The sequence below is a fragment of the Cellvibrio zantedeschiae genome (genome assembly GCF_014652535.1).
Lineage (GTDB): Bacteria > Pseudomonadota > Gammaproteobacteria > Pseudomonadales > Cellvibrionaceae > Cellvibrio > Cellvibrio zantedeschiae.
Map to the genome: position 1 here is coordinate 1,670,594 of NZ_BMYZ01000001.1, position 57,671 is coordinate 1,728,264.

Here is a 57,671-nt window from a genome sequence, read left to right on the forward strand (position 1 = left end):
TCACCATTTGCCATTCGCGCACCAAAAACCTTCCCGATTTAATCAAGCAGGCGGACATTATTGTTGGCGCCGTTGGTAAACCAGAATTTATTAAAGCTGAATGGATTAAAGATGGCGCCGTTGTTGTTGATGCCGGTTATCATCCTGGCGGCGTAGGCGATATTGAGTTGGCACCGCTCGTAAATCGAGTTGCGGCTTATACTCCGGTTCCTGGTGGTGTAGGCCCTATGACCATTAACACTTTAATTTATCAAAGTGTTGATTCTGGTGAGAAAAAAATGAAAGCGGCAGCTAGCAAATAATTTTTCACGTAAATTTAAACAGGCGCTTTTATAGCGCCTGTTTTTATTTTAGGCCTACAGCAAATGATGAGTGAACAACTCGATATTATTTATCGCGATGAATATCTGGTGGCGATTAACAAACCCAGTGGTTTGTTGGTGCATCGCAGCATGATTGATCGTCATGAAACTCGTTTCGCTATGCAAATGTTGCGTGACCAAATCGGACAACATGTTTTTCCGGTTCATCGTTTAGATAAACCCACATCCGGTGTTTTAGTGTTTGCATTAAATGCTGAAATGGCCGCATTGATGGGAAATATTTTCTCTGAACATTATTTGCAAAAAACCTATGTTGCTATTGTACGTGGTATAGCACCGGAACATTTGCTACTTGATTACCCTATTATTGAAGAGCTAGATAAATATACTGATCAAAAAGCACGAACACCTGAGCCAAAACCAGCTATTACCGAGTTCTTCCGGCTTGCAGAAGTTAGCTTGCCTTATGCTATAGATAAGTATCCCGAAAGCCGTTACTCCCTGGTTAAATGTTTACCGCGAACTGGTCGAAAGCATCAAATACGCCGTCATTTAAAACACATTAGCCATCCTATTATTGGCGATGCCAAACACGGCAAGGGCAACCACAATCGCTTTTTTCAAAAGACATTTAATGCGAATCGCTTATTGCTAGCGGCTACGGAACTCAGGTTTATTCACCCGATCTATAACACTGACCTTAAACTGGTTGCTCCATTGGATAAAACCATGGCACAACTTATCCAGCGCTTTGCTTGGTATAATGCGTTACCAAGCGAATGGCTTGCCTCGCAAACACAGAGCAATCTTTATGCGCCTTGATAAATTTATTGGCAACAACAGCGAACTCAGCCGCACGCAAATTCATATTGCGATCAAACAAGGCTTGATTACGGTTAACGATCAGCTGATCAACAAAACCAACACGCAGATTAATACCGGCGATAAAGTTATTTGTAATGGCGAAATAATTGAAGAGCGCAAGCTACGTTATTTAATGCTTCATAAACCTGCCGGATATGTTTCTGCCAATTCAGACAGTGAACACCCTACGCTCTTGGACTTAATTGATTTACCTTTTAAGCACGAGTTACAAATTGCGGGCCGCCTTGATTTGGATACTACCGGCCTGGTTTTGTTGACCGATGACGGACAATGGAATCATAAAATTACGTCGCCCAAACACATGCACACCAAAAGCTATTTAGTGACTACTGTAAATGCAATCACCAAAGATCTAATTGTCAGCTTCGCTGAAGGTTTATTGCTTAAAGGCGAGACGAAAAAAACTTTACCCGCAGAACTTAGCATTCTTGATTCCCACCAGGCACGTTTAAGTATTTGTGAAGGGAAATATCATCAAGTAAAACGTATGTTCGCAGCCGTTGGCAACCATGTGATTGCCTTACATCGTGAGCGCATAGGTGCAATTCATTTGGATGATAACCTGCAACCTGGAAAATTTCGTTCGCTGACCAGCGATGAAATTGCGAGCTTTGAGAAATAATCATGACAGACGCGCCTACAACATGGCTTTTGCGCAACATTCATCAGCACTCCACCGAGTGTAGCATTTGGCTTAGTGACGAAAATGTCCTGCGCCAGTTACCAACTGAAAATAGCTGGCCGAATAAACCAGCATTCATTACCAATCGTTGGGATATTGCTGAACACGCCAAAAAGCTGGGCTTCAACACACAATTCAGTGATTTTGATTTAACAACCGTTGCTGACAACAGCATTGATCATATTTTTTATCGTATTTCCAAAGAAAAGGCAGTTACCCATCATTTGATAAACGAGGCGCAACGCATACTCAAACCACAAGGCCAGTTATGGATAAGTGGTCAAAAAAATGAAGGTATAAAAACTTATATTGAAAAGGCTAGCACTTTATTTGGTTGTGAAAAAAATATTCAAAAAGATGGCGTATGTTATTCCAGCAAACTCACCAAGAACACTAATTCGGGTTCGCTGTTGGTTGATGAGGATTATGCTAATTTGCGTGAAACTATCTACCTGGATGGCAAAACCTTATTCAGTAAACCTGGACAGTTCGGTTGGAATAAAATTGATCAAGGCAGCGAGTTTTTAATTACTGAAATCACTCCACTATTATCACCCCAATCTTTTAATCACTGTCTGGACTTAGGTTGCGGATATGGATACCTAAGCATAGCGAGCCTGCATTTACCAATTCTTAAGCGCACATTAACGGATAATAACGCTGCAGCGCTTGCCACAGCAAAAGCGAATTGCCAGCTCTTGAACATCGCAGCTGAAATCATTGCTAGCGATGCAGGTGGAGAATTAAAAAATCAATTTGATTTAATTCTATGCAATCCACCTTTTCATCAAGGTTTTAGTGTTGATGAAGACCTAACCGATAAATTTTTGCGCAATGCCACAAAATTATTAACACCAAATGGCATCGCTTATTTTGTAGTCAATCAATTTATTGCATTGGAAAAAAAGGCACTCCCCTATTTCAAGCAAGTAAATTTAATCGCGCAAAATAAGAGTTTTAAAGTCGTTGAATTGCGCAAAAACTAGGTCAATTTGCCGCATTCTGTACACCGGGTTTACATGCTGTGGAGATATTAACCAAACGCAGCTATATAGATGATTTTTTTAGGAAAAAGGGTTGACCAAGCAAAGTCTCATCTATATTATGCGCACCACTTCCACAGAGGAAGTCACCGATCCGCCTTAGCTCAGTCGGTAGAGCAAATGACTGTTAATCATTGGGTCGCTGGTTCGAGTCCAGCAGGCGGAGCCAAATTTAACGAAGAAGGCTGCATGAAAATGCGGCCTTTTTTGTGTGTGAAAGAAACATACAGATTGGTTAAATAAATCACCCTATCTTTACCTTTAGCGGAGACATTCCATGTTTAAAGTAAACGAATACTTCAACGGCGCGGTTAAGTCTATCGCCTTTCAAACTGAAACCTTACCTGCCACCGTTGGCGTAATGGCTAAGGGTGACTACGAATTCGGCACCAGCCAAAAAGAATACATGACCGTAGTGAGTGGTAGCTTGACCGTGGTATTGCCAGGTAGCGATAAAGCTGAAACTTTTAAAGAAGGCCAAACCTTTATTGTTGAAGCTCACCAAAAATTCAAAGTAACTGCAGATGTAGAAACCTCTTACCTCTGCAAATACGAATAATCGCTTTTCAGCTCCTCAAATGCCCGCATCAGCGGGCATTTTTGTTTAGCTAATCCGCTCTTTTAAATACTTAATTAATGCCGTCATACGATAGGCTTGATATTTACGCTCCTTGTAAAGTAAATATAAGGGTGAAGGTTGGCCAAGAAAGCGGCCCGCGAGCACCTCCACCAAAGTGCCCGAGGCAAGCTCTTCAGCAACATCAAGGGCAGATTTGTACGCAACCCCTTTACCTTCTACTGCCCAACGCTTTACCAGCTCGCCATCGTTAGCAGATCTATCGCCCGTTACGTTGAGCGTGACCAGATCCTTTTCGCATTCAAACTGCCACTTGCTGTATGGCCTTCCGTTGAGATAAAACAATAAGCAGTTGTGCTCAAGCAGGTCTTGCAATTCCTTTATGGGTGTATGCCTTGCGAGGTAATCTGGCGAAGCGACTAATACTCGACGGTTATCACAGAGTTTTGCAGCAATTAAGCTTGAGTCTTTTGGCTGACCGTAGCGGATAACAATGTCTAATTCATCCCTATATAAATCCTGAATTAAATCAGACACATGCAAGATAAACTTAACCTTGGGATTCAACTCCTGAAACTGGTTTAACAAGGCTAACAAATAGTGACGTCCTATATCTGACGGCAAACCAATTCGAATCTCCCCTGCTACCAAGGTTTGCCTGTTACGAAGCTCGTTCTCAGCTATATCCAGCGTACCTAATATTTGCTGCAAATGAGGAATGAAAGCCTCCCCAGCAGCGCTGAGACGCAGGCTCCGGGTTGTTCGTTCAAACAGGCTAACATCTAGCGCGACTTCCAAGCGTTTGATGGCTGCGGAGACTGCAGCGGTGGTCATATTGAGTTGCCGCCCCACCTCACTCATATTGCCACGTTCCGCAACCTGTATAAGAAGCTCCAAATCTTGTAGGGAATATGACCTAGCCATTTCATCCTCTTTATCAAATAGTATTTAATAGTTTTTCAAATGACTGCCACATTATCAAAATTCGCACTTAGGGTTAAGCTAGATCTACATTCTCAGGAGACTTTTATGACTACAGAAAATTTTATGAAAGCCGTTGGCCTCAAAGCCTATCTTCCCATTAGTGATACCAATTCATTAGTTGATGTACAGCTTCCCGTTCCAACGCCCGGTGAGCGCGATCTCTTAATCAAGGTTGAGGCTATTTCGGTCAATCCTGTCGATACCAAGGTGCGCAGCCCCAAAAGCAAAGTTGAAGAAAACTACCGCGTATTGGGATGGGACGCGGTAGGTACAGTCGTTGCGGTGGGCAGCAAGGTTGAGTTGTTTAATGCTGGCGACGAGGTCTTTTACGCTGGCGATATCACTCGTCCGGGCAGCAATAGCGAATTTCAGTTGGTCGATGAGCGCATCGCGGGGCGCAAACCCAAAAGCCTAAGTAATGCAGAGGCAGCTGCCCTGCCTTTAACCGCTATCACCGCGAGCGAGGGTCTGTTTGAACGTTTGGGAATCAGCGAAGGAAAATCTGCAGGGAAAACCTTATTAATTATCGGTGGAGCCGGAGGTGTTGGCTCAATCGCTATTCAACTTGCAAAACAAATTTCCGGTTTAAAAATCATTGCCACCGCATCGCGCCCTGAATCAGCCGACTGGTGCCGCAGCCTCGGTGCAGATGTAGTTATCGATCACCACAAAGATATGGTTCAGGAATTTCGCGCCCAGGGCATTCAATATGCGGATTATATTTTTTGCTTAAACTCCACTGCTAAATATTGGCCAGTCATGAGCGAACTCATCGCGCCTCAAAGTATTATCTGCTCTATTGTTGAACCGGAAGCGCCGCTGGATTTAAATCTTCTCAAATCAAAATCTGCGCATTTTGTATGGGAATTTATGTTTACCCGTTCAATGTATAAAACCGCTGATATGGTGGAACAGCACAATATTCTTAACCGCCTGGCAGATTTAATTGATGCCGGAAAAATTAAAACCAGCCTTAGTAAAACACTCAGTCCTATAAATGCTGAAAATCTAAGGCTTGCACATACGGCGATAGAAACAGGAAAAACGATTGGAAAAATTGCGCTTACCGATTGGTAAGCGCAGTATTTTTAAGCTGAGGTATAAATCATGAGCAATTTGTTTAGCCCACTGGATGTTGGTAGTACTAAAGTTTCTTCACGCATTGTTATGGCGCCTATGACGCGCTGCCGCTCATCGCAACCTGGTGATATCCCCAATGAAATGATGGCTGCCTATTACGCACAGCGTGCGGGCGCAGGATTAATTATTACTGAAGCCACACAAATCTCTCCACAGGGAAAAGGCTATTCATTCACACCTGGAATATATTCCAAGGAACAAATTGCCGGCTGGAAAATAATAACCAATGCAGTACATTCAAAAGGCGGAAAAATTTATAACCAGCTTTGGCATGTCGGGCGCATGTCGCACCCTATATTTCACAATGGCGAATTACCCGTTGCGCCCTCTGCAGTTGCATTTGAAGGACAAGTATGGATTTATGATGAGCAAAAACAAAAAGGCGAAAAAGTCAGTTGCCCTATTCCTCGCGAGTTAACAATAGCTGAAATTAAATCAATTATTAAGGATTATCAAAGGGCTGTTGTAAATGCGATGGAAGCAGGATTTGACGGAGTGGAAATCCATGGTGCTAATGGTTATCTAATTGAACAGTTTTTACGTACTACATCAAACCAACGCACCGACGAATATGGTGGATCCATTGAAAATCGTTTACGATTTTTGAAAGAAGTTGTCACTGTGGTAGTTGACGCGATTGGTGCAGATAAAGTAGGCATTCGTTTAGCTCCCTTCATTACTGCACGTGGAATGAATTGCCCTGAAATTTTGCCATGCATTTTGGAAGCGGCGAATTTTCTCCAGTCTAAAAATGTCAGTTACATACATTTAGCTGAAGCTGATTGGGACGATGCGCCTAAAGTTGATGAAGATTTCCGTCGCGAGTTACGCAAAGGTTTCCATGGAAAAATTATTGTAGCGGGCAAGTTCACTAAAGAGCGAGCAGAACAAATTTTAGCGCAGGGTTATGCTGACTTGGTCGCGTTCGGCAGACCTTTTATTGCGAATCCAGACTTTCCAGCACGTCTAAAAAATAATTTAGCCTTGGCGACCCTTGATCCAAACACATTATTTGGTGGAACTGAACGGGGTTATAGTGACTATCCTGTAGCGATTTAATCAAAGTTAAAAAGCGTGGCGAAGGTATTTTCGCTACGCTTTTTATTGAAATAGATTATTTCGTCAGTACCAGTGAAAAAAATGCTGCAGTATCAGAATTTGTCAGCTTGAATTTAAAGGTATTACGCCCCGCGTTAAAATGAACCTTACGCTTAAATTCAGTTAAATTCCAATTTTCACGCTCCGGGTTATTTTTGTCATAGGCCAAGGCGTTAAACTTTTTATTAAACACCGTACTATCCCAAATCAATTGATTATTCAATTCAAGACTCGCAAAATCATCAGCACCAATCCAAACCCAAAAATCTTGTTCACGCTCAACAATAATTTCGGTGTATCCAAAAAAAACGCCTGCTTTATCAACCTGTGGTGGGATTAGCGGATATTGCGAATTGCTAAGATATTTCCAGCTTACCGGATGATTTTCCTTACCATAATAAACCCCCTCTAAATCCACTGCGTATTCTGGCGGATGCTTGGTTGATGAATCAGCAAAGGGACCTATGATGTACCAGCTGTTGATAAACAATCGATCAGCGGGTCTCCCAGAGCTTTTAATAATTCGCCCAGCGACTTTTTTCGGGTTTTCACGATTAACACGCGGAATATGATCCAACCATAAATCCACAAAATCATTCTTACTGTGCAATCCCTGCTGCGCTGTATTACTTGCAATAGACGAATCCAAACCTTTTATAAGATTAGGATCACCTTCGCTGTAATAAGCTAAAGGTGGAGCCTTGGCCTTTTTAACATCGGTGGTGGAATTTCCATATCCCCTAATTTTTATATCGTTTTTTCTGTGGCTTAAGACATCCTCCGCCTCCTTCTCCATAGCTTCGGCCAACTTCATCATGGTTGAGCCTTTTATCCTGTTACCTCTATATTGAGGAAGATCAATTTCCATATTCATAACCCGCTTCATAACATCGGAGCGCGGCATAGTTACAGCTCTTTGCAAATCCTGAGCCCTAAGTTCACGCTCTATCTTTCGAATATTTTCAGAGATTTTATTTGCCAGCTCCATTAATTTCGATATCGTCACTTTTGGATCATTGATCGCTTGAGCGTCCACAGGTTCCAATTGTAAATTTTTCTTAATGGATTCATCCAAACTATTCACTAATTCATTTTGGGCTTGCGCAATGCTCTTCACGCTTTGGTGCATTTTCATTTTATAGGTATTATTCATGGAAACTTTTACCCGTTGATCAACCAGACTTTTGGCGACGGGAGGTTTTACAGCAAGATGACTTAGGATGTAAAAAAGTACGAGATGAAATACAACCGAAAACAATAAATAACCGTGCTTGTTAAAAAGCCATTTGAGGTTATAAGACGACATGGAAAGATTAACAGCCACGTTATTTATTCCTGGTTTGTAAAGCAATATTGGTTAGTCCTTCAAATTGGCACAAATCAATTACGCCAACGATATACTTGTAGGGAACTGTTTCATCGCCTGCAATTTCAACCAATGTTTGCTTACTCTTAGCTCCCACATCTTTAAGGTGATCTTGCAAGCCTTTTGTCGTTATTGCTTCACCTTGTAAAAACAAATTGCCTTTTTTATCAATGCTGATAGCTACAATTGTTTCTGCAGCCACACCTAAATCAAGATTGGTGCTAGCTTCTGGCAATACCACCGAGAGTTCACGCTGCCCTTGTGTTGCAGTTTGTTGTGAAAAAGATGTAGAGACCATGAAGAACATCAATAGAAAAAAGATGCAATCTATAAGTGCAATCAAACCAATTTCTGGCTGCTCATCATCACCAAGATTAATTCGCATGGGCCACCACTTTTAAATTAGAGGGATTCAAAGTCGCATGTGAAGATGAAAACCATTCGTTAATTATTTGGTTAAGGGCTTGCTCAAGTTGCAAGCTAAAGACCACAGAACGGTGCTTGAAAAAATGATGCATGGCTAAAGCGGGTAAAGCGACGCTCAAGCCTGCTGCAGTGTTAATGAGTGCTTTTGATATACCACCAGCCAATAGCGCGGGATTACCCATTCCTTGCGAATAGGCAATAACGTGAAATGCCTCAATCATACCTATTACGGTTCCCAACAAACCAACAATGGGTGCAACCGTCGCAACGATTGCCAAAGCATATGCTTTTTGCTGATGTTGACGAAGTTCCAGCGAAGCAATTTCACTAGCGCCAGCGGCAAGCGTTCCTGGCTGCTGATGTCGGTGATTGAACAAGTAATAGAGAATTCGGCCCAAGGTATTTTTTTCAGATTCAAGGAGCGCTTGTATTTTTTCACTATCACCTTCTTGCCATAAAGGTTTGACTTTAGCGATAAGCTCGGCAGGAAAAATATATTTAGCACGAAAGTTAAGGAGTCTTTCCATGCTCACTGCAACCAACAAGATAGACATTAAAAGGATTACAACTAAGGCAATTCCGCCTTCCGCAAACTGTTCGGTAATATTAAGTTCGGCAGCCGTAGCAGAAGCTGAAAAAGCCGAAGTAGTAGAAATTAAAAGAAGGGATGCGAGAAATTTCAACATAGTTAACCTGCAGTTATTTGAAGAAAGACAAAATCAGGCGATCTGATTTTCTCGTGTTCAATGCTGAAGGTTATTATTGATAGATTAAAACTGAGGTGGACCTAAAGATGCCGAGTGGCGCTTAAGGAGGATAAGTGGAAATTTTGTCGCGGGTAGAACACTTGACGGCTTAGCCTATCAGAGAAGGACGACAGACCGGCTAAAAGCAGTTAATCGGCAGGTATTTGTTTTCAATATTAGTATTATTCACCCCTACAACAGTCATACCCTCAGGCACAGGCGAGTTTCCACATACCCAGGAAATGGGGCTTTCGGGTGAAGCTGTAACTACCATGGGGCGAATACTAAGGACTTTCTTTTTAAGCACTCCATTTGCTTTGTTGCCAAAGGTGATATTAAAAGCACCCATGACATAGTCTATGCGTTCAACATAATTACCGATTAAAAATTCCGGTTTCGGAATTCCAGCTTCAGCATTATGTCTGGGAAATTTTTTTTCGGTTTGGTAAAACAAGCCCACACTGTCTTTCAAGTTTTTAATCAGATCTACTGATTCTATAACCTGTGCGCGCGTATTTTTTGATTCAAAAGAAGGCATTGCCATAGTTGCGAGAATAGCAATTATAGCCAGCACAACCATGAGCTCGAGCAAAGTAAACCCCATGTTATGTTTTTGCATGATCCCTACCTTCTTATATTTTTGTGACCTTAAAACTTATCGAATAAATTTAGCTGCATACCAACAGCTAGCATGAAGTTCGTAACCTTGTTCCTTCGCCCACTTTATACCGGCGCGAACAAGCTTTTCAGCTAAGCCTTTACCTCTGAAAGCTGGAGGTACAAAAGTACTGTTAAAATCTATTGCTGTTACACCAGAAGCCTGCTTGCTCAAACTGTAATGCAAGACTGCCTGATCGCCTCCAGCTTCAATAACAAACATATTTTGCTCTACAAGGTGACGAAGATTATCCATATAAAACTCCAGAGCAATGCTGATTAACATCAGCCAAGATAAAGATTAAACTTCCAGCGTGAAAATAGCTTCACTGGTAGCGCATTGTTCCGCCTTTTCGCAGCGCGTTTCTGAGTTCAATAAAATTGTTTCGCCGGATACGCCCAATTGCAAAATAAAATATTGCTTCACGGCTTGCGCCCGTTCATGCGCCAAACGCGTAAGACGCTCAGGATTAACGCTTTCTGCAGCAATTAATGCCAGGTATTTTTCCTCTGCTCCCGACACTGAATTTTTGTCAGCAAGACCCAGGCCAGTATATTTTTCACTTACTGCTTTACTCCATGCTTCATCATGCGCTTTTAGGGAATCTAAAGTCACGCCAGATTTTTGCAGTGCGCTTTTTACTTGCTCTTCTTTGAGTGCTACCAAATCGCTTTTTTCATCGTAGGTACCTTGGACACTCAAGCGCATGTTAGGGCGTTTCTTTAAAGCCTCTGTTAATAAATTCAATTTTTCTTTAGCCGTATCTGTAAGCTGCGACTCGCCAGATGTAAACTGAATTTTTCCCAAATCTTCTTTGGTATTTAATAAGTTGCTAATAAATTTAAATGGCGAACTTACAATTTTCTTCAGCGTGTTCCCCAATGCGCGAACAATAATATCCCTAAGTTTGAATTGCGGGTCGCTAGGCGTACCGGAAATTTCAGTATCCAAAATAGCTTTACCATTTTCATCCGTAAGCATCGCCAAACCAAGACGTAAAGGAATATCTACAACATGGGTGCCGCGAACTTTTTCGCCAAATTCTAAATGATCAATCACTACGTGATTTTTCCCCAGAATTTTTCCATCTTCATAATGATAGTTTAAATCAGCACTCAACAGGCCCTTATTAATTTTCCATCCTGCATATTCCGCTGAGTATGGCGACAAAGCTCCCATATCCATTTGTTTAAACGACAAAAGCGCATCCAGCTTTGGAGCGGCTCTAAATATATTTGCCTTTCCTTTAAGAGTAACGGGAGCATAGCCATCGACATTGCCATTTAAATCTATGCTGGCTAAGGTATTTTCGTCTGATGAAATATTGATAATGCTTCCGGTAAAATTCTGAACAATCGCCGTGAAAGACGGCACCAGTGATTGGTCATAAAATCCTATTGCAGCTTTGTTAACTGCCAGGCGATCGACTGCAAATTGCCATGGCTTTTTAGATGGACCAACTGCTGCAATAGTCGTCGTTGAAGCGGGTGCGGGGGTTACAATCATTGCCTGTACATTTGTTTTTCGGTCTTTATCAATTATAAATTGCCCATCCAGTTCATTAAGCGTTACCAAGGGCACATGAATAGATTTTTCAGTGAGCAAAATTTCAGCATCTTCCCACTCAAGGCTTTTCCATTTAACTGCATCTTGTTCCATGCTGGTGGGACGGAGTTTCAAATCACTTAGCCTGCCCTTACCGGTAATTTTTTGTGGCGCACCTGCAATTAAGTCGATACGGTTGTGAAATTCAAAAGCACCATTTAATACTTCAAGCCTGACATAAGGCTCCAATAAACCGTTAAACCAAATAAAAGGGATATTATTTGCGTTTACTTCTACAGTACCGGAAAGCGATGAAATATCAATTTGACCTGTAAGGGAAATTCTTGCTGACTTATTCAAATCAGCCTTTAAGCTAAAGCCCGATGATTTGTGATTTCGCAAATCTATATTTTCAATAGAAAAATTAAGGGGTGCAGCGTCTACTGAAACATTTTTCAACGCCAACATACTTGAATGCACAGCCGAATTAATCACCGTCAATTTTTTTATAATGACAGGAACAGCTGATTTTTCAGATTTTGCAGGCGCTGCTTTTGCAATAGCTTGCTGATGTTTTATAACATCATCAAAATTCCACAAACCACTTTCTTGCTGAACTGCAGTTGCTTTGAGCTGACGAATGGTAATTTCATTTATAACGATGCTGCGCTCACGCAAAGATTGCATACACGCCAAATTAATATTGACATCATCTGCCTGCCATAAATTAGCGGCATCTTTTAAATGGCCAACACTGAAATTGCATTTAAAAAGTTGAAGATTAATTTTGTCATGATGGAGCCCATGACCGGTTTGCTGACGGTATTGCTCTGATACAGAGCGATTAACCCACGGCAGAATCAGAGTGTAATAAGCCACATATAAGAGGACAAAAAGTATAATTAAAACGCGCAGAATGATAGAGCGGTAAAGGCGGGAAATAACGCGGTTAAACAAATGACGACCCAAGTTACATAAACTCCTGTTTAACAATGAGCGCGCTGGATTCCCTAGAATCCAGCGGCTTTTAAAATGAGAAACTAATCGACTTTAGTGCCCCACAAATCATATTCGTCGGAATGTTCGATAAGTACGTTGACCAAATCACCAGGTTTCACGTTTTCTTCGCCGTTCAAATAAACACAACCATCAATTTCCGGTGCATCCGCAAAGCTACGACCAATCGCACCTTCATCGTCAACTTCATCAATTAAAACTTGCAAGGTCTGCCCTACTTTCAGTTTCAAACGCTCAGTTGAAATTTCTTGCTGCAATTGCATGAAACGATCATAACGTTCTTGTTTAACGTCATCTGGAACATGATCTGGCAAATCATTCGCCTTGGCACCTTCAACAGGCGAATATTGGAAGCAACCAACGCGGTCCAATTGTGCCTCTTTTAAGAAATCCAAAAGTTGTTGGAAGTCATCTTCTGTCTCACCGGGGAAACCGACGATAAAGGTTGAGCGAATGGTGAGATTAGGTACTTGCTCTCGCCAGCTCTTGATACGTTCCAACGTACGCTCAACTTGGCCCGGGCGACGCATTTTGCGCAGTAAGGTTGGGCTGGCGTGTTGGAAGGGAATATCCAAATAAGGCAGAACTTTGCCCTGCGCCATCAAGGGGATCACGTTGTCCACATGCAAGTATGGATACACATAATGTAAGCGCACCCACACACCTAACTCGCCCAAAGCCGCAGCCAATTGGTACATATCAGTTTTAAGTGGGCGACCGTCCCAGAAATCAGTGCGGTTTTTGATGTCCACGCCGTAAGCAGATGTATCTTGTGAAATCACCAGCAACTCTTTCACGCCCGCCTTCACCAGGCGCTCCGCTTCGCTCATCACCTGACCTATGGGGCGACTGACAAGCTTGCCGCGCATATCAGGAATAATGCAGAAACTGCAGGAGTGGTTACAGCCTTCGGAAATTTTCAAATACGCGTAATGACGCGGAGTAAGCTTTACACCTTGTGGCGGAACCAAATCCAGGAAAGGATCGTGCTTCGGGTTTGGTGGCAAATGTTCGTGAACCTGGCTTAGAACTTCTTCATAGGCATGAGCGCCAGTGATTCCCAATACATTAGGGTGTATCTGAATAATTTCGTCTTTCTTGGCGCCCAAGCAGCCGGTAACCAACACCTTACCGTTCTCAGCCAATGCTTCACCAATCGCACCTAAAGACTCCTGTACGGCGCTATCAATAAAACCACAGGTATTCACAATCACCATGTCCGCATCGCTATAACTGGGCACAATGTTGTAACCCTCGGTACGCAATTGGGTAAGGATGCGCTCGGAGTCCACCAGGTTTTTGGGGCAGCCAAGTGATACAAACCCAATGGTATTCCCTTTGTTGTTGCCGGTTTGAGCCTGACTTGCCAGGGTTTTGGCGGGAGTATCCAAAGTGGTGGTTTGCGACGGATCGAAAGTATTTACGGTCATAAGTTCTCGTGTGCCGGATAAGGCTTAGGCAGAGCTGAAAAAAGGCCGCTATTGTAGGCGTTTAGGCAGTTTTTTGCATGGAAGTTCGCAGCCTCCAACAAAAAATTCCAGATAATCACTTCTTTAGACCCAGTCACTTTAAGCAATTTTTTCTGGAACACCTGGATTGTCGCAGCCACTTTCGGTCAAGGCGTGAAGTGGGGAGAGTTTAGTGGGCAGAACAACTAGCCTTCGTGCGCGCTTGGATGACACCAAGCCCTCTATAACAACAACGAATGGAGAAATTCCCCATGACCAAACACTTACTTGGATCGAGCCTTATAAGTCTTTTCTTACTGAGCGCCTGCGGCGGAGGCGGCTCGTCGACCAGCAATAACAACCTCCCAAGCTCATCTTCTACGTCCAGTGCAAGCTCTGAGGCAACTTCGAGCAGTTCAAGCTCCAGTAGTTCTAGCAGCGCTCCGGCAGCGGCTACCAGTCTTCGTCTGGAGGCTGAAGATTACATTGATTATTACGACAGCAACGCTGCCAATCAGGCCGGGGCTGATTATCGCAAAGGCGATGGTGTAGATATTGAAGCCTCTACCGATACCGGCGGTGGCTACAATGTGGGTTACATCGATAGCGGCGAATGGCTCGAGTTTGGTATCAAGGTTACTAAATCCGGTAACTTCAGTGCCGATGCTCGAGTCGCCTCAGCCCAAGCCGGTGGCAAATTTCAGTTGGAATTGGATGGCGTAAAAATTGGGGATGAACTCCAAAGCCCTAATACGGGAGGCTGGCAATCGTGGCAAACGGTTAGCGGCACTTTAGGAACTATTGCAGAAGGAGCTCATAGTCTATGTGTACAAATGAAAAGCGGTCCGTTCAACCTTAACTGGATCGAGCTCAAATCCAGCGATGGCGGCGCATTGGAAGTTAATAAGCCGACCAAATCAACCAAGTCAGCATGTGACCATCCAGTCGCTCCACCCACCACAACGGTTCCCACCAAAATTCGTTTAAATCAATTGGGCTTTTTACCTGCTGCACAAAAAATTGCCGTTGTCCCCGGTGTAGCTGCAACCAGTTTTAGCATTGTTGATGCAAGCAACACTGAAGTTTTGTCAGGAAGCTTGAGCGCAGCTGCTACCTGGGAGCCTGCATTGGAATCGGTAAAAATTGCAGATTTTTCTTCACTCACTAAAACAGGAAATTACAAAATTCGCGTAACCGGTGTTGATGACCAGGCAGCCTTTGCAATTTCAGAAACAGCCTACGGGCCAGTGAATGCTGCTGCACTTAAAGCTTTTTATTTTAATCGCGCAAGTCTTGCCTTGGTTGCTGCTAATGCAGGTCAATATGCGCGTGCTGCAGGCCATGCGGACAATATTGTAAAAATCCACGCGTCAGCCGCAAGCACTGCACGCCCGGAAGGAACCATTATTTCAGCACCTAAAGGTTGGTATGACGCGGGCGATTACAATAAATATATCGTTAACTCAGGCATTACAACTTACACACTCCTCGCTGCGTTTGAAAACTTTCCGGATTATTTTAAAACACAAAACCTAAACATTCCTGAAAGTGGAAATTCAGTGCCGGATATTTTAAATGAGACTTTGTGGAATATTGAATGGATGCTCGCCATGCAAGATCCAAACGATGGTGGCGTCTATCATAAGTTAACCAGTAAAGGATTCTCTGGTTTTGTTATGCCGGATCAAGATACCTCTGAGCGTTTTGTTGTACAAAAAACAACGGCAGCCACTTTGGATTTTGCTGCAACTATGGCAGCAGCGAGCCGGGTTTATGCAAATTATGAAAGCCAACATCCAGGTCTCTCTGCAAAAATGCTTACCGCTGCGAAAAATGCCTATGCATGGGCTAAAGCAAATCCCGCAATTTACTATTCACAGCCAAGCGATATACAAACAGGTGGCTATGGTGATGAAAATGTTAAAGATGAATTTGCGTGGGGAGCAGCAGAACTTTATATCGCCACCAAAGATGACAGCTATTACACCGCATTAAATCCGGCAAGTTTGGATGCAAATATTCCCAGCTGGGGCAGCGTACAAAGTCTTGGGTGGATTTCTCTTGCGCACAATCTGGATAAGCTTACTGCCGCAGCTGACAAAACACTTATAAAAAGTAAATTGGACGCTTTGGCTGCAACGCTTGTCAGTAAAAAACAAAATTCTGCATTTTCAGTTTCTTTAGAGAAAGGTGATTTCTTTTGGGGAAGTAATTCCGGCGCAATGAATCAGGCAATGATTTTATTGGAGGCCTATCAACTGGATAAAACCAAACATCAGTATCTTGAGGCTGCACAATCTTTGTTTGATTACGTATTGGGCAGAAACCCAACAGACTATTCGTTTGTAACAGGCTATGGAAATAAATCGCCAATGCATATTCATCACCGCCCTTCTGCGGCGGACGGAATTGAAGCCCCTGTTCCTGGATTTTTAGCAGGCGGTGCAACCTTGGATGGGACTTACGATTGTGGTGCGAGCACCTATCCTTCACCTTTAATTGCAAAATCTTATGTGGATAATGAATGTAGCTATTCAAGCAATGAAATTGCCATTAACTGGAACGCGCCTTTGGTTTATGTTTCAGCTGGCTTGCAAGTTCTTACTGCAAAATAGAAGAAGTCGGCAAGGATGCCGACTTTAAACAAAATAGCTGTGCACACATTTTTTCTAAGAGGGATTTATACTTACAAAATTGCTGTACAGACCTTCAGTATCATAGGTAGCAATTTGAAACTCGTAATCACCCTTTAAATAATTAAAATAATAAGCATCTGTAAAACCATCGGCAATGCGGATAGTTTTGAATTCACTTTCGCTTTTTAATTTGTATCTCAATTCATACCCACCTATTTCAGTTATATCCAAATAGTCACCATTCTCTCGCTGGGTGGGAACATTCCAATATAATTGTACTGAGCCATCGATAGTCTGACTTGATGTCGAGGATGAAGTGGCTGATGATGAAACACCTTTTGACGAAGATGCGCTGCTTTTGGACGAAGACGAAACCGATTTTGGTGATGACACTGAGCTAGATACAATTGGAGTAGTAGTTGAGCTTGAGGGAGCGCTTGAACCCGGCGTTGTTATTGGAGGAGTAGAAATCGTTGATGTAGCTGATGATTTGGGTGTTGTAGTTGTCGTCGACGTGCTTACAGATGAAGAAGAATTTGAAGCTGGATCAGGTTTTGGCGATGCATCTGAAGGTGCTATAGAACTCGAAAAATCACTTTTCACATTCCCTGCATTAGTGGAACCACTGGCACTTGCTCCCCCGCCGCAAGCCGCTGTAAGCAACGGTGCAATAAAAACCATTACCGCCGTTGTTGCTTTTAAGCGACGCTGCCAATTTAAATTAGTTTTCAATTGGTGGCGGCTAATAAAACCCAACTCAATTAAAATTTCGCCGAGTTCGGTTTTAGCATTAATATTTTTGGTGCCAAATCTCTGCGACTGTAAAGCTTGCTGAATTTCAATTGCTTGTCGCAATTGCGGGCGCGTAATTAATCCTTTTTCAACTAATAAGTCACCTAAACGTAAAGACTTGTGGAAATCCGCCATAACAACTTCACCTATGGTTCAATTTGTTCGGAATAAAATTACCATTCAGACCTTAGTGTAGGACAGCAAAAAAAACAATTAATTTTCTATTTAAAGTTATTGTGATTAATATTTTCACAGATACGTTCTAGAGATTCGACAATTGCAGCTCTGGCAGTCCCTATATTCATTCGCATAAATCCACTTCCTCCTTCGCCAAATACGGTTCCTGGATTCATTCCAACCTTGCACTTTCGAATAAAAAAATCGCGGAGCTGCGGGTCTGTCATGCCTAACTCGCGACAATCCAGCCATAGCAAATAGGTCGCTTCCGGTTTAATCATTTTTATTTGTGGGATATTTTTTTGGAGGAAATCGGCGACTAGATCGCGAGTGGATTCCAAATATTTCATTAACGCATCTAACCAGACATCGCCATCACGGTAAGCAGCTTCAAATGCCACAATACTTAGGGGATTAGTATTGCCGACGTGCAAAGTTTCAAACGCGGCTTTCATCGCTTTGCGCTGCTCCACATTAGGAATTACTAATGCTGATAGCCCCAGGCCTGGAATGTTAAAAGTTTTGTTGGGTGCAATGGTGGTAACAATTTTGTCGCCAGGCTGCGCTAATCGCCCAAGCATAATGTGCGTGGCTTCAGAATAAATTAAATCCGCATGAATATCGTCAGATAAAATTGTGAGGTCGTATTGTCTTGCGATACGCAAAACTTCCTGCAACTCTTTTTCATTCCATACACGGCCAACAGGATTGTGCGGTGTACAAAGCATCAACAATTTTGCACCTTGTTGGGCACAGCTTTCTAAATGTGCAAAGTCGATCTCATAATGCCCATGAGTTTCGCGCAAGGGATTTAATATTAATTTTCGGTGATTGGTAGTAACTGCAGAAAAAAATGGAAAATAAACCGGCGGCTGAACAATAACGCCTTCGCCTTCATTAGCAAATGCTTTTACCGCAGCAAAAAGAGATGGCACCACACCTGGGGCCATTAAAATCCAATCGCGTTCAATCTTCCAATGATGACGTCGTTCAAACCAATCGATAATGGATTGGTAAAGACTTTCAGGGTAAAGCGTATAACCAAATACCGGATGATTAATACGTTCTTGCAAAGCGCGGGTCACACATTCAGGTACGGCGAAATCCATATCTGCAACCCAAAGGGGGGTTACATCTTCGGTACCAAAGTATTGTTTGCGGCCATCAAATTTTACGGCGCCGGTGTTTTCGCGGGAAATGGGTGTATCAAAATCAAATGACATTAAATGAATTCTCACTAAGCCGAACTAGCAGCTAGACTAATCCGGCCAGAGAAGGCAAGTCAATTATTTAACACGCTTCCAAAAAGTGACTTCAGAAAGTGTGTGTTGAAATTTGCGTTTGGTTTCGCGAATAACGAAAGGAACTTCAACAGGTTGTTGTACCAATTCAAAATGTTCACCCAAACGAGCTTTTAAACCATCAAAAGTGGTGAAACTTTCCCCATCCTTTTTAAATCCACCCACCCAGTCTTCCCGAGGTGTGTGTTCAGTAAGCCAGGTATAGGGGGATGCGAGCATCAACACACCACCCATGTTTAAGCGCTCATGAATTGAATCTAAAAATTTCGCTGGATTGTATAAGCGGTCAATCAAATTGGCAGCGAGGATAAAATCATAGCCAGTAAATTGTGGTTTTAAATTACATGCATCGCCCTGGAAAAATTCAACCTTATCTTTGGTGTGGTGCAAACCTAAATCTGCAAGACTGCGCGATTTATAATGTACTAGTTCTCCTTCGTCCGTAAGCGTATAGCGTAGAGTTTCACCTTGGGAAAGATGGACGCCTTGCCCGATAAAACGTGCAGAAAAATCGATTCCTGTCACAAAATCAAAGTGTTTAGCTAACTCAAAAGTAGCGCGACCCGACGCACAACCTATATCCAAAGCTTTTAATTTCGGTGCGTCACCCATAAGTTCTATAGCCATGTCAGCCAAAGCTTTGGAGAAGTTAGCCACGCCAAAATATTCATTGCCATAATGAAATTCTGCATATTCCGACAATAATTTATCCGTTTCGTAATGAGATCCTGGCACTGGCTTTAATTCCTCTGAAACAACGTAGCGGAAACCCGCGTGTTGGAAAAAATGGCGACGAAATGCATAGCGCGAATCACGCAAAGTTTCGTTGCCGCATGAAATCCATGAACCGCCTTTAATCAAATTGTGGCGTTCATCAAATGTTGGTGTGGTGAAATCATCGTAAATGGTGTGTACATCAAATCCTTCAAACGGATATATTGGCGTTTCTGTCCATTGCCACACGTTCCCCACTACATCAAAAAATTCACCGTGTGAAAATTTATTAACCGGGCAAGATGAAGCCCAATAGTCTAACTGGATATTGGCATTTGCTTTTTGCGAACCAATATCTTTTAATCCTGTTGTGTCGTATAAACGATACCATTCATCTTCAGTGGGAAGACGTACCGCCAAGCCAGTTTCAGATTTTTTCCAATTACAAAAAGCTTTAGCTTCGTGGTAATTTACTTCCGCTGGCCAATCCCACGGCATAACAACTTCTTCAGTCATTAAACGTAAATACCACTGGTTGTTTTTCTTTAGCCAAAAAGTAGGATGCTGCGCGCGGGTAAACGCTAACCAGCCCTGCCCTTCTTCCTCCCAAAAGTGTTTATTTTTGTAGCCATCCGCGTTTACAAACGCCAAAAATTCCTGGTTGCTGACTAAAAATTTACTCGCCTGAAACTCACTGACATCGGCAGAATGTGAGCCATATTCATTATCCCATCCATAGTAAGGATTGGATTTATCTTTCCCCAATATCACATTCCCGGCATCAATTTTAATTAATTCATTGATCGGCGCAGCACCTGTTTCGCGGCAAGGTTTCCATTGCGGATGATTTTTTACGTAAGCTAATTTGTGTTGACGAATTAAAACTGAAGAGGTTTCTAAATGAATACGCTCGTGCTCTATTCCCATAATGATTGCCCACCATGGATTATTCCAATCCACCGGTAATTGCAATGGTGCCGTTTCAATTAAATTAATCACTAGTGCGCGCACTTGATCGCGATAAGCTTTTACTTCGGCAGGCGTTGGCCATTGGTAATTTGCATCATTGAGGTCATCCCAGCTCATTTCATCCACACCCACAGCAAAGATAGATTCAAAGCGTGGGTTAATTCTTGAATCAATCATGCGAGCCAACAACAACTTATTAACAAAAAAAGTGGCGGTATGACCAAAATAAAAAATAAGGGGATGGCGCAGCGGAATAGATTTTTCGTAATAGGCTTGATCGCAAGTCAAAACTTCAAATAAAGATTCATAACGATCAAAGGTCGTTACAAAATATTCGTGCAATTGTTGACGCAATGCTAAGGTATTTTCTTCACGCAAATTAGGCGTTCGCGTAAATAATGGCTGTTGCACAGAAACATCCTTCAAATGATTACCTTTGCGAGCCGTGCTATGTCCCGTTTGCATAATCCTCACCATCTCATTTCTGCATTGTCTTTCATCAATCAATCGAGCGAATCTGTATTCATTCGATTCAACCGGAAAATCTTAAAATCAAATTACAATCGGCCCACGTAATCTTTAGCAAATTGCCAGGCAATTCGGCCGCTGCGCGCACCGCGGCTGCGATGCCATAAAAGTGCATCAAACTCAGTTGTTTCACCCCAGGTTCCGCCTAAATATTCCACCCAGTAGCGGGCGGCAGCGAGATAATCATCTTGTGAAAAAGAATAAAAACTTAGCCACAACCCAAACCGTTCAGAAAGAGAGACTTTTTCTTCGGTGGTATCACTGGGGCGAACCTCACCGTCCTCGTTGCTAACATCCAGATTTTCGCGCATTTTTTCGGGCAACAAATGGCGGCGATTGGAGGTCGCGTAAAACAAAATATTGGAGGAAGGCGCTGCGATCGAACCATCGAGCGCAGATTTAAGCGCCTTGTAGGTGCTCTCACCTTCTTCAAATGACATGTCATCACAAAAAATAATGAATTTTTCCGGGCGCTGACTTACCAAATCCACAATATCTGCCAGCTGGATGAGATCTGTTTTATCTACCTCAATAATTTTTAATCCTTGGTCGGCAAACTCATTCCAACAGGCCTTCACCAAGGTCGATTTACCGGTGCCACGCGCGCCTGTCAGCAACACGTTATTAGCGGAACGCCCGGCTACAAACTGCGCTGTATTGCGAACTATGGCTTGCTTTTGCGTTTCTACGTTCTTTAGCGAATTTAGATCAATCTTGTGTGGATTTTTCACCACCTGCAAGTAACCTTTGTCACCAACCGGTGCGCGCCACCGAAATGCGCTGCCAGTCCAGTCTGGCTCTGGCTTCGGACTGGGCAAAACTTGCTCAACACGGTCAATAAGTTGCTCTAAACGGGAGATAAGTTGGTCGAATTGCGACACTGAAAATTCCTCAAACAGCTGGAGACGAATGGAAAATGGGCTATAGTTTTTGCAAGAGTTGCCAATGAACGAGGCATTGAACGCGCTGTTACAGCCGACTTAATGGCCGGAACCATTATAGAGAAGTTATGTAGCTTTTGTTGTTTGTAGCCACCATTGATGTTTCAAACACCTACTGCTCAGGGATAATTATGTTTACCAAGCCTGAAATAAACCTTATTACCAAAACCCTGCAACACAGACGTGACTGGATTGCGAAGAATCTGGGCAATCCTGATCAGCAAGCCCTTAAAGAGCAAAATCAACAAACACTTAGCATCATCGACAATGCCATCAGCAAATTAAATTCCATTACCCCTGTTGATAATACTCCCACGACCGCCAAGCCCCCTAAACTGACTGGCGCGCAGAGGCGTAACCAATTAGAGCCCGCCCAAATTCGGGTGCTCATAGTAGACGATGACGAAATGATCGCATCGCTATTACAAATGCTTTTGCATTCAACGGGTGTTCGCTATGTAGATATTGCTTCCGACGGATTGAAAGGTATCAGCATGTTGTACGATGCAAACCCAGTCTACGACCTGGTACTTTGCGACTGGCATATGCCGATTAAAAACGGGCTGGATGTACACAATGCCATGCGCGCTGCCGAGCGCTACATGGAAACCTGTTTCATTTTGGTTACTGCAGTTACCGAAGCCAAGCTAATCCGCTCAGCAATTGAAGAAGGCGTAGACGACTACATTGTCAAACCATTGGAAGAGCAAACCACTATAAAAAAATTGGCTCGCCACTTTCCTAAACTCCCGGTTCCTGAGAACGCTACCATGTTGGGGATTTGCGCTACCGACATACCGTCACCGGAAGAAGGAACAGATAAGAGCTAATTAAGGTGCCGATTTCCGGCACCTTATTTTAAACAACTTCAACGCCTTCAACTTCCACCATAAAATCCAGGCTTGCTTGCTGACGAATTGTGCGCCGATGATTCGCCATGAGTTTGGCAATTTTTTCCTGATCGCAAACTTGTCGATCCAACACCACACGCGTTTTTAATTCACCAACAGGCTCAGCTGTCGGGCATTTGCTAAACACGAACTGATTGGAAATTAAATCCATAAAAGGACCAGACTTACTGCTCGGCATAATAAAGTTCAGCTGCAAACCTAAACTTTCTGTCAAATAATTAATCACTTCACGCGAGCGATGCTCGTCCATTTTTGAGAAAGCTTCATCAACTAACACCATACGCAAATGACTACTGCCCTCATTGAAACGGAATGCCGATGTAATAGCTGCGCTGCGGATAATATACGCCGGGGTTTCTAACTGCCCGCCAGAACCTGTGCCATATTGACTCAATGCAATAGGCGCTTTGCCCTCCGGCTCTTTGTAAATTTCGTAGCAACGATAATTGCGATAATCCGCAATGCGCGTTAATTCGCGTAAGGCTTTTTGCTCGTCTTCATCGAGCAACATACTCATCAAACGTTCGCGAACCTTTTGGTGTTTTTCTTCAAGCTTCATATTGAAGAGTGTCTCACCATCACCGAGATTTGGACTATCAATAACGGCTTTAAAGAATTGCCAATACTCTTTAAATTCCGGCACCCACTCCCAATCAAAACGGAAGCGCTCACGGTCAGCACCAAAGCGATGATGTTCCAACTCTTTGTTTAATTCTTCAAGCGTTTTCTTGCCATCATTAATCGCTTGATAAATAGAATGGCAGAGATTTGAAACAAACGCGTTGTTAAAGCTCAAGCGTAAAGATTCAATTTCCTGATGACGTTGCGCAAGAATATGGTTTTTATCGCGATTATAAAGCGCATCAAATTGACGACGCATATCGCATACATGGCGGAAATTGCTCGAGCCAAGTTCATCGTTGTAATCAAGGTTAAAGAGAATTGAATCCGCGCTTAAACAGAATTGGTTGTGCTGCATAACAGCCTGTTGTAAACGATGCAAAATTGATTTTAATTCAGCGTTTACGCTAGCCAGGCTATTTTCAAAATAACCAATAGACTGCTGACCAACAGCTTCGTCAGCCGCTTGCAAGCGTTCATCGACATTAAAATCTGGCCACAAACCTGCAATAGATTGTAAATTTGCTTCGCACTCATCAACGACAGCGAGAGTTTTATCCTGCTCCGCATCTAACTTGTGACACAGAACATCCGCATTTTTTAACTCTGCACGGCAATCAACCTGCGCATTATTAATCTCATTGAATTGCTTTTGCTGTTCGTGCAAACGCGCTTTTAATTCATTGAGTTCCTCGTCCAATGCTTTGGTATCGCTTAAATCCAATTGCTGCAAACTTGCGTCTATAGCAGCAATGCGATCTTGAGCAGCAAGCATAGTTTGAAGCGTGTCGGCATAAGTGAGGATTTTTAATTTATCTACAGCGGCAAGCAAATGCTGCGCCTCATTGACATAATCCGTTGCGGCTTGAAGCTCTATATTAAGCGAATGAAATTCGTTGCGCTTAGCCTCAAGCGCTCGTTCACGCGCGCCCTGACCGAACACCAGGTCTGAATCAGCCATATCGCAGCGGAACATAGCGTAATTGCCAGAGCCCATTGCATCTTTAGTAATTCCGCGGCGGGTGTTTCGCAGCTCATTAGCAGATTCCACACGTTGAACATTTCCATAGCTTGCTTTTAAATAAGCTTCGGCTGTTGCGTGCGAAAAATTCATCACTTGAATTATAGAATTATTGGCAAAATCACCCGACTTCTCCCAATCCTTGCGCGCTTTCTCACCTTGAATAATACGGGCACGGTTAGCTTGCCCGCTCATGTTGCGCACTAGCGCTATAGCGTCCGCCTCATACTCTGGCGCAACAATGATACCGAAGCGTGCCGCACCAATATAACCTTCAATGGCGGCTTGCCATTCGTGATCAGTCACATTGACATAATCACACAAGACTCGCGCATCTGCTTTGGGACACTGGACAGCGATTGCTTCAAGTGCCGCACGTACAAATGGTGGATAGTTAACTTGATGTGCTTCCAGCGTCTGGATTTCCCGGCGTTTTGTTTCAATAGTTTTTTGCAAACGTTCCGCACTAGCACGACGCTTATCTCTTTCTTGTGCTAATTGATCGCGCAAATTAATTCTATTGCCTTGATGTGCTACTGCAGAACTGGCATCCAACGCAAACAAACTATGAACAAACAAATTGTGATTTTTTTGCTGCTCAACTACCGAATCCAAATGTTGTACTAATGGACTCACATCAATCCAATCACGATTGAGCAGCTGGTGGATATCAATAGATTCTTCGCAGGTAGAAATGGCTTTGGCTAACTTGTTGAGGTGCGCATCTTTTAAAGCAGGAATTTCCAGTGCAATGGATGTGTTGCGCAGGGTTTGCGCACATTGCTGTGCAGCTTCCATATTAAGCTTCAACTGCTGATCTTGCTTAAGCAATTCAGGAACATTATTGTGAATAAGTTTTTCTTGAGCAATTTTTTCCTGTTCGAGCTGGTCTTTATCACGCAGCGCTGGAACACCCAAACGGCGAGCAGTAGCCGCTAAAATTAATTGATTGATTTCATCACGCCTACTTTCACATAAAGCCAACGATTGAGTATGGCTAGCGGCAGCTTCACGCAAAGCTTGCTGCTTGTGTTTTGCGTCAAGATATAAAGACTGGCAGTCACCAAAACGACGTTTAGCAACAGAATAATGCAACACTTGCTGTTCAAGCCAGCTCGCAATAAAGTTATCGCTCAGTGTTCGCCCGGTTGCCATGCGGTCAATTGCCTGGCGCAAGTTCCGCGCATCGGACTCCATGGTATGAATGCGTTTAAGCATGGCCGACACATTGCGAATCGCCTCACCCAAATCGCGATATTCAAGAACCTCATTGGCCACAAACTCATCAATACCTTTAATAGGTTTGTAAGCCATAAATCGAGAAAATGCACGTGCAGCATTCATAGCTTCGCGTTCAGATACAGCATCTTTTCGGCCGCGCAAAATTCCATACAAACGGCACAGATAAGATTTTTTCTTATCGTATTTTTCAACCTGCTCTTGACCATATTGGCGGCGTAAACCTGCGTAGATTTTATCAAGCGGCACTACGTACTTATGCGTGTTTTCTTCTTTTAATAAATCTTTCAGGCTGAGTGCAACATCACTCAATATATAAAAATGACAATCATCCAAACGCGCTACTTTTTGTTGGCTTGCGCCCTGCCCCGCTGTTTCAACGAATGCGCGCATACCAATTAAAGCGGTAAAGGGCTCGCCATTTTCGCCTTGGGTTGGATGAAACACAGCCGCCAAATAACCATCGCAACCTTGCGGGCGTGAATAGGCACCGTCATCGCAACCTAATACATAGGATGCAAGTGTTCGCACCAATTTCCCACCACGACCGCGCTGGCTGGACTCATCTTGCCCAGGATTAAAATGAAATAAATTATCGTGCGCCGCAGTCATGATGGTTTGAATAGCATCAGCCGCTGTGGTTTTACCTGAACCATTACCGCCCGAAAACAAATTAATGGGGCCGAATTCAAATTCGGTGTTAGGCACATTGCCCCAGTTAATGTAGATAAACTTTTTTAGGAACATAATTAAGATTCAGTATCGAAAATGGACTTAGTAAGATGTGGCGATCTTTTCTGTGTTGGCTTAACAGCCAGCTCCTCTGCGTCAGGCTCATCATCAACCAACAATAAATTATCAGCCAAGTAAGTACGAATTTGATTGAGCCATTCGTTACTAACCAGATTAATAATCAATGGACGAATTTTTATCCAGCTCTCACCAGAATCCACGTCAGCTTCAGCAAAATAATTAATTAAGCGCAATTGGCGTAAACGTTTAAATGCCTGTCGACGCTCACCAATATTTTCAGGCAAGTTACGGCGCAATAAACTTTTCATCGCTAGTGAAATTGCTTCAAGCGAAAGCGTTGCACAGCCCTGCTCGTCTATTACGCCTTCACGCAAAGCTTTATCGTATTCAGCGCGTAAAACTAAAATTAACGCTACTTCATGCTGATTTAAACGGCTGCGAAAGCCGCCATTGAAAGGTTCATCAGTTTCGTCTTCCATACCGGGCAAGCGCGCACCTGGCGGAAGAATACGTACAAAATTGAATTGAGTATCGTGCTGAAAACGCACGCCCATTAAGGCTAAATAATCATTCACTGTTTCATGGATTCGTACAAAGCGATCATAAAGTTCCGCCTCAACTTGCGAATCATCGCGACAGAGAACCCCATAATCCAGCAAGCGTTGAATCAATTCGCGCCAGTCATCGAGAGATAAATTATGTTTATCGAGCTGCTCTTCCAAGTCAGCGCTAAAAATATTGCTCATACTATTTTCCATCATCGAGCAGCGAAATCACAAATTGATCGCGCCGCTTGAAGTAATGATCATCTTGAATTTGAGGTGGTTCATGCAGCCAGGTTAGATCCTGGTCAATTGAAAAACGAAAGCGTGAAGACAAATTGTCAGCTGCGCCAACTTCAATTGCATGTGCAAGATTCAGCAACTCTTGCATGTTGGTTGCGTTCAATTGGCGACTATTAAGGCTACCGCTTGTAGCGAGTGCTTTTTGCACATACTCACGAATTTCGCTACCTTGCAAAATAAAGGCACGGTCTAATGCTTGCTGAATAAATATTTCTTTTTGCGCCTCTGCATCCAAAGCTTTATCGCCATCAACTGCGGAGCGAACAATTTGCTGCGCACGTGCAGCACGTAATTGAATTTGCGATGGATCAACAAAGCCCAATTGCATACTCGCCAACGTCTCGCCCTGTTGTTGGAGCAAAGTATCTTGTTGATCTGGCGGCAATTGCGCCAATGAACGATAAACATCCATCAAATCATCTTGACTGCGGCTATTAATGTAACTGAGCTGGCGAATAATAATGTCGGCACGTTGAGTAAACGTATTCAATGCCCGGCGCAAAGCGGGCAACATAATTTCACATGCATTTTTTAAACGTGACTCAATGGTTTGCAAAAGCGTATCCAACAGCGATACGCCCTGTACAACGCGCTGCGGCAAGGCTTTGCGCAAGCGAATCTCCATCACTGCACGCCAGTCTTTTTCTGCAGTTTCAGCATCACCTTGGCCATATTTACGCTTGCGGCGAATTTTGGTGATGATGTCAGAAATTTGGTCACGATATTTTTCTACACTATCTGCGGATAAACGAACTTCCAAATCCGGTTTGAAGACGGTTTCCATAAAGTCAAAGAATTCATCGCTCGCCTGCTGGATAAGTTGACGCGACTCAACTTCACGTACCAGCTGACGTTTGCGCTCTTCAAGCTCAGCAATCACATCAGTAAAATCGCTGATAATACGTTCAGAATATTCATAGGCATCGAGCAAGTCATGAATTTCGCCTTGCTCATAAAATGCCTGCAAGCTGTTACGCGTATTGCGTGTATTACGGTTGCGTGTGCGAAAATGATTGGCTTGGTTATCCGCAAACGGTTGGGTGAATAAACGCCCCATACGGCTAAAACCATATGTGCTTTGCAAAGTAGTTTCATCAACTTGCTTTTCTAACCAACCGTTTTCGAGCAGGCGGTTAATAATAAAACTTGCTAAATCTCGTTGCGTTTTGAAGCGCCCTTCCTGAGTTTCAATCAACTCTCCTTGCGCATTAAAATCTTCTTCATCTTTATCAGCATCCAAAATTGGCGCACGGGCAATTGATTCTTTAATGATATCCATAAGCTGCTCACGATTCATGGCATTACCATAATCGCGCAGATCGGTATAAAGACGTTGATACAAAAGACTCAAACACTGGGCAACCAACTCACGGTATTTTCCTGTGAGCGGATTAAAAAAGTGTTGGCGGGAATCGCTAAAGAACATTGGAGATGTATAAAACTCAAAATATTATATTAAATACAAAGCGGATTAACCTCAATTAACAGCAATCCGCAATGAATACTGACTAGATAATAACGCCAAAGCTACCCGCGGCAATTACCATGAAAACGCCCATGATGATATAGAAAATAGCTGTTGTATTATTGGATTTAATATCGTGCTCAATGAAATAATCATTCATACCCGCGACAATACGCTTTAATAATTCTGCATCGTTTGACTTTTTTAGCCTAAGCTGCCCTGTGCCAACCCAAGATTGAATTGCCACTTGAAGATTTGCATTCTCAGAAATCAACTTAACAACCGAAAGCTGCTCTTCAAATACAATGTTGTTTTTATTTAAGGAACCGTGCAATGAATTCCTAAAGGTTTCATCATAGATTCCAATTGCCACATAGCCTTTCATTTGAATCCAAAAAAACACTAACAAACATATAAACATAATTGGATTCAAATATAGAATGAATCCCATTCTCTTACCCGCCTCCGAACCTACCATACTAAAAAAATTAACAAGTTGCGGCGAAAAAGCAAGAGCCATAAATACAAAAAATATCCTCGCTGGGACCAACATTGGTCGCTTTGAAGAAACAACTTTGACACCGATGGCTAGAAAAAACGCAGCCATAAGAATAAACATTCCAACAAAATATAATTTCATTTCACTTTTCCTTAGTTGAGTTATTAGTATGTAGAGCTATTCAATAACTAAAAAATTAATTAATCCAATCAGCCAATTTTTCCGCGTAATAGGTAATGATCAAATCTGCACCCGCACGCTTAAATGCAATCATGGTTTCCAACACAATCGATTTTTCATCAATCACACCAGCCGCTGCGCCAGCTTTAATCATGGCATATTCACCGCTTACGTGATAAACAGCCAAGGGACGCGATGAATTTGCGCGAATATGCGCAAGAATATCCAGATAAGCGGTGCCAGGTTTTACCATCAAAATATCTGCACCCTCAGCTTCGTCTTGCATTGACTCTGAAAGCGCTTCGCGTGCATTGGCAAAATCCATTTGATAAGTGTTGCGTGTGCCTTTGAAGGTGCTATCAACAGCATCACGGAATGGACCGTAAAAAGCGGAAGCGAATTTTGTTGAGTAGGACATTACTGGAATATGAGTAAAGCCCGCCTCATCTAAAGCTTGACGAATCGCGCTAATCATTCCATCCATCATGCCCGACGGTGCGATCATGTCGACTCCTGCTTGTGCGGCCACAACAACTTGTCGTTGCAGATTCACAAGAGTCGCATCGTTATCAACATCATTCTTATGTGTAACACCGCAATGACCATGGGTTGTGTATTCGCAAAAACAATTATCACTAATGACAAGCATGTCGGGTTGCGCATTTTTTGCGGTGCGAATCATTCGAGCAAGTAAGCCATCTTGCGCCCAGGTATCTGAACCCACTTCATCTTTATGTGTGGATACACCGAACAACAACACCGCGCGAATACCTTTGCTCCACGCTCGCGTTACGATTTCCGCTAATTGCGATTCCGGGTAACGATATACATCAGGCATTGATTTAATGGCAACAGGAGCATTAATGCCCTCTTCAATAAAAATAGGCAGAATAAAATCGCTCATGCGCAAATGAGTTTCGCGTACCAATTCGCGCAGCGCAGAAGTTCTGCGCAAACGGCGAAAGCGAAAATCTGGCGTAATTAAATTATTTGACATGATATTTACCAATTTATTTGGGAGCCTTGGCTGCCTTTAAATTCACAAGATTTCTTAAATGCTTAATGCGCCTTCATGACTCCACTCGCACTTCACATTAAACTCACCGGAGCCAGGTACGTGGCAATTGCCTCCGGCTTCCCATGTGAATGTATGAGTACCTGACAATTCAGTTTCCAAATGCACTGTGGCTGATACCCAGTACATTCTGCTTAACAATTGTTCGAATTGTGCAATCCACTGATCCCATTCATATTCAACCGCTTTATAAGAAGCACCGAAATGTAAAACTTCAGTTTGGTAATTGTTGTTAAGCACATTTACTTCTGGAATAGAAAACATTTCCTGACATAAAAATGGCCACTGGTCAGCTGTAGGCAAACTTAGCATGGCCTCGCGATTTATGCGTAAGCGCTCGGAATAGTTCGCCATCGCAGGAATATCTTTTATGCAACCATAGACAATTGATTCTTGATCCATACTGGCTCCAATGTGCATCAAATATAAATTACATAAATAATTCTATTAAAAAGGCCACCACCAGTGACCCCTATCCAAACCATCTTCACACTGCTGTAATTGTTTCGTGTAATCTGCAGAACGCGTTGCAACTTTTTGCGCGGTCGATTTTAACCAAGCTTTACTGTTATAAGTTTTCTTATTAAACCCACCGTGCCCTTCGTGATAGGCAAGATAAAGATTGTAAGCATCGTTGCGCTTAATTTTGCTACGTTTTTCGCTTTGGTAGTTATACCAGCCAATAAAATCTACTGCGTCTTTAAAGTTATCCCTTCTTGCCCACATGCCACCTTCTGCACGCTGGTAATCATCCCATGTATCTGATTTAACCTGCGCAAAGCCGTAAGCGCTACTTGGGCGAGGGCCGGGGAAAATCCACAATATTTTTGTACGTGCTGGCCGCGCCTTTTGTACAAACTGTGATTCTTGATACATGATAGAAATCATAATAGGCACAGAGGTGCCCCATTTATCTTCTGATTTCTTAGCAGCCTTGTACCAATCACTCTTTTCGCCAAAGATGTCACAAATATTATTCGGATTTGAGGGGGGCGTTGTTGCGCAACCACTCAAAAAAGAGACACAAAATAACAAACACAATGACGCCATTAATTTCATTCTGGCAATTGTCCATGTTGTTTTAAAAGCGCCAACAGATCTTCCTCTGTGAGCACAGGAATCCCAAGCTCTTCCGCTTTTTGCAGTTTTGAACCAGCGCCGGGACCTGCAACTACATAATCGGTTTTTGCGGATACACTTCCCGACACTTTTGCACCGAGCGCCAATAGATGCGCTTTTGCATCATCGCGACTAAAAATTTCAAGCGAGCCTGTGAGCACATAGGTTAAACCAAGCAAAGGCGCATCAGTCGCCGTTGCAACTTCATCAGGCCATTGGATACCTGCTGCTTTCAATTGCGCCACGGCTTGACGATTATTTTCTTGCTGAAAAAATTCAAAAGCAAAGTGTGCTACTACAGGCCCAACATCAGTAACCTGTTGAAGATTCAATTCGTCAGCAGTAGCAAATGCCTCAAAGGTACCGAAGTGTTTAGCAAAATTACGTGCAGTAGCTTCTCCCACTTCGCGAATACCCAACGCATAAATGAATTTGGCAAGTGTCGTTTTTTTACTGATTTCAAGCGCCGCTAAAATATTGTCTGCAGATTTTTCACCCATACGATCAAGATTCGCCAACTGCTCTCGAGTCAACGAATAAATATCTGCAAGATTATTGATCATGTTGAGATCAACCAACTGCTCAACTAATTTATCGCCAATGCCTTCTACATTCATGGCTTTGCGTGACACAAAATGCTTAATAGCCTCTTTACGCTGTGCGGCACAAACCAAACCACCATCACAACGCGCAACAGCTTCACCTGGAACAGTTTCAACTGGAGAACCACACACAGGACAAGTTGTTGGAAAAATAATGTCGCGTGCATCTGTTGGGCGCTTTGATTCGACAACAGCAACAATTTGCGGAATTACATCACCTGCCCGACGGACCACAACTGTATCGCCAATTTTAATACCCAAGCGATTAATTTCGTCACGATTGTGCAAAGTAGCATTTGAAACAGTAACACCGCCAACAAAAACCGGCTGCAAGCGCGCCACAGGAGTTACCGCGCCCGTACGCCCCACTTGAAACTCAACATCTTGCAGCAGCGTCATTTCTTCTTGCGCGGGAAATTTGTAAGCCACTGCCCAGCGTGGCGCACGGGAAATAAAACCCAACTCGTCCTGCAACTTGCGCGAATTAACTTTGAATACAATGCCGTCGATATCGTATGCGAGCGCACTGCGCTTTTCGTGAATACGGCGATAATATTCCAAACATTCTTGAATATTATTAGCAGCATCCAATTCACGATTAATTAAAAAACCCCAACCTTGCAGGGATTTTAAAATATCAGTATGGCGATCAGGCAACTCCCCTCCTTCAACCAAACCAACACTGTAGGCACACATTTCTAAAGGGCGCGCAGCAGTCAACCGTGAGTCCAGCTGACGCAAACTACCCGCAGCCGCATTGCGTGGATTAATAAATAGCTTTTCCCCAGCAGCAAATGCTTTTGCATTAAACTTTTCAAAGCCAGCTTTAGGCATATAAATTTCCCCGCGCACCTCTAAGGTTTGCGGATAACCTTTGCCCAACAATCGCAGGGGAATCGAAGCAATAGTGCGCACATTTTGCGTAATATCTTCACCATTAGTGCCGTCACCACGGGTTGCGCCACGCACCAATATGCCGTCGCGATAAATCAAACTAACTGCAATACCATCAAGTTTTACTTCACAGGCAAATTCGATATCTTCTTTTGATTTCAATCGATCTTGTATGCGCTTGTTGAAAGCGAGCAAATCTTCATCGCTAAACGCATTATCAAGAGAAAGCATGGGCATTTCATGCACAACAGTAACGAAAGCACTTAGTGGTGCTGAACCAACACGCTGAGTGGGGGAATCAGGAGTAATTAATTCAGGATGCTCAGCTTCAAGATTTTTTAACCGCTGCATGAGGCGATCATATTCTGCATCGCTAATCTCTGGCGCATCCAAACTGTGGTAACGATGGTTATGATAATTAATAGCTGAGCGAAGCTGCTCAAGCTCGGAAGAAACAGCAGGAGAAACTGAGTGACTAGACATAATATAGTTAAACTCTTCTGGTCAGCCCAAAAAACAAACAGGAAGATGCATTCACATTTTCCTGTTTTATCGACAATTAAAACGTTTGCGCTTACCGCGGACGACGAAACAACTTCTTACGTTCGAAATCACTAATACGCTGACGGCAATGCTCAAGTGTTTGACGAGTCATTGCACTGCGCTGCTCGTCTTTCAGTTCGCCGTGAAGCGTTTGTGAAATAGCCTGCGCAGTTTCAACCATTAAATCGAAGGATTGCATTGAGTCGGCATCGATTGGCAATGTCATAAATAAACTCACACCGGGCGTTGTAAATTCATCCATTGCGTCCAAATCAAAGGTGCCTGGCCTTACCATATTGGCCATGCTGAACAACAAAGCGCCCTCACCTTTGGTATCGCTGTAACGGTGGAAAATATCCATACTGCCGTAACGCAAGCCACATTTCAAAACGATGTCGAGCAAATCACTACCATTAAACATTTCGCCCTTAGGCGCCATTATATTAATGATTAAAACTTCTTCCGGTTCCGCTTGAGGCGCGGCCGCTTTAGTCTCTTCCTGCTCTACTTCTTCGTCGTAGTCATCTTCAGCATAATCTTCTTCGGAATCTTCATCCTCATCGAAGTCTTCTTCATAGTCTTCGTCATAATCGCCTTCATCTTCAGCGTAATCTTCGTCGTGTTCTGCGCGAAGCTGTTCTCCACCATCAAGATCTTCATCGTCCTGAGTAGAAAAACTTGGTTCTATACGGCCATGATCATCTGTATGCGCTTCGTAATGTTGTTCGTCTTGATGCTCTACGGACTCCATTAAAATAGGCACTGACTCATCAAGATTTAAACGTGCTTGTTCAGGCGTGCGATTCGCAATTTCTTCACGACGACGCTGCTCTTTTAACTCGCGAGCACTTAGCTTTCTGTCACGTTGTGGACGCTCAGATGGATCACGCACACCAACAACGCGCGCGCCGCCATTCGGTAATTCACTTAAATAACTGGGTGGCGCTTCGTTATTTGATTCATCTTCAAGAGCTGAATTCCGCAAACTTTTCTTTAAGTTGGGCGAAACATCAAGACGATTCTTATTCCGACGACGATAGCCATCAACCAAAATAATAATAATGAGAAGAACAATAACGCCGGTTAGCCAGTTGCTCATAAAGTTATCCGTATATTCAAATTGTTCTAGATAAATTCAATTAATTAGGAAGCAGCCAACTCTGCCGCTTCATCCACATCCACCGTTACCAAACGCGATACGCCAGGCTCATGCATAGTTACGCCGAGCAATTGGTGCGCCATTTCCATCGCATTTTTGTTGTGGGTAATATAAATAAATTGTACTTGCGATGACATCTCTTCAACCATGCGCGCGTAACGGCCCACGTTGGCATCATCGAGCGGTGCATCAACTTCGTCCAGCATACAGAAAGGTGCTGGATTCAAACGGAAAATCGAGAATACCAAAGCAATTGCAGTCAGCGCCTTTTCACCACCTGACAGCAAATGAATTGTGCTGTTACGCTTTCCTGGTGGGCGCGCCATAATTGTGATGCCGGTATCCAATAAATCCTCACCCGTTAATTCAAGATATGCATGACCACCGCCAAATACTTTGGGGAACAGCTCTTGCAAACTCTTATTTACTTGATCGAAAGTTTCTTTGAAACGCGTGCGCGTTTCGCGATCAATCTTGCGAATCGCGTTTTCTAAGGTTTCGAGAGCCTCATGCAAATCTGCGTTTTGCGCATCTAAATAATTTTTACGCTCGGATTCAGTTTTGTATTCGTCAATTGCGGCAAGGTTGATTGGACCCAAGCGAGTAATGCGACCCGCAATGGCTTCTAATTCTTCTTCAATGGGCTTGATTTCTGTCCCTTCCGGAATTTCTGCCAGAATGGTTTGCAGATTTAACTCATCTTCTTCCAATTGCTCAACAATCGCATTGCGCTGATCTTCAAAACGTTGCGCGGCCAATCGTTCTTGTTCCAGGTGCGCACGCACTGCCTGAACTTCTTGCTCAGCACGATTGCGGCCTTGCTCTGCATTGCGCAATTCATGTTCAACCGTTTCAAGGTTACGACGAGCTTCAGTCAATGCAGCTTCAACAGACAAACGTTTGCCGAGGTTTGCATCCAGCTCTAATTTGTATTCTTCAATTGGATCGCGGTTTTCACTGAGAGTTACAATTAGTTGTTCGCGACGCTCTTGCAAGCGTGCCGTCTGTTCGCGCAAACGGCCAATACCTAAACGAATACCATCCAATTGGGTTTTGAGCGATTGGAAACGCATTGCCAATTCGTGGGCTTTATCTTTATCGTGACGTGCGCGCTGACGCGCCTGATCAAGACCGGTACGAATATCATCGCGCTGTTGCAGCAACTCTTCACGCAAATCTGTATCTTGCCCCATCATCTCGATGGCTTCGCTCAAGATCATACGCGCTTCAGAAAGATGCTCGGCCTCTTGTTCAAGTTGTTCGCGCGCTTCGCGAATTTCATTTTCTGCGCGTTCGCGACGCATACTCACTTGTTCTACACGCACTTGTTTTGCAGACAACTGTGAACGTAACTCACCGTAACGACGACTTTGTTCGTCCGCTTCACGGCGCAACGTCTCGCGGTTTTGTTCGAAATCTTTGATTTGCTGGCGACCGTCTTCAAGTGCAGCACTTAAGCTTTCAACTTTTTCTTCTGCTTCTGCAATTTTTGCAGACAATTCTTCAATTTCTTGTTTGCGTGCAATTACACCCGAGCTTGCATCAGTATCGCGAGCTACACGCAACCAATGCGCACCAACCCAAACACCATCTTTAGTGATAACAGATTCGTTTGCAGATAATTGATTACGCAATTGCAATGCCGCTGGCAAATCTTCTGCGATATAAATGCCGCTAAGTACCCCGGCAACATCCCAATCTGCAGAAACTTTACTACTCAAGAGCGCAGCTTTATTTGCGTTGCTGGCAGAAGACTTTGCAGTGGTATCAAATAAAACCAATTCGCCTTGCGTTAGGTTTTCAATAACTGAAGTTACCGCATCCAAGCCTTTAACACAGACAGCTTGAAGAGTATTGCCAAGAACGGTTTCAAGTGCTTTATCCCAACCATCTTGTACTTTTACAGATTCTGCAAGGCGTGGTTGGTTTGTTAAATTTTGCGCCGCAAGCCATTGGGTAACGGCTTTATTTTTTTCGCCCAGCGCGGCTTGTTGCAATGCATCTAAAGATGCGTGACGACCGCGCATAGTTTGTAATTGGCTACGAACCTGATCCAACTCATTGCTTATACGCGTGTTGTCGTTACGACGCTGATCAAGTTGCTCAGTAATTGTTTCTACGCGATTGCGTTTTTCATCAGCAACCAAATCAAGCTCTGCAAGTTGCTCGGTAAGCTGGCCGATTTCTTCATCAACACCATCAATTTGCAAATTGGCTTTTTCTTCTTTGAGCTTTTCAATGCGCTGCAACAAACGCTGTTGTACTTGCTCAAGGTGTTGGATGCGGGATTGCTGAACTTCTGCTTTTTGACGTGGCTCGGATGCACGTTGGTTAAACGCATCCCATTCATTTTGCCAGCGCTGCATAGATTCTTCGGCATCTAGCAAAACTTCGTTTGAACCTTCTTCAGCAGCTTTCACCATTTCCAATTCAGGTTCGATGACCAAAAGCTCTTCTTCCCAACCTTCCGCTTTTTGCGCATCGATTAAAAGATTTTCTTCCGCTTCTTTGCAGTCGCGTTGCGTTTGGTCCAAATCACTTTGCAATTGGCGCGAACGCTCTTGCGCGTGGTGGATGGTTTGCTCAATACGTGCGATATCCGCACCAATCGCATAATAACGGCCTTGCACTTCATTGAACTTGTCGCCCATTTCCGTGTATTGGCTGCGGTATTTTTCAATTTGGGTGTCTTTGTTGACTTGATCCGTCACAAAAGATTCCATGCGCAATTCTAAATCGCGAATGGAAATTTGTTTGGCTTTGGCTTGCTCATCTAAAATCTGGAACTTTAGCGCTTGCAATTGCGCCTTCAGCAAACGCTCTTCTTTTTTGTATTCGGTAAATTTTTCAGCGGATTGTGCCTGGCGTTGCAAACGTGAAAGTTGGCGTTCCAATTCATCGCGAATATCAGTTAAACGCTCGAGGTTTTCCTGCGTGCGGCGCATACGACTTTCGGTGTCGCGGCGGCGCTCTTTGTATTTGGAAATACCGGCGGCTTCTTCGATGTAAACACGCAAATCTTCTGGCTTGGCTTCAATCAAACGGGAAATCATACCCTGTTCGATAATCGCATAACTGCGTGGCCCTAAACCGGTACCCAAGAAAATATCGGTAATGTCACGACGACGGCATTTAGTGCCGTTAAGGTAGTAGTGGTTTTGCGCATCGCGCGTTACTTTGCGCTTGATAGAAATTTCGGTGAATGCGGCGTATTCGCCTAACAAGGTGCCATCACTATTATCAAATACGAGTTCGATAGATGCCTGACCAACCGGCTTACGGCCACTGGAACCGTTAAAAATAACGTCGGTCATGTTTTCGCCACGCAGATTTTTGGCGGAAGATTCGCCCATTACCCAGCGCACAGCGTCAATAATATTGGATTTACCGCAACCATTGGGGCCGACAACAGCACACAAATTGCTGGGGAAGTTAACCGTAGTAGGGTCAACAAACGATTTAAAGCCTGCCAGCTTGATGCACTTTAGCCGCATAGTTCCGTGTCACTCTAGAATTCGTTGGGGTTTGAGCTGTAGTCGCTTGATTTCATTATTGTTTAAGCGGAAATCTGAGCGAAGCTATAACCTTCTAAAAGGCTGGATTCTACACGCTTGCGGGCAGCTTACGAAAGGCATTTGCGCCCAATTTGGGGCTAAAATGTGGAAACTTATGGAACTTGAGCAAATTTTACCCAAACAGGGAATTTTAGTGCGGCTGGATCTGGATAAGGATTAGCGGCCACTTGGAAGAAGCCACTAATCCTTCAAAATTTTACAGACTCAAAGGTACTTTTTTACCGGTCTTAACGGCGAGATAAATGGCATCGATAACTTTGAGATCTTTAAGCCCTTCTTCGCCATCAACCGGAAATACTGGTTTATTGTTGCCGAGAATGATCCCCGCCATTTCATCCATTTGCGTCGTTTGGTGCATGACGTGTGGGAAACTCAATTCGCCTTTGTTGGTGCGGGCCTTGATAGGCCCATAGCCAAACGCCGGGCGCAACTCTGCAAAGCCTTTATCACCGTTCAGTACAAATCGATCAAGGCTGATGTTGTAGCTGGTCACGCAACTTGCAATCGCGCCATTGGGGAAGCCGAGTTGGAATTGAATTGTTTCATCTACGCCTTCTTTAAACTTGGCGGGATTGGTTTTGGTCTCCTGCGCCGTAACCCAAACAGGTTCCTGGCCAACCATGTAGCGCGCGCCGTTGACAGCATAGATACCAACATCCATTAATGAGCCGCCGCCTGCAAGGGCTTTGTTGAGACGCCACTGGGTTGGATCACCAATTGGGAAACCGGTCCCACCCTCAAAAGATAATATGCGACCAAACTCGCCGCGGCTTCGCTGGTTAATAATCTCGACGGTATTAGGCTCAAAATGCATGCGGTAGCCAACCAGTAATTTCACATTGGCTTTTTTGCAGGCGTCGATCATTTCCTCACATTCTTTTGCATTTAAACCCATAGGTTTTTCGCAAATAACATGCTTGCCTGCTTTGGCAACGCGAATCACTTGATCGCGATGAAGTGCATTAGGAGTTATGACATAGACCGCATCAATATCCGGGTTATTTTTTATGTCATCGAAATTTTCGTAGTTGTAGCAGTTCTTTGCTGGAATATTGTACTTGCTTTGCCAAGTAGAAATTTTTGATGGAGTGCCGCTAATCACCCCAACGATTTTTGCCTTTTTACACGCTTGCATAGCTTCAGCCACACGCGAGCCGTAACTTCCAAGCCCCATAATCGCAACGCGCAATGGCGGGCCGTCGTAGGTTTGAGTATTGAGCCCGCTAGTAGCTGCATAGGCAGATACTTGCCCAGGTAAGTTTAGAATGATGAGAGACGCTGTAAGTTTTTGCAGAAAATCGCGACGAGAATTCATAATCAAAAAATCCTTATAGCTGAATGGCGTAAAGTGGAAGCAATAGATGACAACCAATCATCTATTGCATTTATGAACGCAAGAATTCCCTATTACGCTAGATCAATAAAAAATTGTCTAGCGTCTTTTCACAAAATAACCAATTTAAAAATTAACTAACAGTCGTCTAAATCTAGTTGGTTGAAACCTGTTCGTTAATCAGTAAATCAATTTTTTCTGGTATAGCAGCCATTGATACGGGGCCTTGCTTGGCAATCCAATCGCCCGGTTCAGCCTTGGCCGAGCCCGAAGGTGAAATGCGAGCAACAACTTCAATATCTGTCGCAGTCGCCAGGCTCGCTGCAGGTGACATAGCCATAGTCTCGTCAAGTTGAATGGTTGTAGGCAAATCGCTAACTTTGATACGAGCAATTGCTAAGGGCATTGGCGAACCTTGCCAAGCACGAGCGTAAATAAATACAACTTGATCTGAGGTAGCTTTAACCTTATCACCAAGGCTTACTGAAAGTTTTACAGCGTAAGCAGACCTGGATATTAGATCTTCTGCTTTACCGCCTTCTGCAATATAGGATTGTTTTGCCTTTTCTATCCCAGCCAACAAAGCGCGACGACCTTGCGAATCCGGGCTCAATAAATCAACAGATTTTTGCCAATAGCGAATCGTTGCGCGGTAATCTTTTTTACTGTACGCATCTATACCCAAGAGCCCTAAGGCCATAGTGTTTTTTGGGTCCAGCGCCAAAGCTTGTTTCGCCAAATCAACCGCTTCTGGCGTTGTTTTATTTCCATCGCGCAAAAATAAAGCTTGCGCCAATTCCGCCATAATCATTGCTGATTTGGAATCAAGCTCAAGCACACGCTGATAAGCCTTGGCACCCTCAGCAAAATTACCAACCTCCATTTGTGCGCGCGCTAACAAAAACCAGTATTGAACGTTATCTGGTTTTTGTTGCAATCGAGATTCAAACTCGGTGATTAATTGTTGGGCTCTGGCAGGATTCGGATCTTTATTTTGGATCATATCCTGATAATCAAGCTGCAATTTTTCCTGCTGTAAATTTTGGATGTATACATCAATTAAATTGCCGCGTTCACGGTAAAAGAAAACCCCGAACACCAACACAAGCACAGTGAATCCCACCGCAACTTTAACACCCAAACGCTGGGAAGATGGCAATTGCTGTGCGCGCAAGCTTGCTTCGTCAGCAAGCAGGTTACGCTCCAACTCTACTTTAAGAAGTGAGAACTCTTCGCTACTGATACTTTGAGCGGCCAGACTATTTTCCAACTCGCCAAGATGCTCGCGAAAAATCCTGACATTTTCTGCCAGACGACGCTCTGTTTCCGCCTGGGTAAGCGCAGCGCTATTTAGTGAATTTTTATATCGCCACAAAGGCCACAAGAAAAATGCCAAGGCAATAACCATTAATACAACGAGTGATGACCATAGACCTATCATGAACGCGGCTCCTCGTCGCTTTTGCTTTCTGTTTTTGTAACACTGGAACTCAAGAGATTTGCCAAACGGGCCTGTTCATCTGAATTTAAACTTTTACTAGTTACCTCAAGAGATAATTGGCGGCGACGGCGTATTATTAAAATTAATACCAAGGCACCAACAACCAGAATTACAAGAGGTGCGCTCCATAAAACATAAGTGGCTGGAGTAACTCGTGGGCGATACAAAATAAAATCACCGTAGCGCTCCACCATAAAATCAACAATCTCTTTATCTGATTTACCTAGTTTGATCATCTCGTAGATTTTGTGGCGCAGATCGGCAGAAATAGGTGAATCACTCCCCGCCAGATTTTGGTTTTGACATTTCGGGCAACGCATTTCCTGAATAAAACTTTGGTAACGTTGGCGATCAAGTTCATTATCAAACTCATGGGTTTCAATTGCCGCAAACGCATTGATTGTCGAAAATAACAACGCTAACAGCAGCAAAAATGTTTTAACTGAAAAGCCCATGACCCCACCCCGAAAAATTGATGGGCGAAGTATACCAAGAGTCGCGGGAACTCGTGAACAATTGCAGATGCGTTTGAAAAAACAGCGCAAGCGTTTGTTATTTAACCAAAAAATGATTTATTTGCAGAATTTAAAAAAATCTTTGAAAAAGTGGTTGACCAAATCTTCCAGATCATTAGAATGCGCGTCACCTCATCGGGCGGTTAGCTCAGTTGGTAGAGCAATGCCCTTACAAGGCATGGGTCACAAGTTCGAGTCTTGTACCGCCCACCACACTTACTCAAAAAGTAATTGTGTTCTCAACAAAAGGTTTCTTGTTTTGCGGACCGGTAGTTCAGCCGGTTAGAATGCCGGCCTGTCACGCCGGAGGTCGCGGGTTCGAGCCCCGTCCGGTCCGCCACTTACCTACCGAATTCGATTTTAAAAAGTCCCTACAAGGGACTTTTTTTATGCCTGTTATTTTTGCAGCCCGGCCTTTTCTGATGCCGCTACATCCTGCTTGATATGTTTGTAGGCGAAAACACCAATATAAGCTGCCATTACACAAATCAAAGCAACAATGATCAAACCAGACGCTACCACAGTATCAATATACATACATTTCTCCAGTTAAAAGACCCAGCGGTTGGGATGCTTTCAGTCTACAAAGACCAGCTTTGGGAGTATTGATGTAAATCAACTTAACAGGCTGTAGGCATTATCCATGTGCCCGATATGACAAAGCCCTGGTGCGATAGTCAAATGACCAGCACACCAGGGCTTTTGTTTGACTTATTTGTTCTCTAAGGCTTTGACTATCGGCAGAATGGTTTCAGTCCATACTTTTTGATTAACATCACCAATGTGTTTGTAGCGAATAACACCTTGTTTATCGATCACATAGGTCTCTGGCAAACCAAACACACCCAGATCCAATCCCAGCAACCCTTCCTCATCTACAACAATATCATCATAAGGATTGCCCAGCTCAGCGATCCAGCGCTTGGCGTCAGCCGTGTCATCTTTATGGTCAACGCCAACAATGTGCATGCCTTGTTTATTTAATTCGTTAAGAAAGGCATGTTCTTCACGACAAGTAACGCAGGTAGTTGACCACACATTTAACAAGGTCACTTTACCCTGCAGAATTTTTTCGTTACGGAATTCTTCCTGATTTACCAAACGGGGCAAAGAGAATTTAGGTACTGGTTTATTCAACAATGCTGACGGCATATCGTTGGGGTTTAACGATAGTCCACGCCAAAAAAAAGCGGCGAGCACAGCAAATATAATCAATGGAATAAATAATAAAGCACGCTGCTTATTCATGAGCTGCAACCTTCCCACTAGCGCCAGCCGATACAAAACTCGTTTCTTTCTGCTCAGCTTTCGCTTGTTGTTTGCGATAGCGTTTATCCGCTGCACCCAAGACTGCGCCAAACGCCATCATCAATGCGCCTAGCCAAATCCAACGCACAAAAGGCCTCACATGAACACGCATCGCCCAGGCTTTTTCAGCAACTGGCTCTCCCATTGCCACATAAAGGTCGCGAAAGAATCCGGGATTAATTGCAACTTCTGTCGTCATACTTGCGCGCGCGTAGTAACGGCGTTTTTGTGGGCGCATATCAGCTAAAGCTTTGCCTTTGTAATTTACAGTGATCAAAGCTTCATCTGCGGTATAGTTAGGGCCTTTAACTTGCTGCAAAGATTGCAGGGTAAATTCGTAATCCATAATTTTTGCGGTTTGATGTTCTTCCATGCGCAAATCACGTTCAGTGCTGTAAATGGTTGTGAAGGAAACACCTATTAAACTCACAGCAATACCCAAGTGCGCCAAAAGCATAGCGTAATAACTCAGGCTTAATTTTTTAACGCCTGCAAGGATAGAATTAGCGTGACGTAGACGATAAATAATGTCTGCAACTATGGCTGTTGCGATCCAGCTAGCGATAAAAACAGCCAAGGCGGCAAACCATTTGAATTCATCCGCGTACAACCACGGAATAAGAATGGCGGAAACCAAACTCAGCACCCAAGGCTTCCACAACAAACGCAATAATTGTTTTGGTTGGGTATGCTTCCAATTAGCAACCGGACCTAAGGCCATTAACAAACATAAGAGCCCCATTAAAGGCAGAAAGAAAAAATTAAAATAAGGCGGCCCAACGGAAATTTTTCCCCATCCCATTGCATCGGCGATCATGGGGTAAAGTGTTCCCAGCAAAACAGTCAGCATAACAACCAACAAAATAATATTGTTGCCCATCAACAAAGTTTCGCGTGAGAACCAACTAAAGCCTACTTCACTTTTTACTACAGGGGCACGGAAGGCATAAAGCACCAGCGAGCCACCAACCACAACCAATAAAAATCCGAGAATAAAAACACCGCGCGCTGGATCTGACGCAAACGCATGCACTGATGTCAGCAAACCGGAGCGAACAATAAAAGTTCCCAACAAGCTCAAGGAGAAAGTAAAAATAGCGAGCAGGATTGTCCAGTTTTTGAATAGGCTGCGTTTTTCTGTGACTGCAAGTGAATGAATTAAAGCAGTACCAACAATCCAAGGCATAAAGGAAGCATTTTCAACCGGGTCCCAAAACCACCAGTCACCCCAACCTAATTCGTAATAGGCCCACCAACTACCCAGCGCAATACCTACAGACAAAAATCCCCACGCCATAGTTGCCCATGGACGAGACCAGCGCGCCCAAGCGCTATCTAATCTGCCTGTTAGTAAAGCAGCGATGGCGAACGCAAATACCACACTAAAGCCAACGTACCCCATATATAAAATGGGTGGATGGATGATAAAACCAAAATCTTGCAAGGCCGGATTTAAATCGCCACCATCTTGCGGCGGAATTGGCAAAATGCGATCAAAAGGATTTGATGTCAGCAACATGAACGACAAAAATCCGATAGCAACAAAACCGAGCAGAGATAAAACACGCGCTTGCATATCAAGCGGTAAAGATTTACTAAAAATAGAAACCGCAAAAGTCCAACCGGACAACATTAAAACCCAAAGCAACAGTGAGCCTTCGTGACCACCCCAAACTGCACAGAGCTTGTAGTACCAGGGTAATAAGCTATTTGAATTGCTGGCAACATATTTGACGGAAAAATCATCATGCGCGAACGAATACGATAAACAATAAAACGCAATGGCAACAAAAATAAAAAAACCGGCGGCAAAAGAACGACTGGTGTGCATCAATAATTGATTGCCGTAATGTGCACCTATCATTGGCAACACGAATAACGCGATGCAAATGCAAAGTGCGAGCACCAGCGCAAAGTGACCTAGCTCCGGGACCATTAAACTAGGAACCATAATTCATCCCCTTACACACGGCTTGATCATTTTTGTGGTCATCGCCTTTATTCATGCTGGCAACTTCTGGTGGCGTATAGGTTTCGTCGTGCTTCGCCAAAACTTGCTCTGCGTTGAAAATACCTTTTTCATCGACTTTTCCATTAACAACAGCCGCTTCACCTTCTGCAAATAAATCGGGCAATATGCCAGAGAATTTAACGGGCACTTCAGCTATTCCATCGGTAAGAACAAATTTAATATCAAGACTGTCAGATGCGCGCACTACGCTGCCAGGCTTCACACAGCCACCGCCGCGAATAGCGCGATTGTGCGGCGCTTCACCACTGGCAATTTTACTAGGCGGATAAAAAAGATTAATGTTTTCACGCATGGCATAAACAATTAAGCCAATAGCGATGCTGCTGAACACCACGCCAGCTATTACTAAAATCAAACGCTGCTTACGTACTGGATGCATAAATAATTTCTATAAAAAAGTTTTAATCATTCCCAAGGGGTAGCAGCATTTGGTGCCGGATTTCCCCTGACATCGACTCAAGGTGAACTGGGATCTTTCTGCAAGTGTTGCCATTTTTTTTGCTGCTTCAAAAATGCCTTTTTTTGAATTAAAGGACTAACAGTCAAATAAATTAAAATTCCGTACACAATCGCATAGGCGGTCCACACAAAAACTCCATGACCATCCATATGAGCAAATGCCGCTAGCGAATCAAATTGAAATTTCATGAGCGCGCGCCTTCTTCCTTACCCAACACAATATCTTTAACCCACTGGGTGCGACTTTCACGACGTAAAATTTCGGTGCGGGTATATAAAATTAACACCAGGGTAAAGAATATGTAGAAGGCAATAATCATGACAAATAGAGGGTACAACATCGACGGAGCAATTGTAGATTTACCAACGATTTTAAGCGTTGCAGGTTGATGCAGCGTGTACCACCAATCAACAGATTTATAAATAATGGGGATGTTGACCATGCCTACCAATGCCAAAATTGCGCTTGCTCTGTCTGCTGTATCACGGTTTTGAAACGCTTGTTGCAAGGCAATAGCACCAAGATATAAAAAACTTAAAATCAAATAGGATGTTAAACGCGCGTCCCATTCCCACCAGGTTCCCCAAGTCGGTTTGCCCCAAATAGAACCCGTCGCCAACACCACAATGGTTAAACCTAATCCAATCGGTGCACAGGCTTTCATAACCATAAAGGGCAATTTCATTTTCCAAATGAGGCCTACAGCGCCTGAAATGGCCATGAGGTAATAACAACTCATTGAGACGTAAGCGACCGGCGCATGTATATACAAAATGCGAAAGCTATTGTGTTGTTTTGCATCTTCGGGCGCAAAAGCGAGCCCCCAAACACCGCCAATAAGTAGCAGGCCCCAAGCAGAAACCATAAGCCAGGGTAGCCACGCATTGGTTTTTTCGTAAAACCAGCGCGGTGACCCTAAACGATGAAACCATTGCCAATTCATAAGAATCCTCTAACCATTCACACTCACCCGCAGAGCCCCAGCTGCTGCGAGTGGGGCCAATACCAAAGCGATGGCCAAACCTGCCCCGAGCACAGCAAGCTGCATAGTATACGCCTCGCCCAATGCCGCAGTTTGAACCGCACTGGCACCAAAAATTAAAATAGGGATATAAAGCGGCATAACAATCAGCGAGATCAACACCCCGCCCTTGCGCAATCCGACGGTAAGCGCTGCACCTATTGACCCTATCAAGCTCATAGCTGCGGTACCCAGCACCAAAGACAAAACCAGCGCCCCAAAAGCTTTCTCAGGCAATGACAACATAACGCCCAACAAAGGCGCCATTAACGTCAGCGGTAAACCTGTTGCCAACCAATGAACAAACACTTTGGCAGCTACGGCCAAGGATAAGGGATAAGGTGAAATCAATAATTGTTCAAGGGAGCCATCATCAAAATCACTGCGAAACAAATTATCGAGTGACAGAAGTGTCGCCAATAATGCCATCACCCAGATAATACCCGGAGCTATACGCATTAAAACCGCTTTTTCCGGCCCTAACGCAAGCGGAATCATGGTGATGGCGATCAGAAAGAACACTAATGGGTTGACCATATCGCCCCGGTTACGAAACGCCAGGGTTAGATCACGTTTAAGCGTTGCGAGAAACAATGAAGATGGCTCAGCCATAGGCGGCATCCTCTCGCACAGAGTGGCCAAGCGCAGGAAAGTTCTGCAAATCCAACAATTGTAGATCCGGGAGCTTTATATCTTGATGTGAAGTAACCAATACCAAACCGCCGGATTGGGCATGGGCCGCCAGGCGAGCCTCCAATTGGGCAACACCGGATTTATCCAACGCAGTGAATGGTTCATCCAAAATCCAGACTTTAGCGCGACTAAACTCCAGGCGCGCCAAGGCCACTCGACGCAACTGCCCCGCGGATAAGCGATAAGAAGGCGTATCTTCGTAGCCTGCCAACTGAACTTGCGCCAAGGCAGCGATCAAAACCTGATCATCCGTCACCCCTTGGCTGGCAGCGTACCAACGGAGATTTTCCAAAGGGGTCAAGGATTTTTTGATGCCGGCTAAATGGCCCAGGTAGAGAAGATCACTTGCGTATTCCCAGCGAGCTTTCGATATCTCCTTCCCTTGCCATTCAATCTGACCGTGGAAGTCCTGTGTTACTCCCGCCAATATGCGCAGTAAGGTAGTTTTGCCGCTGCCATTTGGCCCAAGGATTTGCACCATCTGCCCTGCATAAAAGCGTGCGTTGAGCTGGGCGAACAAAAAACGTTCGTCGCGCTCGCAAGCCAAATTACGCAGTTCTAGCAGAGGTATCGCAGCCAAGGAAATAATCCAACCGATATTAAGGAACCAGCGTTATTTTCAGCGGTTCAAGAGAAGAGCTCAGGATTTCCATCCAGAGGTCGCTATAATCTAAGAATCTTTAATGCCCAAGAGCAATTTGCCGGGCGATTATAGCCGCAGCCCCCACGTCTTTCACGCCTTATTAATGACCGGGGTCAAAGATATGTAAAGAAATTGAAAGAAATCCAACCTTCTCCTTTACCGGATAAAAGCCGAGCATGGATATAACCAATATTCCCCAAAATCTGATTAAAGCGCTGGAACAAAAAAGCACCGAGCAACTCGCTGTTTTGAGCCGCGTTTTAAATTTGGTTTTGGGGAAAACAGTTATGGCCAGCGTTGTATCAACAGCACCGGTTACTGCTGCAGAACGCGAAGAATTATTAAAGCAGACCTCAGCCGCGTTAACACAACTCAATCAACAAGCTGTTGGAAAATTAACACCTGCAATCAAAAATGAAATTGCACGTTTACTGCAACAACAACAGCTTATTCAATCGCCGGAATTAAAATGGATTAATCTGGTGGTTAATAATCGACCGCTGCTAACTTATAGCGATAGGCCGATAACTACAGGACAAAGCATTCCCATACAATTGCAGAGCCCCCAAAAACTGGTGCTATTGGATTTGCCGGGCGCGGATGCTGTTGACTTGGTTGCTGACTCAGCTCCCACTAAAAACTTAATGCCACCCACAACATCTACTGCCAGCAATACGGTTACTGCCCCACAGCCAACAAATACCAAAACAGCCCAAACAGTTACTGATTTAGTGAAATCAACTGTTGCTGAATTAACTAAAGCAGAATTAACTAACAAAACCTCACCGACGCCTGGCACAGAAAAAAATTTAACAACCCTGGTAAAAGAATCCGTTGCATCAAATCTAGTATCGCCAGATAGCGAACAAACTAAACCGCTACCGGAAAAAATATTAACAACCACACCACAAACAGATGCAGCCACTAAAAATCTGCAACAACACAAAATAAATCTCTACAACACAAATGATCTTCCTTTAAAGCTATCAACAAAAACAGACATTAAACACAGTAACAGCGAAACTATTTCAGCCAAAGCTATTGTGAGCGAACAATTGCGTAATCTTTTGCCGCATAGGGACACACCTGATAGTTTGCTCTCAGCGGTTTTACAATTGCAAAAAATGCCCGCAACAGCCAGAGCAGAGCTGTTTCCGCCAAGTGTTGAACAAGCATTAAAGAGCATTGCAGCGAAAATTCGTTCACCAGAACAACTTGCGCAACCCAAAGTCATGGCCCAAACCTTAAAAGATTCCGGAGTATTTTTTGAGAGCAAGCTTAATGAGCAGGCAACAAAAGAAAGCCCCACTGCAAATACTAGCCACAAATTAAGCAACACTTATTCACAAGACTTAAAAGGCTCACTGTTAACGCTATTAAATCGAACCACACAAGAATTAAGCGGCAATAGCAAACCCATCTCAAGCGAACAAACTTTACGATTATTTCAAAATTTGGGAAGCACTCCATTCTTTCACCAAACACCGGGAGCTTCGCTTAACCTGAACAGTAAGCATGATGCTAGCCAAGTGCTGGGAATGTTTATTCAAGAATTAATGCAAAAGCCCGTAAAAGAATTATCTAACAAAGAACTGCGATCGCAACTTTTAGTGTTGTTGCAACAACACAGTTTGCATAGCTTGGCAAAAATCCAGTTACAACAATTGCACAGTGTGAATCATGAGTTGGAAACTAAAGACACCAACGCACCGAGCACTTCCTGGCAGCTGGAAATTCCCGTCAAGCATCATAACGATGTTCAGCAAGTGCACTTACGAATCGACCGTGAATGGATCGACGAAAAAAAGGAATCAGAGCCCGAAAGAGCAGCCACAAAAATAAAACAATGGTCGGTGACCTTGCGATTTGATTTACCTACACTCGGCGAATTTTGCGCGCAGCTGGCGATAGTCAATACACAAGTGAGTGCAACCTTATGGGCAGCACGGGAAAAAACTTTTACTGAAGTTCGCGAACATCTTGAGGGTTTGCGTAAGCAACTGGAAAATGAAGGCATTAACGTAAAATATCTTCAGTGTATGCGTGGAATGCCTCCTCAAAAGCCAATGGCACTTAGCTATTCCTTAATTGATATTTCAACCTGATATGACAGCCGATAATAAAATTCAAAAAGCCGTCGCTCTTTTTTATGACGGTAAAAGTACACCCACTGTTACAGCCAAAGGCACAGGCGCGGTAGCAGATAACATTATTGCCATTGCGGAGCAGCACGGGGTACCGCTATGCGATAACAGTGCATTAGTGGAGTTGCTTGTACAGTTGGAGCTGGGTGATGAAATCCCGGAGACACTCTATTTGGCCGTTGCCTACATCATCGCTTTTGCCTATCAACTCGAAGGAAAGGAACCGGAAGCTTGGACAAAAGGCGAATAATTTAGAATAAAAACTTAAAAAACTGTTCAAATTGCTAATTTCTCCCTTCACAGCATCAGGGAATAATGCCAACATCGGCACAATATTCAACCAACCACTATCAATTTATGCATCCTTCGTTAATTTCTGCCAGTGAACTGCAAGCGCAATTGAATAAAGCAATTGTTGTATTAGATTGCCGTTTCAATTTGATGGACAAAACACAAGGCCTTACCCTTTACCGCCAAGGTCATATTCCGGGTGCATTTTATATTGATCTGGAACGCGATCTTTCTTCGGCAGTACAGACTCACGGAGGTCGTCATCCGCTTCCCGATTTCGAACGTTTGCAGGAAAAATGGCGTAGCGTCGGCATTAACCAACACACAACTGTTGTCGTTTACGACGATTCACGCATGGCTTATGCCGCACGTGCCTGGTGGTTATTGAAATATATGGGGCATGCAGATGTACGTATTTTGGATGGCGGATTTAACGCATGGGTGGCCAATAAGGGCGCTATAGACAGACGCGAACCTGCAGCGAAATCGGGTGGTTTCAAAATGGACTTGCAGGCAAACAAAACCGTAAATAGGGATACTATTCTTGAAGAGAGTTCGCTCACCTTAATCGACTCCCGCGAACCGCGTCGTTTTCAGGGTTTGGAAGAACCTATAGATCCCGTTGCAGGTCATATCCCCAAGGCGCTGAATTTTTTCTGGCAAGACGTAAGTGATGATAAAGGATTAGTTAAATCGCTTGATTTGCAAAAAGCTCATTGGAGCAATTTACCTACCACGGAAAATCTTGCGGTTTATTGTGGATCTGGAGTGACTGCTTGCGTAAATATTTTTTCACTTCACTTGTGTGGAATAGACGCAAAACTTTATCCAGGCAGCTGGAGCGATTGGTGTAGCTACTTGCCGCAAACTACTGCTTCGCACTCATAATAAAAAAAAAGCGCCAAGGCGCTTTTTTTCTACGTGACACTCCATACTAAAAATATTCATATTCGATGCGGACATCCCACGCCTCACCACTTTCGTTGTCAATATTAGCGCGCCCTTGATAGCGCATTAAATATTGCCCATCGGGCTCATAAGCGTAGTGCATGGGCTCGGTAAATATCGACGATAATTTATTTGCAGTATCTACCCGAAAATATTTCCAGGTTTCGCCTGCGCCTTTATAAGCCAAAGGTGAAACACTGGCATCAACTTCTTTAATAACAAATTTTTCAATACCTAAATGACGCGCGTCAGCTACTTCGAATTCAATTTTTTTACCGGCAGTCAGCTTGGGCCATTGTTGCTGGATAAACGAGTCAACACCGGCGTCTATAATTAGCTTGGAAGTCTCGTAAAGTGTTTTGGTTTGGGAGTTGCCTTTTGTCCGATGCGTTAAGAGGAGCCTGCCAGCATCAAATACGGCAGAAACAGTTTCGTCATCGCGCTCATCATCCAATACAAAACCTGGCTGGAAAACTTCTGTTGAATAATTTAACGTCTTACGCGCAAATATAACGCCATCGGGTTTGGCATAATTCACCTGGACTTCTTTATTTTCATCGAGCCCCGTAATTAATTCCCTATAGGCCAGCTTTCCCGTCTTTAGATTAAAAGCCTTTCCAGAAACAAGGTAACCATCGTTAGCAAGGGACGATACCGAAAAGCCAAGCAGTACCACGACCACGGCAAACACGCGCAGAGAAAACATAGTGAAAAGCCTCTTTAACTTTCAAAAATCAAAACCTGTCGAACTCAGCATAGAGTATAAATGCCGGAATTTTATTTGTATCCTGTTACGACATATTCAAGGCTTTAGCGCAGAAAATAATGCGATAGTTTCTTTGCGACTGAGCGATAAATTAACAATGGGTAGCGGGTAGCCAGGTGTAGGCGGTGGATTATGAATCACCTTTGAAGGTACCTTCGCGAGTGCTGGTAAATAGGTTTTAATAAAAGCACCCTCAACGTCAAATCGTTGTGACTGACTGACCGGATTAAAAATCCGGAAATAAGGTGCCGCGTCTGTACCTGTGGAAGCACTCCACTGCCAACCGCCATTGTTCGCTGCAAAATCCCCGTCAATTAACTCGCTCATAAAATAGCGTTCCCCCATACGCCAATCGATTTGCAAATTTTTGGTCAGGAACATAGCAACAACCATACGTAACCGGTTATGCATCCAGCCAGTTTTTTTTAGTTGCAACATAGCCGCGTCCACTATGGGAATTCCGGTTTCCCCATCGCACCATGCTTTAAATAATGTGTGATCGTAGCGCCACGGAAAAGCTTCCGTATGCTTTTGCATAGCTTTGAATTTACACACGTATGGAAAATCAACCACTACGTGCTGATAAAAATCCCGCCAAATCAATTCACCGATCCAGGTTGTCACTCCAGGATTACCAGAATCCAACTCTCCCTGATTTGCTTGCAAAGCCGCAGCAATACATTGACGCGGTGATATGGAACCAATCGCCAGGTAGGGAGACAATTGCGATGTACCCTCAAGATCTGGAAAATCACGATCAACATGATAATCAGCAATATGTTGCTTAATAAATTGCTTTAACCGACTACTTGCTTCTTTTTCACCTGCGGGCCACAAAGCAGACAAATCACGCAAGTCTAAGCCTTTAAACAAATCGTTTAAGGCTTTATCACTCATCACAACAATAGGCTGTTCCGGTTGCCGCTTTGGCTTCTTCAAAGGCTGAAGCTGTAACACCCTCGCCTGCTTAAGCCAATTATTTTTAAAGGCGGTAAAAACTTTGTAAGGCTCATCTTTACCGTTTCGAATCATACCCGGTGGAATAATAACGCGATCATGAAAACGCTTTACTTTTACTGCATCAGTACGCAAAGCTTCCGACACCTGTTTGTCGCGGTTAAACTCATCCCACGGATATTCTGCGTTAAAAAACAATTCTTCAATATGATGTGTTTTAATCAATTGTTGAAAATGCGGAATAATTTCCAGCGCGCTATCCAGATTAATTACCAGCAATGGAATATTGAGAGCTGCAAGATCACTTTTTAAGAGTAAAAGATGACGCCGAATAAAATCTATTCGCGCTGGAGCAACACAGTGGTTTTGCAACATATCACGACAGATAAAATAAACTGCCAACACACCTTGCTGATCTTCTGCTGCATGAAACAGAGCCGGGTTGTCGTGAACACGAAGGTCGTTTCTAAACCAGACTATTCTGTAAAATTTTCCCTGTATCTTCATAGCTCAACCTGAATGGTTTCAGTATCAGCAGGAAAAATGCTATTCAGTGCAGAAAACACTGTCTGCAATCCGGCTTTTCGAACAATGTGTAAATAAGCGGTAGACTCCGCATTTATCGCAAGCGCAACGCTGCCACCCACAAGAATAGGCACTGATATTTTTTGCACTAATTGTTGAAGCGAGTTTTGGAAGTCCGCCAGACTTGAACAAGTTTCGTTATAAACAACAATAGCATCTAGATTGAGTTGTTTTACTGCAAAAACGATTTCGCTAGCGGTGGTTAACCCAATTAATTCACTCTGGAATTGTTGGCTAGTGAGCCCGTAATGTAAGAGCACATTGAGCAATGAATTGTTTTCCGCCGTTAGCTGAACAATAGCAACTCGATTTCGTTTCGATTGCTGGCGCTGATGTTGTGTCAGCATCATCAGATATTCTGATAAGCGATTCGTTAAAATTGATTTTTTAATGGCATTACCATAAATATCATCACTTAAACTATCCAGAGCGGGAATGATCAATTGGTCTGCTATCAAATCAGTAGGGTACACCGAAAATAATTGGTTGAACCAGGCATCCAGTTTCCCCAAATTAAGTTCAGACATTAGCGATAACAATTCAACCAAATAGCTGTGCCAGATATTTTCAAGGCTTAGCTCATAAGAAAATTGGTTTGAATCCAACAGTTCACTGACCTTTCCAATCGCTAAGCCACGCGCAAGCCAAACCTGAATTTTTTTAACAAGCTCAACATCTTCACGACGATAAAGGCGATGTCCTTTGTGTGTACGAAGTGGTTTAATCAAACCGTAACGACGCTCCCACGCACGCAGCGTTACGCTATTAACACCCGTTAAGCGCGATATTTCCCGAATCGGTATTGCAGCTGTTGTCCTTTGATTATCGTTCATCTTATTACCCCTCAAACGCTCAATACTTCATTACGCAACCCCAATACTTCTGGATAGGGAGACCAAAAGGTTTGGTTTTTCAGGTAGGGATTATCAAGCGTCATCAAATGGTGTTTCAGGAGTGTGAGCGGAACAACCAACGGAACTGTTCCTTTAGAATAAGACTCAATCAAATGACCAAGTTCTTCTTTTTCCAATTTGGTAATGTGGGACTTCAAGTAACCGCGCAAATGCATGAGAGCATTGGTATTGCCTTTACGAGATGCACGATGACTCAAAGCAGTCATCAACAAGTGAATAAAATGTTGGTTTATTTCCTGGATAGGCCGCGCAGTTAAATTCGCTAAAAACTTTCCAATCGCAAAATAACTTGGTATGTGATGCGCCATCACTTGATATTTGTAGCGCGAATAAAATTCAATTATTTTTTTTGGGGTTGGGTTGTGCTCCAGATTTTTTCGCCAGTCGTGCAATGCAAAAACCCGCGCAATAAAATTTTCCCGTAAGCCAGCATCCGTCAACCGCCCTGCTTCCTCTACTGGAATCAGTGGCATCAATTCCATAAACCGTTTGGCGTAGGCTCCGCGCCCATTACTGTCGATGCTATAACCATTTGCTCCGTAACGCTTTAAGCCGTAAGCGGCACAGCTCGGAGAATTTTGCATAAAAACATAGCCGCAAATTTCTGGCATAGATTCTGCCGCTACTTCAGCCTGTTGAACCAAGGCATCGGTCACATCGAGATCGGGGTTTTCCACACCACGGATGCGATCTTGTCCATTAATAACAATTAGACGAATGGGCTTACGAGGGATACCCAGACCAATCGCCACTTCCGGGCAGACGGGGCGAAACTCAATAAAGTTGGAAAGTACATCCGTGAGGTAGCGGTTGCGTTTATGTCCACCGTCAAACCTGACGGGATCACCCAATAAACACTGACTAACACCTATAGGAATTTTCATCATAGCCGCCAGAATCTATACAAATAATTTAACTTGTATAAATTTACCGCCATTTCTTATACATAGCAAACTTATTGTACAAGATTATTTTATCGGACTGGCCAATGAAGCTTGGGATGAGGAATTAAGGAGTGAATACAAAAAAGCCGACTTGCGTCGGCTCTTGGAGATTAAAGCGTTGGGATTTTTACATCCTCAAAGAGTTCGTCCAACTCGGCTCGCGAATGGCGATTGAAAGCCTCGTTGACAATATCTTTAGTAAGGTGCGGTGCGAACTTCTCAATAAAGTCATACATGAAGCCGCGCAAGAAGGTACCACGACGGAAGCCAATCTTGGTCACACTCGCTTCAAACAAATGGCTGGCATCGAGCGAAACCAAATCGGTATCCACCGCTGGGTCATAGGCCATATGGGCAATAATCCCGATACCTAGGCCAAGGCGAACGTAGGTTTTTATAACGTCCGCATCCGCCGCTGTAAATACCACGCGCGGAGCCAATCCACGGTTGATAAAGGCTTCGTCCAGCTTGGAGCGGCCGGTAAAACCAAACACGTAAGTCACGATTGGGAACTTGGCAACATCTTCAAGTGTTAAGCGTGAAACTTGAGCTAATGGATGGTTTTTAGGCACAACAATGCAACGGTTCCAGCGATAGCATGGCATCATGATCAAGTCGCTAAACAATTCCATGGCTTCAGTTGCAATCGCGAAATCGACAGTACCATCAGCTGCCATTTCAGAAATTTGCATAGGCGTACCCTGATGCATATGCAGTGCAACCTCTGGATACTGCTTGATAAATTGGCCGATTACCGGCGGCAAGGCGTAACGCGCTTGAGTGTGGGTCGTCGCAATCGTGAGGGTACCCTTACGCTCGTTGCTGAACTCTTGCGCAACTTGTTTGATACTTTCTACTTTGCGCAAGATCTCGCCAGCTTTCTTTAAAATGGCTTCACCAGCGGGCGTAATACGAGTCAAATGCTTACCGCTACGCGAGAAAATTTCCACGCCCAGTTCGTCTTCAAGCAAGCGAATTTGCTTACTGATACCGGGTTGCGAGGTATAGAGACTTTGCGCTGTTGCCGACACGTTAAGGTCGTGGTGCGCAACTTCCCAGATGTATCGTAATTGTTGCAGCTTCATAAGCCCTCCAAATGGCTCATTGAACTGGAGGATTTTCGTTAAACTGCAGTTGCAGTTAACAGTTATAAAAACTCTTCAGCGTTATGCTTTTCCAGAATAGCTAGCGATTTCACTAATTTCCAATTTATTTGCATATATCGCAAAAAGCCGGTTTCTTACAACTTTAGACCATATCCAGGATTTTTATAGTTTTTTACTTGGTTTTTTTTATTCCAACTTAGCCGGAAGATCTAAGAGCTGATTCGCGATGCCATGGGGGACATGTCCAGTAGCCACATGTTCGCTGGCAGAATCACAATGGACACGCTGGTCGTCAAAGAAAACATCGGCCCCGTAAGCTTTTAAAAAAGTACCTTTCGATAAACCGCCTAAAAATAAGGATTCATCAATACGAATATTCCAGGCCCGCAAAGTACGAATAACACGCTCATGAGCAGGCGCCGAGCGGGCAGTAACCAAAGCCGTGCGGATTGGGCAATCGTATTCGCCAAACTCACGTTGCAACCCCTGCAGGGCTGCGAGAAATTCCTTAAAAGGCCCGCCAGATAAGGGTTCTTTGGCAGAAGCCTTTTCTTTCTCTGTAAAAGCACTTAGCCCTTCCAGCTTATAGATCCGTTCTGCCTCATCCGAAAATAAGACTGCATCACCATCGAATGCAAAGCGAATCTGCTCTGCATTTTCGGTTTTATTCTTTGAGGTCAATAAGGTAGCAGCAGCAATGCCGTGATCAAGCGCATGCCTTACGTCTTCTGCATTGGTTGAAAGAAACAGGTGGCAACCAAAAGCTGTGGCATAGCCATAAGGCGACGTACCTCCACTAAAAGCAGCACGAGTAATATTAAGACCGTAATGTTGGATAGAGTTGAAAACCCGTAAGCCCGTATCAGCGCTATTGCGCGATAGCAAAATCACCTCAACCCGAGGTTCTCCACCCAAATGCTTGTTCAGCGATAGAAGCTTTTGGACCAGCGGAAAAGCATCGCCCGGCTCCAATATTTCGTCTTCATGTTCAATCTGGTAGCGGGCATAGGCAT

52 protein-coding genes and 3 tRNA genes (2 of these 55 running past the window's edge) are annotated in these 57,671 nt (G+C 43.7%); 16 read left to right on the plus strand and 39 right to left on the minus strand.

Going from position 1 to position 57,671, the window contains the following annotated elements; translation table 11 throughout:
* The 6 genes from folD to ppnP form a co-directional block, all read left to right on the plus strand.
* Nucleotides 1–302, plus strand: the 3' portion of a protein-coding gene (folD, locus tag IE104_RS07395) for a bifunctional methylenetetrahydrofolate dehydrogenase/methenyltetrahydrofolate cyclohydrolase FolD (protein WP_189417129.1). It extends 559 nt beyond the left edge of the window; the window shows 302 of its 861 coding nt (coding positions 560–861); its start codon lies off the left edge, out of view; it ends in the stop codon at nt 300–302.
* Between the two features lie 63 nt (nt 303–365).
* Nucleotides 366–1,145: a tRNA pseudouridine(65) synthase TruC gene (gene truC / locus IE104_RS07400; protein ID WP_308429272.1), complete on the plus strand. Its 780-nt coding sequence runs from the start codon at nt 366–368 to the stop codon at nt 1,143–1,145.
* Nucleotides 1,135–1,830: a 16S rRNA pseudouridine(516) synthase RsuA gene (gene rsuA / locus IE104_RS07405; RefSeq protein WP_189417131.1), complete on the plus strand. Its 696-nt coding sequence runs from the start codon at nt 1,135–1,137 to the stop codon at nt 1,828–1,830. Before truC ends, rsuA begins: the two co-directional genes overlap by 11 nt.
* Before the next feature lie 2 nt (nt 1,831–1,832).
* Nucleotides 1,833–2,876 (plus strand): methyltransferase, encoded by a 1,044-nt coding sequence (locus IE104_RS07410; RefSeq protein WP_189417133.1) that lies wholly within the window; start codon nt 1,833–1,835, stop codon nt 2,874–2,876.
* Nucleotides 2,877–3,026: 150 nt separating this feature from the next.
* Nucleotides 3,027–3,102, plus strand: a tRNA-Asn gene (locus tag IE104_RS07415).
* A gap of 108 nt (nt 3,103–3,210) precedes the next feature.
* Complete coding sequence (ppnP, locus tag IE104_RS07420; RefSeq protein WP_189417135.1) at nt 3,211–3,492, plus strand: pyrimidine/purine nucleoside phosphorylase; 282 nt, start codon at nt 3,211–3,213, stop codon at nt 3,490–3,492.
* Between the two features lie 45 nt (nt 3,493–3,537).
* On the opposite strand, the gene IE104_RS07425 is transcribed toward ppnP, so the two are convergent.
* Entirely contained in the window at nt 3,538–4,434 is an 897-nt protein-coding gene (locus IE104_RS07425) for a LysR family transcriptional regulator (protein ID WP_189417137.1), read from the minus strand.
* Between the two features lie 105 nt (nt 4,435–4,539).
* Here IE104_RS07425 and IE104_RS07430 point away from each other — a divergent pair, with 105 nt between their 5' ends.
* Together IE104_RS07430 and IE104_RS07435 are read left to right on the plus strand one after the other, a co-directional pair.
* Nucleotides 4,540–5,571, plus strand: coding sequence for a zinc-binding alcohol dehydrogenase family protein (locus IE104_RS07430; RefSeq protein ID WP_444542195.1), 1,032 nt, complete (start codon nt 4,540–4,542; stop codon nt 5,569–5,571).
* 30 nt (nt 5,572–5,601) lie between these two features.
* On the plus strand, nt 5,602–6,693 hold the full coding sequence (locus IE104_RS07435) for an alkene reductase (protein ID WP_189417139.1): 1,092 nt from the start codon (nt 5,602–5,604) through the stop codon (nt 6,691–6,693).
* A gap of 55 nt (nt 6,694–6,748) precedes the next feature.
* Here IE104_RS07435 and IE104_RS07440 read toward each other — a convergent pair whose 3' ends face one another.
* The 7 genes from IE104_RS07440 to rimO form a co-directional block, all read right to left on the minus strand.
* Nucleotides 6,749–8,056 carry a hypothetical protein gene (locus IE104_RS07440; protein WP_189417140.1) on the minus strand — a complete coding sequence of 436 codons (1,308 nt, stop codon included), beginning with the start codon at nt 8,054–8,056 and terminating at the stop codon, nt 6,749–6,751.
* A gap of 1 nt (nt 8,057) precedes the next feature.
* A complete protein-coding gene (locus IE104_RS07445; RefSeq protein WP_189417142.1) occupies nt 8,058–8,483 on the minus strand; it encodes an ExbD/TolR family protein in 426 nt (141 codons plus the stop codon).
* Nucleotides 8,473–9,210: a MotA/TolQ/ExbB proton channel family protein gene (locus IE104_RS07450; protein WP_189417143.1), complete on the minus strand. Its 738-nt coding sequence runs from the start codon at nt 9,208–9,210 to the stop codon at nt 8,473–8,475. The genes IE104_RS07445 and IE104_RS07450 overlap by 11 nt, the downstream gene beginning before the upstream one ends.
* 199 nt (nt 9,211–9,409) lie before the next feature.
* Entirely contained in the window at nt 9,410–9,889 is a 480-nt protein-coding gene (locus IE104_RS07455; RefSeq protein WP_189417145.1) for a pilin, read from the minus strand.
* Nucleotides 9,890–9,925: 36 nt separating this feature from the next.
* A complete protein-coding gene (locus IE104_RS07460) occupies nt 9,926–10,183 on the minus strand; it encodes a GNAT family N-acetyltransferase (RefSeq protein ID WP_189417146.1) in 258 nt (85 codons plus the stop codon).
* A 45-nt stretch (nt 10,184–10,228) separates the two neighbouring features.
* The gene (locus tag IE104_RS07465; RefSeq protein WP_444542196.1) at nt 10,229–12,466 is read right to left on the minus strand and encodes a DUF748 domain-containing protein; all 2,238 of its coding nucleotides are present in this window, start codon (nt 12,464–12,466) and stop codon (nt 10,229–10,231) included.
* A 47-nt stretch (nt 12,467–12,513) separates the two neighbouring features.
* Nucleotides 12,514–13,920, minus strand: coding sequence for a 30S ribosomal protein S12 methylthiotransferase RimO (gene rimO, locus IE104_RS07470; RefSeq protein ID WP_189417150.1), 1,407 nt, complete (start codon nt 13,918–13,920; stop codon nt 12,514–12,516).
* A gap of 290 nt (nt 13,921–14,210) precedes the next feature.
* On the opposite strand from rimO, the gene IE104_RS07475 reads away from it, so the two are divergent.
* Nucleotides 14,211–16,553, plus strand: a complete 2,343-nt coding sequence (locus tag IE104_RS07475) for a glycoside hydrolase family 9 protein (protein ID WP_229837702.1) — start codon at nt 14,211–14,213, stop codon at nt 16,551–16,553.
* 54 nt (nt 16,554–16,607) lie between these two features.
* Here IE104_RS07475 and IE104_RS07480 read toward each other — a convergent pair whose 3' ends face one another.
* Complete coding sequence (locus tag IE104_RS07480) at nt 16,608–16,805, minus strand: hypothetical protein (protein ID WP_189417151.1); 198 nt, start codon at nt 16,803–16,805, stop codon at nt 16,608–16,610.
* 85 nt (nt 16,806–16,890) lie between these two features.
* On the opposite strand from IE104_RS07480, the gene IE104_RS07485 reads away from it, so the two are divergent.
* A complete protein-coding gene (locus IE104_RS07485) occupies nt 16,891–17,409 on the plus strand; it encodes a hypothetical protein (protein WP_189417153.1) in 519 nt (172 codons plus the stop codon).
* A gap of 178 nt (nt 17,410–17,587) precedes the next feature.
* On the opposite strand, the gene IE104_RS07490 is transcribed toward IE104_RS07485, so the two are convergent.
* From IE104_RS07490 to IE104_RS07500, 3 genes are all read right to left on the minus strand, one after another.
* Nucleotides 17,588–18,766 carry a MalY/PatB family protein gene (locus IE104_RS07490; RefSeq protein ID WP_189417154.1) on the minus strand — a complete coding sequence of 393 codons (1,179 nt, stop codon included), beginning with the start codon at nt 18,764–18,766 and terminating at the stop codon, nt 17,588–17,590.
* 63 nt (nt 18,767–18,829) lie between these two features.
* The gene (ovoA, locus tag IE104_RS07495) at nt 18,830–20,992 is read right to left on the minus strand and encodes a 5-histidylcysteine sulfoxide synthase (RefSeq protein ID WP_229837703.1); all 2,163 of its coding nucleotides are present in this window, start codon (nt 20,990–20,992) and stop codon (nt 18,830–18,832) included.
* A gap of 92 nt (nt 20,993–21,084) precedes the next feature.
* Nucleotides 21,085–21,936 (minus strand): ATP-binding protein, encoded by an 852-nt coding sequence (locus IE104_RS07500; protein WP_189417157.1) that lies wholly within the window; start codon nt 21,934–21,936, stop codon nt 21,085–21,087.
* Between the two features lie 191 nt (nt 21,937–22,127).
* Between IE104_RS07500 and IE104_RS07505 the strand changes: the two genes are divergently transcribed.
* Entirely contained in the window at nt 22,128–22,826 is a 699-nt protein-coding gene (locus IE104_RS07505) for a response regulator (protein WP_189417159.1), read from the plus strand.
* A gap of 28 nt (nt 22,827–22,854) precedes the next feature.
* Here the strand turns inward: IE104_RS07505 and IE104_RS07510 are convergent, their stop codons facing one another.
* From IE104_RS07510 to IE104_RS07570, 13 genes are all read right to left on the minus strand, one after another.
* Nucleotides 22,855–26,535: an ATP-binding protein gene (locus tag IE104_RS07510; protein WP_189417161.1), complete on the minus strand. Its 3,681-nt coding sequence runs from the start codon at nt 26,533–26,535 to the stop codon at nt 22,855–22,857.
* Nucleotides 26,536–26,537: 2 nt separating this feature from the next.
* On the minus strand, nt 26,538–27,287 hold the full coding sequence (locus IE104_RS07515) for a DUF4194 domain-containing protein (protein ID WP_189417163.1): 750 nt from the start codon (nt 27,285–27,287) through the stop codon (nt 26,538–26,540).
* Nucleotide 27,288: 1 nt separating this feature from the next.
* Nucleotides 27,289–28,812, minus strand: coding sequence for a Wadjet anti-phage system protein JetA family protein (locus tag IE104_RS07520; RefSeq protein WP_189417165.1), 1,524 nt, complete (start codon nt 28,810–28,812; stop codon nt 27,289–27,291).
* 82 nt (nt 28,813–28,894) lie between these two features.
* Nucleotides 28,895–29,491 (minus strand): hypothetical protein, encoded by a 597-nt coding sequence (locus IE104_RS07525; RefSeq protein WP_189417167.1) that lies wholly within the window; start codon nt 29,489–29,491, stop codon nt 28,895–28,897.
* A gap of 55 nt (nt 29,492–29,546) precedes the next feature.
* Nucleotides 29,547–30,527, minus strand: a complete 981-nt coding sequence (gene hemB, locus IE104_RS07530) for a porphobilinogen synthase (RefSeq protein ID WP_189417169.1) — start codon at nt 30,525–30,527, stop codon at nt 29,547–29,549.
* 54 nt (nt 30,528–30,581) lie between these two features.
* On the minus strand, nt 30,582–31,007 hold the full coding sequence (locus IE104_RS07535) for a hypothetical protein (RefSeq protein ID WP_189417171.1): 426 nt from the start codon (nt 31,005–31,007) through the stop codon (nt 30,582–30,584).
* Nucleotides 31,008–31,052: 45 nt separating this feature from the next.
* Nucleotides 31,053–31,664, minus strand: a complete 612-nt coding sequence (locus tag IE104_RS07540; RefSeq protein WP_189417175.1) for a transglycosylase SLT domain-containing protein — start codon at nt 31,662–31,664, stop codon at nt 31,053–31,055.
* On the minus strand, nt 31,661–33,703 hold the full coding sequence (gene ligA / locus IE104_RS07545; RefSeq protein ID WP_189417177.1) for an NAD-dependent DNA ligase LigA: 2,043 nt from the start codon (nt 33,701–33,703) through the stop codon (nt 31,661–31,663). The genes IE104_RS07540 and ligA overlap by 4 nt, the downstream gene beginning before the upstream one ends.
* Nucleotides 33,704–33,794: 91 nt before the next feature.
* On the minus strand, nt 33,795–34,862 hold the full coding sequence (zipA, locus tag IE104_RS07550) for a cell division protein ZipA (RefSeq protein ID WP_189417178.1): 1,068 nt from the start codon (nt 34,860–34,862) through the stop codon (nt 33,795–33,797).
* Between the two features lie 44 nt (nt 34,863–34,906).
* On the minus strand, nt 34,907–38,416 hold the full coding sequence (smc, locus tag IE104_RS07555; RefSeq protein WP_189417180.1) for a chromosome segregation protein SMC: 3,510 nt from the start codon (nt 38,414–38,416) through the stop codon (nt 34,907–34,909).
* 277 nt (nt 38,417–38,693) lie between these two features.
* On the minus strand, nt 38,694–39,812 hold the full coding sequence (locus tag IE104_RS07560) for a Gfo/Idh/MocA family protein (RefSeq protein ID WP_189417182.1): 1,119 nt from the start codon (nt 39,810–39,812) through the stop codon (nt 38,694–38,696).
* A gap of 172 nt (nt 39,813–39,984) precedes the next feature.
* On the minus strand, nt 39,985–41,271 hold the full coding sequence (gene ccmI / locus IE104_RS07565; RefSeq protein WP_189417184.1) for a c-type cytochrome biogenesis protein CcmI: 1,287 nt from the start codon (nt 41,269–41,271) through the stop codon (nt 39,985–39,987).
* A complete protein-coding gene (locus tag IE104_RS07570) occupies nt 41,268–41,786 on the minus strand; it encodes a cytochrome c-type biogenesis protein (RefSeq protein WP_189417185.1) in 519 nt (172 codons plus the stop codon). Before IE104_RS07570 ends, ccmI begins: the two co-directional genes overlap by 4 nt.
* A gap of 197 nt (nt 41,787–41,983) precedes the next feature.
* Between IE104_RS07570 and IE104_RS07575 the strand changes: the two genes are divergently transcribed.
* A tRNA-Val gene (locus IE104_RS07575) sits at nt 41,984–42,059 on the plus strand.
* A gap of 50 nt (nt 42,060–42,109) precedes the next feature.
* Nucleotides 42,110–42,186 (plus strand) — tRNA-Asp (locus IE104_RS07580).
* A gap of 56 nt (nt 42,187–42,242) precedes the next feature.
* Here the strand turns inward: IE104_RS07580 and IE104_RS07585 are convergent.
* From IE104_RS07585 to ccmA, 8 genes are all read right to left on the minus strand, one after another.
* On the minus strand, nt 42,243–42,383 hold the full coding sequence (locus tag IE104_RS07585) for a hypothetical protein (protein WP_189417187.1): 141 nt from the start codon (nt 42,381–42,383) through the stop codon (nt 42,243–42,245).
* Nucleotides 42,384–42,557: 174 nt separating this feature from the next.
* The gene (locus IE104_RS07590; RefSeq protein WP_189417188.1) at nt 42,558–43,094 is read right to left on the minus strand and encodes a DsbE family thiol:disulfide interchange protein; all 537 of its coding nucleotides are present in this window, start codon (nt 43,092–43,094) and stop codon (nt 42,558–42,560) included.
* Complete coding sequence (locus IE104_RS07595; RefSeq protein WP_189418371.1) at nt 43,087–45,090, minus strand: heme lyase CcmF/NrfE family subunit; 2,004 nt, start codon at nt 45,088–45,090, stop codon at nt 43,087–43,089. The genes IE104_RS07590 and IE104_RS07595 overlap by 8 nt, the downstream gene beginning before the upstream one ends.
* 4 nt (nt 45,091–45,094) lie before the next feature.
* A complete protein-coding gene (gene ccmE, locus IE104_RS07600) occupies nt 45,095–45,565 on the minus strand; it encodes a cytochrome c maturation protein CcmE (protein ID WP_189417190.1) in 471 nt (156 codons plus the stop codon).
* Between the two features lie 77 nt (nt 45,566–45,642).
* Nucleotides 45,643–45,834: a heme exporter protein CcmD gene (gene ccmD, locus IE104_RS07605; protein WP_189417191.1), complete on the minus strand. Its 192-nt coding sequence runs from the start codon at nt 45,832–45,834 to the stop codon at nt 45,643–45,645.
* Complete coding sequence (locus IE104_RS07610) at nt 45,831–46,589, minus strand: heme ABC transporter permease (protein ID WP_189417193.1); 759 nt, start codon at nt 46,587–46,589, stop codon at nt 45,831–45,833. Before IE104_RS07610 ends, ccmD begins: the two co-directional genes overlap by 4 nt.
* 9 nt (nt 46,590–46,598) lie before the next feature.
* Nucleotides 46,599–47,279 carry a heme exporter protein CcmB gene (ccmB, locus tag IE104_RS07615; protein ID WP_229837705.1) on the minus strand — a complete coding sequence of 227 codons (681 nt, stop codon included), beginning with the start codon at nt 47,277–47,279 and terminating at the stop codon, nt 46,599–46,601.
* Nucleotides 47,272–47,940 (minus strand): cytochrome c biogenesis heme-transporting ATPase CcmA, encoded by a 669-nt coding sequence (gene ccmA / locus IE104_RS07620; RefSeq protein WP_229837707.1) that lies wholly within the window; start codon nt 47,938–47,940, stop codon nt 47,272–47,274. The genes ccmB and ccmA overlap by 8 nt, the downstream gene beginning before the upstream one ends.
* Nucleotides 47,941–48,179: 239 nt before the next feature.
* On the opposite strand from ccmA, the gene fliK reads away from it, so the two are divergent.
* The 3 genes from fliK (at nt 48,180) to IE104_RS07635 (ending at nt 51,326) form a co-directional block, all read left to right on the plus strand.
* Nucleotides 48,180–50,108: a flagellar hook-length control protein FliK gene (gene fliK / locus IE104_RS07625; protein ID WP_189417197.1), complete on the plus strand. Its 1,929-nt coding sequence runs from the start codon at nt 48,180–48,182 to the stop codon at nt 50,106–50,108.
* Nucleotide 50,109: 1 nt separating this feature from the next.
* Nucleotides 50,110–50,397 carry an EscU/YscU/HrcU family type III secretion system export apparatus switch protein gene (locus IE104_RS07630; protein ID WP_189417199.1) on the plus strand — a complete coding sequence of 96 codons (288 nt, stop codon included), beginning with the start codon at nt 50,110–50,112 and terminating at the stop codon, nt 50,395–50,397.
* 65 nt (nt 50,398–50,462) lie between these two features.
* Nucleotides 50,463–51,326, plus strand: a complete 864-nt coding sequence (locus IE104_RS07635) for a sulfurtransferase (RefSeq protein WP_229837709.1) — start codon at nt 50,463–50,465, stop codon at nt 51,324–51,326.
* Between the two features lie 46 nt (nt 51,327–51,372).
* Here IE104_RS07635 and IE104_RS07640 read toward each other — a convergent pair whose 3' ends face one another.
* The 6 genes from IE104_RS07640 to IE104_RS07665 all read right to left on the minus strand — a co-directional run.
* Nucleotides 51,373–52,092, minus strand: coding sequence for a hypothetical protein (locus IE104_RS07640; protein ID WP_189417201.1), 720 nt, complete (start codon nt 52,090–52,092; stop codon nt 51,373–51,375).
* A 96-nt stretch (nt 52,093–52,188) separates the two neighbouring features.
* A complete protein-coding gene (phrB, locus tag IE104_RS07645) occupies nt 52,189–53,616 on the minus strand; it encodes a deoxyribodipyrimidine photo-lyase (RefSeq protein WP_189417202.1) in 1,428 nt (475 codons plus the stop codon).
* Nucleotides 53,613–54,527 (minus strand): MerR family transcriptional regulator, encoded by a 915-nt coding sequence (locus tag IE104_RS07650; protein ID WP_189417205.1) that lies wholly within the window; start codon nt 54,525–54,527, stop codon nt 53,613–53,615. Before IE104_RS07650 ends, phrB begins: the two co-directional genes overlap by 4 nt.
* Nucleotides 54,528–54,538: 11 nt before the next feature.
* On the minus strand, nt 54,539–55,495 hold the full coding sequence (locus IE104_RS07655; RefSeq protein WP_189417208.1) for a YbgA family protein: 957 nt from the start codon (nt 55,493–55,495) through the stop codon (nt 54,539–54,541).
* A gap of 167 nt (nt 55,496–55,662) precedes the next feature.
* Complete coding sequence (cysB, locus tag IE104_RS07660; RefSeq protein ID WP_189417223.1) at nt 55,663–56,637, minus strand: HTH-type transcriptional regulator CysB; 975 nt, start codon at nt 56,635–56,637, stop codon at nt 55,663–55,665.
* Between the two features lie 207 nt (nt 56,638–56,844).
* Nucleotides 56,845–57,671, minus strand: partial view of a 5'-nucleotidase gene (locus tag IE104_RS07665; protein WP_189417225.1) — the 3' portion only. It continues 100 nt past the right edge of the window; 827 of the gene's 927 nt are visible here — the last part of the coding sequence; its start codon lies off the right edge, out of view; the stop codon is at nt 56,845–56,847.

Bases quoted from the DNA above. Each gene is read 5' to 3' on its own strand.
- IE104_RS07610 (WP_189417193.1), bottom strand. From the start codon at position 46,589: ATGAATTGGCAATGGTTTCATCGTTTAGGGTCACCGCGCTGGTTTTAC.
- ccmB (WP_229837705.1), bottom strand. From the start codon at position 47,279: ATGGCTGAGCCATCTTCATTGTTTCTCGCAACGCTTAAACGTGATCTA.
- ligA (WP_189417177.1), bottom strand. From the start codon at position 33,703: ATGTCTAGTCACTCAGTTTCTCCTGCTGTTTCTTCCGAGCTTGAGCAG.
- IE104_RS07540 (WP_189417175.1), bottom strand. From the start codon at position 31,664: ATGAAATTAATGGCGTCATTGTGTTTGTTATTTTGTGTCTCTTTTTTG.
- IE104_RS07450 (WP_189417143.1), bottom strand. From the start codon at position 9,210: ATGTTGAAATTTCTCGCATCCCTTCTTTTAATTTCTACTACTTCGGCT.
- ccmE (WP_189417190.1), bottom strand. From the start codon at position 45,565: ATGCATCCAGTACGTAAGCAGCGTTTGATTTTAGTAATAGCTGGCGTG.
- IE104_RS07635 (WP_229837709.1), top strand. From the start codon at position 50,463: ATGCCAACATCGGCACAATATTCAACCAACCACTATCAATTTATGCAT.
- IE104_RS07520 (WP_189417165.1), bottom strand. From the start codon at position 28,812: ATGTTCTTTAGCGATTCCCGCCAACACTTTTTTAATCCGCTCACAGGA.
- IE104_RS07655 (WP_189417208.1), bottom strand. From the start codon at position 55,495: ATGATGAAAATTCCTATAGGTGTTAGTCAGTGTTTATTGGGTGATCCC.
- IE104_RS07510 (WP_189417161.1), bottom strand. From the start codon at position 26,535: ATGTTCCTAAAAAAGTTTATCTACATTAACTGGGGCAATGTGCCTAAC.
- IE104_RS07410 (WP_189417133.1), top strand. From the start codon at position 1,833: ATGACAGACGCGCCTACAACATGGCTTTTGCGCAACATTCATCAGCAC.
- zipA (WP_189417178.1), bottom strand. From the start codon at position 34,862: ATGAGCAACTGGCTAACCGGCGTTATTGTTCTTCTCATTATTATTATT.
- cysB (WP_189417223.1), bottom strand. From the start codon at position 56,637: ATGAAGCTGCAACAATTACGATACATCTGGGAAGTTGCGCACCACGAC.
- IE104_RS07650 (WP_189417205.1), bottom strand. From the start codon at position 54,527: ATGAACGATAATCAAAGGACAACAGCTGCAATACCGATTCGGGAAATA.
- IE104_RS07640 (WP_189417201.1), bottom strand. From the start codon at position 52,092: ATGTTTTCTCTGCGCGTGTTTGCCGTGGTCGTGGTACTGCTTGGCTTT.
- IE104_RS07460 (WP_189417146.1), bottom strand. From the start codon at position 10,183: ATGGATAATCTTCGTCACCTTGTAGAGCAAAATATGTTTGTTATTGAA.
- truC (WP_308429272.1), top strand. From the start codon at position 366: ATGATGAGTGAACAACTCGATATTATTTATCGCGATGAATATCTGGTG.
- IE104_RS07585 (WP_189417187.1), bottom strand. From the start codon at position 42,383: ATGTATATTGATACTGTGGTAGCGTCTGGTTTGATCATTGTTGCTTTG.
- ovoA (WP_229837703.1), bottom strand. From the start codon at position 20,992: ATGCAAACGGGACATAGCACGGCTCGCAAAGGTAATCATTTGAAGGAT.
- hemB (WP_189417169.1), bottom strand. From the start codon at position 30,527: ATGTCAAATAATTTAATTACGCCAGATTTTCGCTTTCGCCGTTTGCGC.
- IE104_RS07455 (WP_189417145.1), bottom strand. From the start codon at position 9,889: ATGCAAAAACATAACATGGGGTTTACTTTGCTCGAGCTCATGGTTGTG.
- smc (WP_189417180.1), bottom strand. From the start codon at position 38,416: ATGCGGCTAAAGTGCATCAAGCTGGCAGGCTTTAAATCGTTTGTTGAC.
- IE104_RS07430 (WP_444542195.1), top strand. From the start codon at position 4,540: ATGACTACAGAAAATTTTATGAAAGCCGTTGGCCTCAAAGCCTATCTT.
- IE104_RS07570 (WP_189417185.1), bottom strand. From the start codon at position 41,786: ATGGGCTTTTCAGTTAAAACATTTTTGCTGCTGTTAGCGTTGTTATTT.
- rimO (WP_189417150.1), bottom strand. From the start codon at position 13,920: ATGACCGTAAATACTTTCGATCCGTCGCAAACCACCACTTTGGATACT.
- rsuA (WP_189417131.1), top strand. From the start codon at position 1,135: ATGCGCCTTGATAAATTTATTGGCAACAACAGCGAACTCAGCCGCACG.
- IE104_RS07560 (WP_189417182.1), bottom strand. From the start codon at position 39,812: ATGAATTCTCGTCGCGATTTTCTGCAAAAACTTACAGCGTCTCTCATC.
- ppnP (WP_189417135.1), top strand. From the start codon at position 3,211: ATGTTTAAAGTAAACGAATACTTCAACGGCGCGGTTAAGTCTATCGCC.
- IE104_RS07490 (WP_189417154.1), bottom strand. From the start codon at position 18,766: ATGTCATTTGATTTTGATACACCCATTTCCCGCGAAAACACCGGCGCC.
- IE104_RS07525 (WP_189417167.1), bottom strand. From the start codon at position 29,491: ATGAAATTATATTTTGTTGGAATGTTTATTCTTATGGCTGCGTTTTTT.
- IE104_RS07515 (WP_189417163.1), bottom strand. From the start codon at position 27,287: ATGAGCAATATTTTTAGCGCTGACTTGGAAGAGCAGCTCGATAAACAT.
- IE104_RS07505 (WP_189417159.1), top strand. From the start codon at position 22,128: ATGTTTACCAAGCCTGAAATAAACCTTATTACCAAAACCCTGCAACAC.
- IE104_RS07475 (WP_229837702.1), top strand. From the start codon at position 14,211: ATGACCAAACACTTACTTGGATCGAGCCTTATAAGTCTTTTCTTACTG.
- ccmI (WP_189417184.1), bottom strand. From the start codon at position 41,271: ATGATAGGTCTATGGTCATCACTCGTTGTATTAATGGTTATTGCCTTG.
- IE104_RS07435 (WP_189417139.1), top strand. From the start codon at position 5,602: ATGAGCAATTTGTTTAGCCCACTGGATGTTGGTAGTACTAAAGTTTCT.
- phrB (WP_189417202.1), bottom strand. From the start codon at position 53,616: ATGAAGATACAGGGAAAATTTTACAGAATAGTCTGGTTTAGAAACGAC.
- ccmD (WP_189417191.1), bottom strand. From the start codon at position 45,834: ATGAAATTTCAATTTGATTCGCTAGCGGCATTTGCTCATATGGATGGT.
- IE104_RS07445 (WP_189417142.1), bottom strand. From the start codon at position 8,483: ATGCGAATTAATCTTGGTGATGATGAGCAGCCAGAAATTGGTTTGATT.
- IE104_RS07590 (WP_189417188.1), bottom strand. From the start codon at position 43,094: ATGAATAAGCAGCGTGCTTTATTATTTATTCCATTGATTATATTTGCT.
- IE104_RS07425 (WP_189417137.1), bottom strand. From the start codon at position 4,434: ATGGCTAGGTCATATTCCCTACAAGATTTGGAGCTTCTTATACAGGTT.
- IE104_RS07595 (WP_189418371.1), bottom strand. From the start codon at position 45,090: ATGGTCCCGGAGCTAGGTCACTTTGCGCTGGTGCTCGCACTTTGCATT.
- IE104_RS07630 (WP_189417199.1), top strand. From the start codon at position 50,110: ATGACAGCCGATAATAAAATTCAAAAAGCCGTCGCTCTTTTTTATGAC.
- fliK (WP_189417197.1), top strand. From the start codon at position 48,180: ATGGATATAACCAATATTCCCCAAAATCTGATTAAAGCGCTGGAACAA.
- IE104_RS07535 (WP_189417171.1), bottom strand. From the start codon at position 31,007: ATGGATCAAGAATCAATTGTCTATGGTTGCATAAAAGATATTCCTGCG.